The 56,233-nt window shown below is 63.6% G+C and carries 54 protein-coding genes (1 of these 54 cut by a window edge); 34 read left to right on the top strand and 20 right to left on the bottom strand.

What is annotated here, in order from left to right:
- Both purC and CHB97_RS00255 read right to left on the bottom strand, forming a co-directional pair.
- Window positions 1–690, bottom strand: partial view of a phosphoribosylaminoimidazolesuccinocarboxamide synthase gene (purC, locus tag CHB97_RS00260; RefSeq protein ID WP_089285938.1) — the 5' portion only. 75 nt of this gene lie to the left of the window's left edge; the window shows 690 of its 765 coding nt (coding positions 1–690); its start codon is at window positions 688–690; the stop codon falls past the left edge of the window.
- Window positions 691–839: 149 nt separating this feature from the next.
- Window positions 840–1,592 (bottom strand): NRDE family protein, encoded by a 753-nt coding sequence (locus tag CHB97_RS00255; RefSeq protein WP_089285937.1) that lies wholly within the window; start codon window positions 1,590–1,592, stop codon window positions 840–842.
- 170 nt (window positions 1,593–1,762) lie between these two features.
- Here CHB97_RS00255 and CHB97_RS00250 point away from each other — a divergent pair, with 170 nt between their 5' ends.
- Entirely contained in the window at window positions 1,763–2,083 is a 321-nt protein-coding gene (locus CHB97_RS00250) for a DUF1476 domain-containing protein (RefSeq protein WP_089285936.1), read from the top strand.
- Between the two features lie 44 nt (window positions 2,084–2,127).
- Here the strand turns inward: CHB97_RS00250 and CHB97_RS00245 are convergent, their stop codons facing one another.
- Complete coding sequence (locus CHB97_RS00245) at window positions 2,128–2,967, bottom strand: isopenicillin N synthase family oxygenase (RefSeq protein WP_089285935.1); 840 nt, start codon at window positions 2,965–2,967, stop codon at window positions 2,128–2,130.
- A 125-nt stretch (window positions 2,968–3,092) separates the two neighbouring features.
- Between CHB97_RS00245 and CHB97_RS00240 the strand changes: the two genes are divergently transcribed.
- Window positions 3,093–4,148, top strand: a complete 1,056-nt coding sequence (locus CHB97_RS00240) for a patatin-like phospholipase family protein (protein WP_089285934.1) — start codon at window positions 3,093–3,095, stop codon at window positions 4,146–4,148.
- Window positions 4,149–4,284: 136 nt separating this feature from the next.
- On the opposite strand, the gene CHB97_RS00235 is transcribed toward CHB97_RS00240, so the two are convergent.
- Complete coding sequence (locus CHB97_RS00235; protein WP_089285933.1) at window positions 4,285–4,713, bottom strand: YccF domain-containing protein; 429 nt, start codon at window positions 4,711–4,713, stop codon at window positions 4,285–4,287.
- Between the two features lie 260 nt (window positions 4,714–4,973).
- Between CHB97_RS00235 and CHB97_RS00230 the strand changes: the two genes are divergently transcribed.
- Window positions 4,974–5,156: a hypothetical protein gene (locus CHB97_RS00230; RefSeq protein ID WP_143270656.1), complete on the top strand. Its 183-nt coding sequence runs from the start codon at window positions 4,974–4,976 to the stop codon at window positions 5,154–5,156.
- 96 nt (window positions 5,157–5,252) lie between these two features.
- Here the strand turns inward: CHB97_RS00230 and CHB97_RS00225 are convergent, their stop codons facing one another.
- Entirely contained in the window at window positions 5,253–6,275 is a 1,023-nt protein-coding gene (locus CHB97_RS00225) for an NAD(P)/FAD-dependent oxidoreductase (protein WP_089285931.1), read from the bottom strand.
- A gap of 177 nt (window positions 6,276–6,452) precedes the next feature.
- On the opposite strand from CHB97_RS00225, the gene tsaE reads away from it, so the two are divergent.
- From tsaE to CHB97_RS00200, 6 genes are all read left to right on the top strand, one after another.
- Window positions 6,453–6,911 carry a tRNA (adenosine(37)-N6)-threonylcarbamoyltransferase complex ATPase subunit type 1 TsaE gene (gene tsaE / locus CHB97_RS00220; RefSeq protein ID WP_089285930.1) on the top strand — a complete coding sequence of 153 codons (459 nt, stop codon included), beginning with the start codon at window positions 6,453–6,455 and terminating at the stop codon, window positions 6,909–6,911.
- Window positions 6,911–7,933, top strand: a complete 1,023-nt coding sequence (locus CHB97_RS00215) for an aminoglycoside phosphotransferase family protein (protein ID WP_089285929.1) — start codon at window positions 6,911–6,913, stop codon at window positions 7,931–7,933. Before tsaE ends, CHB97_RS00215 begins: the two co-directional genes overlap by 1 nt.
- A gap of 14 nt (window positions 7,934–7,947) precedes the next feature.
- Window positions 7,948–8,688 (top strand): nucleotidyltransferase family protein, encoded by a 741-nt coding sequence (locus CHB97_RS00210; RefSeq protein WP_089285928.1) that lies wholly within the window; start codon window positions 7,948–7,950, stop codon window positions 8,686–8,688.
- Window positions 8,689–8,833: 145 nt separating this feature from the next.
- Window positions 8,834–11,845 (top strand): double-strand break repair protein AddB, encoded by a 3,012-nt coding sequence (addB, locus tag CHB97_RS00205; RefSeq protein WP_244559330.1) that lies wholly within the window; start codon window positions 8,834–8,836, stop codon window positions 11,843–11,845.
- 87 nt (window positions 11,846–11,932) lie between these two features.
- A complete protein-coding gene (locus CHB97_RS25710; protein ID WP_160105426.1) occupies window positions 11,933–13,381 on the top strand; it encodes a hypothetical protein in 1,449 nt (482 codons plus the stop codon).
- Between the two features lie 155 nt (window positions 13,382–13,536).
- Complete coding sequence (locus CHB97_RS00200; protein WP_089285927.1) at window positions 13,537–14,598, top strand: COX15/CtaA family protein; 1,062 nt, start codon at window positions 13,537–13,539, stop codon at window positions 14,596–14,598.
- A gap of 6 nt (window positions 14,599–14,604) precedes the next feature.
- Here the strand turns inward: CHB97_RS00200 and murI are convergent, their stop codons facing one another.
- Window positions 14,605–15,441 carry a glutamate racemase gene (murI, locus tag CHB97_RS00195; protein ID WP_089285926.1) on the bottom strand — a complete coding sequence of 279 codons (837 nt, stop codon included), beginning with the start codon at window positions 15,439–15,441 and terminating at the stop codon, window positions 14,605–14,607.
- A gap of 164 nt (window positions 15,442–15,605) precedes the next feature.
- Between murI and CHB97_RS00190 the strand changes: the two genes are divergently transcribed.
- The gene (locus CHB97_RS00190) at window positions 15,606–16,154 is read left to right on the top strand and encodes a hypothetical protein (RefSeq protein WP_089285925.1); all 549 of its coding nucleotides are present in this window, start codon (window positions 15,606–15,608) and stop codon (window positions 16,152–16,154) included.
- Window positions 16,155–16,162: 8 nt separating this feature from the next.
- Here the strand turns inward: CHB97_RS00190 and CHB97_RS00185 are convergent, their stop codons facing one another.
- The 3 genes from CHB97_RS00185 to groES form a co-directional block, all read right to left on the bottom strand.
- On the bottom strand, window positions 16,163–18,175 hold the full coding sequence (locus tag CHB97_RS00185) for a methyl-accepting chemotaxis protein (RefSeq protein ID WP_089285924.1): 2,013 nt from the start codon (window positions 18,173–18,175) through the stop codon (window positions 16,163–16,165).
- Between the two features lie 342 nt (window positions 18,176–18,517).
- Window positions 18,518–20,170, bottom strand: coding sequence for a chaperonin GroEL (gene groL, locus CHB97_RS00180; protein ID WP_089285923.1), 1,653 nt, complete (start codon window positions 20,168–20,170; stop codon window positions 18,518–18,520).
- 51 nt (window positions 20,171–20,221) lie between these two features.
- The gene (gene groES, locus CHB97_RS00175) at window positions 20,222–20,512 is read right to left on the bottom strand and encodes a co-chaperone GroES (protein WP_089285922.1); all 291 of its coding nucleotides are present in this window, start codon (window positions 20,510–20,512) and stop codon (window positions 20,222–20,224) included.
- 270 nt (window positions 20,513–20,782) lie between these two features.
- Here groES and CHB97_RS00170 point away from each other — a divergent pair, with 270 nt between their 5' ends.
- Window positions 20,783–21,088 (top strand): usg protein, encoded by a 306-nt coding sequence (locus tag CHB97_RS00170; protein ID WP_089285921.1) that lies wholly within the window; start codon window positions 20,783–20,785, stop codon window positions 21,086–21,088.
- A 102-nt stretch (window positions 21,089–21,190) separates the two neighbouring features.
- Window positions 21,191–22,285, top strand: coding sequence for a potassium channel family protein (locus CHB97_RS00165; protein ID WP_089285920.1), 1,095 nt, complete (start codon window positions 21,191–21,193; stop codon window positions 22,283–22,285).
- A 15-nt stretch (window positions 22,286–22,300) separates the two neighbouring features.
- On the opposite strand, the gene hemJ is transcribed toward CHB97_RS00165, so the two are convergent.
- Window positions 22,301–22,738: a protoporphyrinogen oxidase HemJ gene (gene hemJ / locus CHB97_RS00160; RefSeq protein WP_089285919.1), complete on the bottom strand. Its 438-nt coding sequence runs from the start codon at window positions 22,736–22,738 to the stop codon at window positions 22,301–22,303.
- Window positions 22,739–22,947: 209 nt separating this feature from the next.
- On the opposite strand from hemJ, the gene CHB97_RS00155 reads away from it, so the two are divergent.
- From CHB97_RS00155 to CHB97_RS25705, 4 genes are all read left to right on the top strand, one after another.
- Complete coding sequence (locus CHB97_RS00155; RefSeq protein ID WP_244559329.1) at window positions 22,948–24,021, top strand: hypothetical protein; 1,074 nt, start codon at window positions 22,948–22,950, stop codon at window positions 24,019–24,021.
- A gap of 133 nt (window positions 24,022–24,154) precedes the next feature.
- Window positions 24,155–26,296 (top strand): transglycosylase domain-containing protein, encoded by a 2,142-nt coding sequence (locus CHB97_RS00150; protein WP_089286825.1) that lies wholly within the window; start codon window positions 24,155–24,157, stop codon window positions 26,294–26,296.
- A 96-nt stretch (window positions 26,297–26,392) separates the two neighbouring features.
- Window positions 26,393–27,982: a peptide ABC transporter substrate-binding protein gene (locus tag CHB97_RS00145; RefSeq protein WP_244559328.1), complete on the top strand. Its 1,590-nt coding sequence runs from the start codon at window positions 26,393–26,395 to the stop codon at window positions 27,980–27,982.
- Window positions 27,983–28,211: 229 nt separating this feature from the next.
- Window positions 28,212–28,481 (top strand): hypothetical protein, encoded by a 270-nt coding sequence (locus tag CHB97_RS25705; RefSeq protein ID WP_143270654.1) that lies wholly within the window; start codon window positions 28,212–28,214, stop codon window positions 28,479–28,481.
- Window positions 28,482–28,492: 11 nt separating this feature from the next.
- Here the strand turns inward: CHB97_RS25705 and CHB97_RS00140 are convergent, their stop codons facing one another.
- Window positions 28,493–29,482, bottom strand: coding sequence for a D-glycerate dehydrogenase (locus tag CHB97_RS00140; RefSeq protein WP_089285916.1), 990 nt, complete (start codon window positions 29,480–29,482; stop codon window positions 28,493–28,495).
- Window positions 29,483–29,719: 237 nt separating this feature from the next.
- Between CHB97_RS00140 and CHB97_RS00135 the strand changes: the two genes are divergently transcribed.
- Window positions 29,720–30,265, top strand: coding sequence for an SH3 domain-containing protein (locus tag CHB97_RS00135; protein ID WP_089285915.1), 546 nt, complete (start codon window positions 29,720–29,722; stop codon window positions 30,263–30,265).
- A gap of 49 nt (window positions 30,266–30,314) precedes the next feature.
- Here CHB97_RS00135 and CHB97_RS00130 read toward each other — a convergent pair whose 3' ends face one another.
- The gene (locus tag CHB97_RS00130; RefSeq protein WP_089285914.1) at window positions 30,315–30,731 is read right to left on the bottom strand and encodes an HRDC domain-containing protein; all 417 of its coding nucleotides are present in this window, start codon (window positions 30,729–30,731) and stop codon (window positions 30,315–30,317) included.
- Window positions 30,732–31,181: 450 nt separating this feature from the next.
- On the opposite strand from CHB97_RS00130, the gene CHB97_RS00125 reads away from it, so the two are divergent.
- From CHB97_RS00125 to CHB97_RS00110, 4 genes are all read left to right on the top strand, one after another.
- Complete coding sequence (locus CHB97_RS00125; protein WP_244559327.1) at window positions 31,182–33,140, top strand: serine/threonine protein kinase; 1,959 nt, start codon at window positions 31,182–31,184, stop codon at window positions 33,138–33,140.
- Between the two features lie 5 nt (window positions 33,141–33,145).
- Window positions 33,146–33,670: a hypothetical protein gene (locus tag CHB97_RS00120; RefSeq protein ID WP_089285912.1), complete on the top strand. Its 525-nt coding sequence runs from the start codon at window positions 33,146–33,148 to the stop codon at window positions 33,668–33,670.
- Window positions 33,671–33,778: 108 nt separating this feature from the next.
- A complete protein-coding gene (locus CHB97_RS00115; protein ID WP_160105425.1) occupies window positions 33,779–34,549 on the top strand; it encodes a GGDEF domain-containing protein in 771 nt (256 codons plus the stop codon).
- 29 nt (window positions 34,550–34,578) lie between these two features.
- Window positions 34,579–34,959: a hypothetical protein gene (locus CHB97_RS00110; protein WP_089285910.1), complete on the top strand. Its 381-nt coding sequence runs from the start codon at window positions 34,579–34,581 to the stop codon at window positions 34,957–34,959.
- Window positions 34,960–35,448: 489 nt separating this feature from the next.
- On the opposite strand, the gene CHB97_RS00105 is transcribed toward CHB97_RS00110, so the two are convergent.
- On the bottom strand, window positions 35,449–36,204 hold the full coding sequence (locus CHB97_RS00105) for a SapC family protein (RefSeq protein WP_160105415.1): 756 nt from the start codon (window positions 36,202–36,204) through the stop codon (window positions 35,449–35,451).
- 328 nt (window positions 36,205–36,532) lie between these two features.
- On the opposite strand from CHB97_RS00105, the gene gcvA reads away from it, so the two are divergent.
- Both gcvA and trpB read left to right on the top strand, forming a co-directional pair.
- Window positions 36,533–37,426, top strand: coding sequence for a transcriptional regulator GcvA (gcvA, locus tag CHB97_RS00100; RefSeq protein ID WP_089285908.1), 894 nt, complete (start codon window positions 36,533–36,535; stop codon window positions 37,424–37,426).
- Between the two features lie 160 nt (window positions 37,427–37,586).
- Entirely contained in the window at window positions 37,587–38,804 is a 1,218-nt protein-coding gene (trpB, locus tag CHB97_RS00095; protein ID WP_089285907.1) for a tryptophan synthase subunit beta, read from the top strand.
- Window positions 38,805–39,111: 307 nt separating this feature from the next.
- Here the strand turns inward: trpB and CHB97_RS00090 are convergent, their stop codons facing one another.
- Together CHB97_RS00090 and CHB97_RS00085 are read right to left on the bottom strand one after the other, a co-directional pair.
- The gene (locus tag CHB97_RS00090; protein WP_200819755.1) at window positions 39,112–40,911 is read right to left on the bottom strand and encodes a stimulus-sensing domain-containing protein; all 1,800 of its coding nucleotides are present in this window, start codon (window positions 40,909–40,911) and stop codon (window positions 39,112–39,114) included.
- A 138-nt stretch (window positions 40,912–41,049) separates the two neighbouring features.
- Complete coding sequence (locus CHB97_RS00085) at window positions 41,050–41,748, bottom strand: response regulator transcription factor (protein ID WP_089285905.1); 699 nt, start codon at window positions 41,746–41,748, stop codon at window positions 41,050–41,052.
- Between the two features lie 176 nt (window positions 41,749–41,924).
- On the opposite strand from CHB97_RS00085, the gene CHB97_RS00080 reads away from it, so the two are divergent.
- The 4 genes from CHB97_RS00080 (at window position 41,925) to CHB97_RS00065 (ending at window position 44,844) form a co-directional block, all read left to right on the top strand.
- A complete protein-coding gene (locus CHB97_RS00080) occupies window positions 41,925–42,683 on the top strand; it encodes a HugZ family protein (protein WP_089285904.1) in 759 nt (252 codons plus the stop codon).
- A gap of 36 nt (window positions 42,684–42,719) precedes the next feature.
- Window positions 42,720–43,718 carry a hypothetical protein gene (locus tag CHB97_RS00075; RefSeq protein WP_089285903.1) on the top strand — a complete coding sequence of 333 codons (999 nt, stop codon included), beginning with the start codon at window positions 42,720–42,722 and terminating at the stop codon, window positions 43,716–43,718.
- Window positions 43,719–44,027: 309 nt separating this feature from the next.
- The gene (locus CHB97_RS00070; RefSeq protein WP_089367373.1) at window positions 44,028–44,447 is read left to right on the top strand and encodes a hypothetical protein; all 420 of its coding nucleotides are present in this window, start codon (window positions 44,028–44,030) and stop codon (window positions 44,445–44,447) included.
- Window positions 44,440–44,844, top strand: coding sequence for a DNA-binding transcriptional regulator (locus CHB97_RS00065; RefSeq protein ID WP_160105411.1), 405 nt, complete (start codon window positions 44,440–44,442; stop codon window positions 44,842–44,844). Before CHB97_RS00070 ends, CHB97_RS00065 begins: the two co-directional genes overlap by 8 nt.
- 71 nt (window positions 44,845–44,915) lie before the next feature.
- On the opposite strand, the gene CHB97_RS00060 is transcribed toward CHB97_RS00065, so the two are convergent.
- Window positions 44,916–46,370 carry a DUF2142 domain-containing protein gene (locus CHB97_RS00060; protein WP_089285901.1) on the bottom strand — a complete coding sequence of 485 codons (1,455 nt, stop codon included), beginning with the start codon at window positions 46,368–46,370 and terminating at the stop codon, window positions 44,916–44,918.
- A gap of 217 nt (window positions 46,371–46,587) precedes the next feature.
- Between CHB97_RS00060 and CHB97_RS00055 the strand changes: the two genes are divergently transcribed.
- Complete coding sequence (locus CHB97_RS00055) at window positions 46,588–48,192, top strand: phosphoenolpyruvate carboxykinase (protein WP_089285900.1); 1,605 nt, start codon at window positions 46,588–46,590, stop codon at window positions 48,190–48,192.
- A 103-nt stretch (window positions 48,193–48,295) separates the two neighbouring features.
- Here the strand turns inward: CHB97_RS00055 and CHB97_RS00050 are convergent, their stop codons facing one another.
- Complete coding sequence (locus CHB97_RS00050; protein WP_143270653.1) at window positions 48,296–49,045, bottom strand: hypothetical protein; 750 nt, start codon at window positions 49,043–49,045, stop codon at window positions 48,296–48,298.
- A gap of 334 nt (window positions 49,046–49,379) precedes the next feature.
- Complete coding sequence (locus CHB97_RS00045; RefSeq protein WP_089286824.1) at window positions 49,380–49,787, bottom strand: helix-turn-helix domain-containing protein; 408 nt, start codon at window positions 49,785–49,787, stop codon at window positions 49,380–49,382.
- Between the two features lie 78 nt (window positions 49,788–49,865).
- On the opposite strand from CHB97_RS00045, the gene CHB97_RS00040 reads away from it, so the two are divergent.
- The 5 genes from CHB97_RS00040 to CHB97_RS00020 all read left to right on the top strand — a co-directional run bounded on the left by CHB97_RS00040 (window position 49,866) and on the right by CHB97_RS00020 (window position 54,289).
- Window positions 49,866–50,528 carry a cation transporter gene (locus tag CHB97_RS00040; RefSeq protein ID WP_089285898.1) on the top strand — a complete coding sequence of 221 codons (663 nt, stop codon included), beginning with the start codon at window positions 49,866–49,868 and terminating at the stop codon, window positions 50,526–50,528.
- A 225-nt stretch (window positions 50,529–50,753) separates the two neighbouring features.
- The gene (gene mdh / locus CHB97_RS00035; RefSeq protein WP_089285897.1) at window positions 50,754–51,719 is read left to right on the top strand and encodes a malate dehydrogenase; all 966 of its coding nucleotides are present in this window, start codon (window positions 50,754–50,756) and stop codon (window positions 51,717–51,719) included.
- A gap of 389 nt (window positions 51,720–52,108) precedes the next feature.
- A complete protein-coding gene (locus CHB97_RS00030) occupies window positions 52,109–52,423 on the top strand; it encodes a hypothetical protein (RefSeq protein ID WP_089285896.1) in 315 nt (104 codons plus the stop codon).
- Between the two features lie 480 nt (window positions 52,424–52,903).
- Window positions 52,904–53,254: a hypothetical protein gene (locus CHB97_RS00025; RefSeq protein ID WP_089285895.1), complete on the top strand. Its 351-nt coding sequence runs from the start codon at window positions 52,904–52,906 to the stop codon at window positions 53,252–53,254.
- Window positions 53,255–53,335: 81 nt separating this feature from the next.
- A complete protein-coding gene (locus tag CHB97_RS00020; RefSeq protein ID WP_089285894.1) occupies window positions 53,336–54,289 on the top strand; it encodes an alpha/beta fold hydrolase in 954 nt (317 codons plus the stop codon).
- Between the two features lie 302 nt (window positions 54,290–54,591).
- On the opposite strand, the gene CHB97_RS00015 is transcribed toward CHB97_RS00020, so the two are convergent.
- On the bottom strand, window positions 54,592–54,924 hold the full coding sequence (locus tag CHB97_RS00015; RefSeq protein ID WP_089285893.1) for a hypothetical protein: 333 nt from the start codon (window positions 54,922–54,924) through the stop codon (window positions 54,592–54,594).
- Window positions 54,925–54,929: 5 nt separating this feature from the next.
- On the bottom strand, window positions 54,930–55,283 hold the full coding sequence (locus CHB97_RS00010) for a hypothetical protein (RefSeq protein WP_089285892.1): 354 nt from the start codon (window positions 55,281–55,283) through the stop codon (window positions 54,930–54,932).
- Between the two features lie 137 nt (window positions 55,284–55,420).
- On the opposite strand from CHB97_RS00010, the gene CHB97_RS00005 reads away from it, so the two are divergent.
- The gene (locus tag CHB97_RS00005; RefSeq protein ID WP_089285891.1) at window positions 55,421–55,906 is read left to right on the top strand and encodes an Lrp/AsnC family transcriptional regulator; all 486 of its coding nucleotides are present in this window, start codon (window positions 55,421–55,423) and stop codon (window positions 55,904–55,906) included.
- The last annotated feature ends 327 nt before the right edge of the window (window positions 55,907–56,233 follow it).

Here is a 56,233-nt window from a genome sequence, read left to right as displayed (position 1 = left end):
CTGATAGGCCTCGGCAACATTGCCCAGATCCTGGCGGAAACGGTCCTTGTCCAGCTTCTCGTTGGTCTTGGCGTCCCACAGACGGCAATTATCCGGGCTGATCTCATCCGCCAGGATGATGCGCATCTCTTCATTCTCAAACAGGCGGCCGAATTCCACCTTGAAATCGACCAGCTTCAGGCCGATGCCCAGGAACAGGCCGTTGAGATAATCATTGATGCGCAGGGCCAGCGACAGCATGTCGTCCAGATCCTGCGGCGCAGCCCAGCCGAAGGCCGTGATATGCTCTTCGGAGACCATCGGGTCGCCCAGCTCGTCGTTCTTGAAGTAATATTCGACGATGGACCGGGGCAGCGGCGTGCCTTCCGGGATGCCGAACCGCTTGGTCAGGCTGCCGGCGGCGATATTGCGGACCACCACCTCGATCGGGATGATCTCCACTTCGCGCACCAGCTGCTCACGCATGTTCAGGCGGCGCACGAAATGGTTGGGGATGCCGATTTCGCCCAACTTCTGCATCAGATACTCGCTGATGCGGTTGTTCAGCACGCCCTTCCCGGTGATCGTGCCCTTCTTCTGGGCATTGAACGCCGTGGCGTCGTCCTTGAAGTACTGGACCAGGGTACCCGGCTCGGGGCCCTCATACAGAATCTTCGCCTTGCCTTCGTAGATGCGCCGGCGTCGGGTCATGGGTTGGTGTCCAGCAATCGTTCCAGCAAAAAGGGGAACGGACCCGTCAGGCGGGTGCCACCGGGTCCGATGTCTTTCCCTATAGCAAGCCGGGGGCTTTTATACAATGCACCCAGCGATGCGGACGGGTCAGTGCAGGGTATCGCCGCCTATAGGGTCAGGGGGGCGAAGGGGGTGCGGTCGGGCCGGCCGGGGGCGAAACGGAAGACGGGTGGCACGCCCGAACGGCCCATGGCCGGCAGGGCGATGCTGGCCGAACTGCCGGTTTCAAACCCGATGGGGGTCACCACGCACATGGCCCCGCGCGGGCCGCTATCACCATCCCAGATGCGGCTGCCCAGCAATTCCTCCCAGGCTTTCCAGTCGCCCTTGTCCGGATCGGGCGCGGGTGCAGCCTGGAACAGCGGGCGATAGAATTTCTGCCGGGCGGAGCTGTCATCATTCAGGTCCGATGCTGTCAGCATGGACAGGCCAACCGGAATCGGTTTCATCCGTACCCGCCCACCATCAGCCGGCAGCCACAGCCAGAAGGCATCGCGGTTATCAGCGATGACCAGATTGAAGGGGCGGTAAGCCCTGCCATCCAGATCGGCCAGCGCCTCGGCGGCGTCCTTGGCGTCGGCATGGTCCAGCGCATCCAGCACCAGCTCCCCCCGCGACCTTTTGCCCGGGGCGGGGCCCAGCGTGTCCTTGCGGTTCAGAATCACGGCGACGACACCGTGATCATTCAGCCCCAGCCAGGAACCGCCCGCTGTTTCATCCAGCCCGGCCACCACATCGGGCCGGTCAGGCCAGTGGCGGGCGGGCGGCTTCCAGGGGCGGTTGACCATCTCATCCCGGTTGCCGGCCAGGATCAGCGGCCAGTCATGGCCGGGCCGGCGCAAAAGCACGATGCTGCACATGATCTCTCCCCAGAAAACGTTCCGGCTGCCAAACAAATTTCCCGGCCGCAGTGATGCAGGTCAATGCCTGACCAACCGGTCATGCCGCAACCATGGCGTATGGAACAGGTCCGGTATATAAGCGGATTATCCCAAGGGGGCGTTACGCCCGGCTTACAGAGGAAGTGGATATGACCACGTTCGATGATCGCGAGCAGGCATTCGAAAACAAGTTCAAGCATGACGAGGAACTGCAGTTCCGCGTCTATGCCCGCCGCGCCAAGCTGATCGGGCTGTGGGCCGCCGAGCAGATGGGCATCACCGGCGAGGATGCCGTAGCCTATGGCAAGCTGATGGTGAATGTGGATTTCGAAGAGCCGGGCCACAAGGATATCGTCCGCAAGCTGCTGGCCGATTTCAAGGCCAAGGGCGTGGATATCTCCGAACACCGGATCGAAAAGGAAATGGACGTGCTGCTGGAAAAGGCCCGGCAGCAGTTGCAGGCTGAATAAAGCGATTGGGGCCGCCCGTCTGATGTCGGGCGGCCCTTCCTCTTTTACTTCTTCAGGCCGATTTCGCGCAGGCGCTGGTCCAGGAATTCACCCGCCGTCAGTTCTGCCGACAGGCGGACATTGGCGCGCGGATGCAGGAACATCGGCATGGAATAGCGTGAGACATTATGTTCAGGCGGCGGGTTCACCACCCGGTGCGGCGTGGCCGGGATGTAATTGCCCGACGCCAGCTTCAGCATGTCGCCGCCATTGACGGCAATCATCCCGGCATCGCACGGCACATCATGCCAGTTGCCGGCCGTATCTTGGGCCTGCAGGCCGGGTTCGGAACCGGTCACCAGCAGGGTGATCAGGTTGATATCCTCATGCGCCGCTGCGCGCACGGCCCCCGGCTCATACCCCTCGCCGATCGGCGGGTAATGCAGGATGCGGAACAACGACCGGTCAGACCCTTCCATCATGCCCGGCAGCGGTTCGAAGAAGCTGTCGCGCACAGTGGCCGGCACCTGATCCTGAATCCAGCCCAGCAGCCGGTCACCCAGGCCCCGCAGATCGTCATACATGCGGTGCGTGGCATCCTCCACCCCCGGCGGCAGCCGGCGGGCGGGATAGACATGGTAGAATTCTTTCAAATCCTTGACCGCGCTGTCCTTGGCATTTTCCGACTTGAAGGGGAAATAGCCATCCTGGAACTGCGGGTCGAACGTATAGTCATGCTTGCCATCCCCGGCGAAGAAATCGGCCCAGACCTTGTACAGGTCGCCGATCAGGCCGGTATCGATGGGATGGTTGCGCAGCACGGCGAAGCCGGTTTCATGCATCGAACGCACGAACTGTTCGGCGGCATCGGGTGCCTGGAAATCCACGGTGGCGATGTTGAACATGGGGGTCCGCCCTCGGTGTCCATATTGTCGGGGAAGGTTGGGCGCACTATCACCATGGGGCGGCGGGTGACGTCAATAGATGCCGACCGCCACCCTTTCTTGAGGTTGAGACCGGACCCGCCGCCATGCCGCCTTCCCCGCTCCGCCTGATCGCCGGCCCCGAGGCTGCCGCCCGCATCCGCGCCGACGGGCTGCATGAGGATTTGTTCGACATCGTGGCTGGCGCCTCGGGCGGGGCGAAATGGCTGGCGCTGACCCGGCTGGACCAGACCCTGTTCGGACAGTGGTTCCGCACACGCACCCGCCCGCTGCATATGGTGGGCAGTTCCATCGGCACCTGGCGCTTTGCCTGTCTGGCCCAGCCGGACCCGGTGGCCGCCTGTCGCCGATTCGAACAGGTCTATCTGGATTATGCGGTGGAACCGCCGGTGAGCGCCAGCGACCTGACCGACCATTGCCGGGGCTTCCTGGCCAGCATTTTCGGCACCAACGGGGTGGCCGCCATGCTGGACCATCCGTTCATGCGGGCCAGCATCCTGGCCGTGCGCGGGCGCGGCATGATCCGGCCCGGCAGCCGCACGGGCCTAGGTCTGGGGCTGGGGGCCGCCGGGCTGGCCAATGCGGTCAGCCGGCGGTCACTGGGCCTGTTCTTTGAACGCACCGTGCTGCATGACCGGCGCAGCCCGCCGCCCTTCAGCCTGACCACGCCCTTTGCCACCCAGGCGGTGGCCTTGACGACGGAGAACCTGCTGCCGGGGCTGCTGGCCTCCTCCGCCGTGCCGTTTGTCTTTGATGGGGTGACCGATCTGGCGGGGGCGCGGCCGGGGCTTTACCTGGATGGCGGCATCATGGATTACCATCTGGATATTGCCTGGACGGCACCGGGGCTGGTTCTGTACCCGCATTTCGGCCCCCGGTTGGTGCCCGGCTGGTTCGACAAGGCTTTGCGCTGGCGCCGGCCGGGGGCGGCCAGCCTGTCCCGCACCCTGTTGATCTGCCCGTCGGATGATTTCATCCGCCACCTGCCCTATGGCAAAATCCCAGACCGGGGCGATTTCACCCGCCTGCCCACGGCCGAGCGTCAGCGTTACTGGCGGCACGTGGTGGCGGAAACCGACCGGCTGGCCGATGCCTGGGCGGACATGCTGGCCAAGGGCAATGCCGCTGACCTGCTGGAATAATACCAATACACCTAAAGGTTGATCTTTAGGTGTATTGGAGGCTGGCGACTGCCAGCCCGGCACCACGTGGTGCCGCAAGCCAAGGGCGCGGATGCGCCCGCCCGGCGCATGAGGGAGATTGGAATAATGAGGTTTTTTACCGCCGCCCATACATGGCGTCGGCCACTTCGCGGTCAACAATGGTCTTGCCGATGGGGGCCAGGGCCAGCCCAGCAAATTTGAAATGCTGAAAGCCGAAGGGAATGCCGATGATGGTCAGGCAGAAACCCAGCCCCAGCAGCAGATGACCCAGGGCCAGCCAGATGCCGGCAAAGATGAACCAGATGATATTGCCGATGGTGCCCAGCGGGCTGGTGCCCAGATCCCCCCGCCCGGTCAGGTCGGCCCGGTCCACCGCCACCCGGCCAAAGGGCCAGAGCATGAAGATGGCGATATTCACCGCCGCCCGCGCCCAAGGGATACCGACAATGGTGATGACCATGAACAGCGCCGCCGTCAGCCAGCCCAGTGCTGCGGCAAAGCCGAACAGGAATACCCACAGCACGTTAAGCAACAGGTTGATCATCACCGCGTTCCTTGCTTGATCAGGGACATGGCCATCATGCCTGATATCGGGGCTGAAGAAACGGCCAATGCGACGCCCCGGCAAGGGGCCACCGCCCCCGCATCCCCAGCAATGCGCCGGGCGCGGGGTGGCCTATCCTATCGGCGCGATTGACGGGAAGGCTGCCCGGCCTTATCTTATCCACAGGCCCAGTGAGGTGTGTGATGGCGATCAGCGGCATTTCTGCATATGCGTCCCAAGCGGTATCCCAAAGCCCGACCGTGCGTTCCACGGACGGTGGCAGCCGGGTGCAGGCTGTGGGTGCCGTCCAGCAGGACAATAGCAGCAACCCGGCAGAGGAAAGCCGGGAGAGCGTGCAGAACACCGCACCCACGGAGAATGAACGGCAGGAAGCTTTGCAGTCTGGCCGTACCCGTGGCAGCTTCGTGAACATCACAGCCTGATCACAGGCGATAAAACCGGACAGGTACGGCGTTTCAAGGCCCGATCCCAAAGACCAAAGACCCGCGCAGGGAATGCCCCGCGCGGGTCTTTTTTCATCAAGCCCCCGGCTTGCCCTTGCTGGTGGAATATTCAAAATGCAGGGCCACATCCGGGTGAACGCGCGGATGGATGGCATGGGCGGCCATGGCGGCTTCGGCGAAGCCGCACAGGATCAGCTTCAGCTTGCCGGGATAGTTGGCGATATCGCCAATGGCATGGATGCCGGGGGCCGAGGTGGCCAGCGTGCGCTGATCGACCGCGATATGGCCCTTTTCCATCTCCAGCCCCCAATCGGCGATGGGGCCCAGATTCATCGCCAGCCCGAAGAAGGGCAGCAGCACATCGGCGTCCAGCACCTTTTCGTTATCGTCCAGGTCGGCCACCCGCACGCCGGTCAGCTTGCCCCCCACCCCTTCCAGCCCGGAAAGCTGATAGGGCACCACCAGTTCGATCTTGCCCGACGCAATCAGCGCATCCATGCGTGACACGCTTTCGGGTGCTGCGCGGAATTTCGGGCGGCGATGCACCACCATCACCTTTTCCGCCACTTCCGACAGGGAATTGGCCCAGTCCACCGCGCTGTCACCGCCGCCGGCGATCACCACGCGCTTGCCGGCGAAATCAGCCCGGCGCTTCACCATGTAGAAGACGCCGGACCCTTCATACTGTTCCAGACCGTCCAGCGGCGGCTTGTTGGGGCCAAAGGCGCCGACGCCGGCGGCGATGATCACCGCCTTGGCCTCAATCACCGTACCTTTGTCGGTGCCGACCAGCCAGCCCTCGCCCTGCTGGGTCAGGGTGGTGACCTGCTGGCCCAGATGGTAGGTGGGGTTGAAGGGGGCGGCCTGTTCGGCCAGCCGGTCGATCAGGTCGGCCCCATCGATGGAGGGGTGGGCGGGAATGTCATAGATCGGCTTTTCCGGGTAAAGCGCCGTGCATTGCCCGCCCAGCATATCCAGCGCATCCACCACATGGGTGCGCATCTTCAACATGCCGCATTCAAACACGGCAAACAGGCCGACAGGCCCGGCGCCGATAATGACGACATCGGTGGAATGGCGATTCTGGGTATCGGACATAGGCGCACACTTTCCGGCAACCGGTGAATGATCGCCGGTCTAGGTGCCCCCTTTCCCCCGGCTTGGCAAGCCCCGCAATGTCTGGATGGCAAACGGAACCAGCCATTCCAAAGCGTCATGAAGTTGGGATAGACTCCCATTCAACACGCAATCCGTTAAGATTCATTCGCAGGCCCCATGACCAGCCTTGTTTTCGATCTTGCCGATGAAGATGCCACGGCCTCCCTGGCCGCCACCGTGGCCGGGTGGCTGCGGGGCGGCGATGTGCTGGCCCTGCGGGGCGATCTGGGGGCGGGCAAAACCGCCTTCTGCCGGGCGCTGATCCGCCATCTGGCCGATAACCCGGATGAAGAAGTGCCCAGCCCCACCTTCACCCTCGTGCAGCAATATGATCACCTGTCCCCGCCGCTCTGGCATTTTGACCTGTACCGGCTGACCGACCCGGCCGAGGTAGTGGAACTGGGCTGGGAGGAGGCTTTGCAGGATTGTGCCCTGGTGGAATGGCCGGACCGGCTGGGCCGGCTGTTGCCCGCTGACCGGCTGGATATTGACATCAATATCACCGGCCCCGCCAGCCGCCGCGCTGTGCTGACCGGTCGCGGGCGCTGGGAAAGCCGGCTGGCAGGGGTGGCGTAATGCGCGAAAGCCAGATCATCACCTTGCTGGCGGGGGCCGGCTGGGGCGGGGCCGTACGCCTTCCGATGGGGGCCGACTGGTCCACCCGCCGCTATGAGCGGCTGACCCGGCAGGGGGTGGCACCCGCCAGTGCCATCCTGATGGATGCGGACGGTGCCGGGGCAGCACAGGTGCCCCCCTTCATCCAGGTTTGCGCCCTGCTGCGGGAATGTGGGCTGTCCGCCCCCGAACCCTATGCCGCCGCATTGGATCAGGGGCTGCTGCTGCTGGAAGATTATGGCGATGACAGTTTCGCCCATCTGCTGGAAGGTGGGGCCGATCCATGGCCGCTCTATCGGCTGGCCACCGATGTGCTGATCCATCTGCATGATCGTTTCCGCCTGGACCAGCCGGGGGCGGCGGGCCTGCCCCACTATGATTTGGCCCTGTTCAGCGCCCAGGTTAGCCTGTTCGGCGATGCTTATTTCCAGGCTGCCGGTCAGCCTTTGGGGGATACAGCGCGGGCGGCACTGGATGCGGCGTGGCGGGCGGTGCTGGAAGGGGTGCTGGGCCGGCTGCCGGTCAGCCTGCTGCTGCGGGATTATCATCCCGGCAATCTGATGCTGCTACCGGGCCGTGATGGCGTGCGGGCCTGCGGGCTGCTGGATGTGCAGGATGCCGGCATCGGCCCGGTCAGCTATGACCTGTTGTCCCTGCTGGAAGATGCCAGGCGCGATGTGCCCCCGGACATTCAGGCCGCCATGCACACGCGTTACCTGGATGCCCGGTCGGGGGTTGAATCCGATGCCTTCAACGCCAGCTATGCCGTGATGGGGGCGATGCGCCATGCGCGCATTCTGGGCCGGGTGGCTCAGCTTTGCGCCCTGGGCGGCAGCCGCAAACAACTGGCCTTTCTGGCCCGTGTCTGGGGCCAATTTGCCCATGCCATCCGCCACCCGTTATTGTCGCCGGTGGCGGATTTTGTTGCCAGCCACCTGCCCCCAGACGGGGCGGTGGGGCATATTCTGGATCAGGCCGCGTAAAGGGAGTTTCTTTCATGAGTTTGATGCCGAAGCGGGCCATGGTGCTGGCCGCCGGATTGGGAATGCGGATGCGGCCGATCACCCTGACCACGCCGAAACCGCTGGTCGCGGTCGGTGGCAAGCCGATGCTGGACCATGCGCTGGACCGGCTGGCCGATGCCGGCGTGGATGATGTTGTGGTGAATGCCCATTGGCTGGCCGACAAGATCGCCGACCATCTGGCCGCCCGCCGCCAGCCCGCCCCCCGCATCACCCTGTCGCGGGAAGACGCGGTGCTGGAAACCGGCGGCGGCGTGCGCCATGCCCTGCCCTTGCTGGGGGAGGAGCCGTTTTTTACCATCAATGCCGATATTGTCTGGCTGGATGGGCCGGTGCCCACGCTGAGGCGGCTGGCCCAGGCCTGGGACGCCGACAAGATGGATTGCCTGTTGCTGGTCACGCCGACGGCCACGGCGGTGGGCTATCACGGGCGCGGCGATTTCCATATGGACCCGGACGGCGTGCTGACATCGCGGGTGGAGGGGGAGGTCAGCCCCTTCGTGATGGCCGGCATCGCCATCATGAAGCCGGACCTGTTCGCGGGTCGCCCCGATGGTGCCTTCAGCCAGAGCCTGATCTGGCGGGAGGCCGAAGCGGCAGGTCGGCTCTATGGTGTGCGCCATGATGGCAACTGGTACCATGTCGGCACGCCCGATGCCGTTCCCCTGGTGGACGCGCACTTACGCGAACCGGTGGGGCGGGAGGTGGTGCCTTAAGGGGTTGTTTCCTCTACAACTCTCCGTCATCCCGGCGAAAGCCGGGACCCAGGGCCACAAGATCAACCATCAGCGCTGCGTTGATCGACGCTGTTGCGCTGTCGGGCACTTGGCCCCTGGGTCCCGGCTTTCGCCGGGATGACGGATGAAAAATGTCAAAGCCTTCACACCCCCGGTCCCCATGCCCAACGTCTATACCCTTGCCCCCAACCTGCCCTTTGTTGACGCGCTGGCCGCCGGCCTGTGGGCGCGGGTGGATGGCGATGCGCTGGCGTTGAGCCGGATCACCGTGCTGTTACCCACCGCGCGCGCCGTGCGATCCCTGCGGGAGGCGTTTTTGCGCCTGTCGGGCGGGCGGCCCATTCTGTTGCCGCGCATGGCCCCGCTGGGCGATGTCGATAGCGACGAAATCACCTTGATGCTGGACGGGATGAAGGCGGGCGGGCTGGATCTGGCCCCTGCCATCGCGCCGTTGCGCCGGCAATTGCTGCTGTCCCGCGCCGTGCTGGCCGCCGGCGACAGTTTCGCCAAGACCAAGGCGCAGGCCGCCCGCCTGGGGCGGGAACTGGCCAAGCTGCTGGATCAGGTGCAGACGGAGCAATTGAGCTTTGACCAGCTCCGCACCCTGGTGCCCGATGATTATGCCGAACATTGGCAGGTCACCCTGTCCTTCCTGTCCATCATCATCGATCAATGGCCGGCGATCCTGGCCGATCTGGGGGTGGTGGACCCCGCGCAGGAACGCAATAACCGGCTGGCGGCCTTTGCCCGCGCGCTGGAACTGAACCCGCCGCCCCATCCGATCATCGCCGCCGGTTCCACCGGCACCATCCCGGCATCGGCCGACCTGCTGGCCACCATCGCCAAGCTGCCGCAGGGGGAGGTGGTGCTGCCCGGTCTGGACCAGGATATCGACGCCGACACCTGGACCGCCCTGGATGAGGCGCACCCGCAATTCGCCCTGAAACACCTGATCAACCGGCTGGGTGTGGCGCGGGAGGAGGTGCAGGATTGGCCGGTGGCGGCCAGCGTCCGCCCCGCCTGCCCGCCCGCCCGCATCCGCCTGATCGCGGAGGCCATGCGCCCCGCCGGCACGACGGAGGCCTGGCGCGACCTGCCCGATATCGACCCCAGCGCCCTGGAACGGCTGCACCGAATCGACGCCACCACCCCGCAGGAGGAGGCGGGCATCATCGCGCTGATCCTGCGGGAAGCGCTGGAAGTGCCGGAAAAGACGGCAGCCCTGGTGACGCCGGATCGCAATCTGGCCCGACGGGTGGCCACCGAACTGGCCCGCTGGGGCATTAAGGTGGATGACAGCGCCGGCCGCCCGCTGGCGCAGACGCCGGTGGGCAGCTTCCTGCGCGTCATTGCCGATCTGGCGGTGCAGGGGGCCCCCATCCCGCTGCTGTCGCTGCTGAAACACCCGCTGGCCGGTGGCGGGATGGAGGCGGGCGATCTGCGCCGGCTGGGTCGCCAGTTGGAAAAGGCGGTGCTGCGCGGCCCCCGCCCGCCGGGCGGGTTGGACGGGCTGCGCCAGGCGCTGAACGGGGCCGACCGCCGCCGGCTGGGCAACCCGGCGCTGAAGGAAGATCTGCTGGCCCTGGTGGACCGGCTGGAAGAACGGATGGGGGATTTCATCAATGCCGTGCGCGATGGGGAGGAACGGCCCCTGACCGACTGGCTGCACCTGCATGTGGGGGCAGCGGAAGCCATGGCGGCTTTGGAGGCCGAGCCCGGCAATGAGCGGCTGTGGCGCGACAAGGATGGGGAGGCGGCCGCCGCCTTCATTGACGAATTGCGCGACGCCGCCACCGGCTATCCCAGCATGGGCGGGCGCGATTATGCCGGCTTGATGGAAGTGCTGATTTCTGGGCGGCCGGTGCGCCCGGCCTTTGGCCTGCATCCGCGCCTGCATATCCTGGGCCTGATGGAAGCGCGCCTGCAGCAGTTCGACACGGTGATCCTGGCCGGCTTGAATGAGGGGACATGGCCGCCGGCCCCTGCGCCTGACCCCTGGATGTCGCGCCCCATGCGCACCCGATTCGGCCTGCCGTCGCCGGAACGGCAGGTGGGGCAGGCGGCGCATGATTTCGCCCATGCCTGTGGGGCGCACACGCTCTATCTCTCCCGTTCCGAACGGGTGGACGGCACGCCGACCGTGCCGTCGCGCTGGCTGTTACGGCTGGATACGGTGCTGGGCAAGGCGGGGCTGCGCGGGTCCATCGGCCATGCGGTGGAGCATTACCGCGCCCTGTATCAGGCCCTGGACCGGCCAGCCCAGGTGAAGCCCTGCCCGGCCCCGGCCCCCTGCCCGCCGCTGGATGCCCGCCCGCGCAAGCTGTCCGTCACCCAGATCGAAACCTGGATGCGCGACCCCTATGCCATCTATGCCCGCAAGATTCTGGAGCTGGAGGCGCTGGAGCCGATTGACGCCGACCCCGGTGCGGCGGAACGCGGGGAGATTCTGCACAAGGCACTGGAAAATTTCATCCGCCGCTATCCGGCGCAACTGCCGGGCAATGCAAGGTCGGAACTGCTGGCCTGCGGGCGGGAGGCATTTGGCGACCTGCTGGACCAGCCGGGGGTGCAGGCCTTCTGGTGGCCGCGCTTTGAACGGGTGGCCGACTGGTTTTTGGGTGTGGAGGCGGAGCGCCGCAAAACCATCCGCCCGCTGGCCATTGAGGTGACGGGCAGCATCCGCCTGACCCCGCCGGGCGGGGATTTCATCCTGACCGCCAAGGCCGACCGTATCGACCGCACGCCCACCGGCGGCGTGGTGCTGCTGGATTACAAGACCGGCCAGCCGCCGACCGGCAAGGAAGTGCGGCTGGGCAAGGCCCCGCAATTGCCCTTGGAAGCGCTGATTGCACGCGAAGGCGGCTTTACGGAGATCGGACCGGCGACGGTGGAGGGGCTGGAATTCTGGCGTCTGACCGGCGGCGACCCCGCCGGGACCATCCAGACCCTGAAAGATGATGCCCATGATCTGGCGGATGAGGCGCGCGAGGGGCTGTTGGCGCTGATCGAGGCATTTGACGATCCCGCCATGCCCTATCGCAGCCAGCCGCGCCCCAGCTGGGCCCCACGATTCACCGATTACGCCCACCTGTCCCGCATCGCCGAATGGTCGGCGGGGGGCGGGGAGGAGGGGTAAACTTCAATATACAGTGAAGAAATATGCCTTGTTTCCAATTGGCAGCGAACCATCCCACCCGTATATGAACAATAGTCTTTTGACGGGATGAGCAACTTGGAAAACAAACCAAAGTTTCAGCCGCCACCCGTTTCCTGGAATGGGAAACCATCCCTTCAGTCAACGGCACAGCCAAAACAGGCATCAAGAGCTATAGGTGCCGCCAAGCCGACCAGTGCACCCCCACCCGTTGTCTGGGCCGGTCAGCCACTGGCAACTGCACAAAAGAAAACCACGCAGACGCCCCCGCTTATCACGCAGCCGCAGCAGAAAGCACCGCATAGCTTCGTTCAGGCTGCATCCCGGCCGCTTATATCGCCACCGCCGGTGCTGCCTTCCGGGCCAGCACACAGTAAAACAGCCATCCAACCAAAACTATCCCAGGTTGGGCATCAGCCGCCCAGCATGGCCAGTGCTTTCTCTGTGCGTAAGGCTCCGTGCTGTCCCCAGCACAGCCCCCCATCAATAACGGGTTCGCATCCAAAACAGACAGTCATCCAGCGGATGACCATGCCTTCTATTTTTCCCATTAATGATAAAGCGCAGAAAATATTTCAAAAATCGATGGATGCAACTCAGGACGACCTGAAGGGCAATTCTCAATCGAAAGGCAAGCGCAAATTCGAAGAATTTGAAAGCGACGACATCGACAGCATAAGCAAAAACTATGTAACATCAACTACAGGTGTTTATGCATTTTTAAAAATTAATGGAAAATTCGTTTCGTTCGGCAGAAACAAAAAGGCTGGAAGTCAATTAATATTCGAAGAAATTGGACATGTGAATCAAAAGGGGGTTAAAGATAATTTTCACGCTGAGGATTGGTGTATTCAAAATTTCAAAGATAGTTATTTAAATTCAAATAAAAGTCTTAGTGACTTTTTATCGGAAAAATATCCAAACACAAACAATACAGGCACACCAGGAAAGCATGTATTTTCTATAAGAATCAGTTACTCGTCGTGCCTTGGCTGCACAACAACAATTCGTAACTTCAAAAATTGGCTGGATGCAAAACTTGGTTCGCAGAATTTTATTCTGCGGGTCAAATTTCTTCGTCCATATTCTGTAGCCGTAACATTGAAAAATAAAAAGACCCAATCGGCATCTAATTTTATCAGCTCAATTGGAGGCTTACAGGAATTTCAAATTCCGGTACGTTTCCAACCTGAGAGCTCCGCAATTAAAATGTATAAAAAATTAAAAAATACAGATAATATTGCCGAAAACCACCAGGGAATTGACAACATACTTAATACAAAACAGATGGATTATTTATCAAAAACTTGGACAGATATGGGAGTAAATAGAAAGGGAACCCCAAGCCTTCTATCATCAACAAGCATCAGTACTTCCTCTATTACTGGAACCGGTGTAAGCATGGCCACAAGTAGCGCAACGCCATTTACGCCACAGAGTACCGTTTCTTTTACAATAGGGGCCACACCCACAGTTCCCAAAACAAAAGCAAAAAGGCACTTTTTACGGCGGAAATGAGGAGGTCTCCCTGATTGGGAGAGAGTCCGACAGGGCGACTTCCTGTCGGGCACCGGCAGCCTGATAAAATGCCGCTGGCATAGGGTTTGACGATCGCGCGCGATGGGTCCATATCGGCTTGCTACAAAGCCGTTTTCCCAGCGACAGGCCCGACCTTGACGACCAGCCGCTTTACCGCCGCCGCCTCCCCCACCACCGGCGCCCGCCAGGTGGCGAACTGGTTGCTACTCTGTGCGGCCATGGTCTTCGCCATGGCCATTATCGGCGCCATCACACGGTTGACGGAAAGCGGGCTTTCCATCACCGAATGGAAGCCGATCAGCGGCGCCATCCCGCCCTTGTCAGAGGCGCAATGGCTGGCAGAATTCGAGAAATACAAGCAGATCCCCGAATATCAGGTGCTGAACCGGGGGATGAGCCTGGAAGAATTCAAGCATATCTTCTTCTGGGAATGGTTCCACCGGCTGTGGGGCCGGCTGATCGGCATTGTCTTTGCCGTGCCGCTGGTCTGGTTCGCCGTGAAAGGCATGATCTCCCGCCCCATGCTGCCCCGGCTGGTGGGGTTGTTCCTGCTGGGCGGGCTGCAGGGTTTCATCGGCTGGTTCATGGTGCAATCCGGCCTGTCGGAACGCACCGACGTGTCGCATTACCGGCTGGCCATGCATCTTTCCATGGCGCTGATCCTCTATGCCCTGTTGATCCGTACCGCGCTCAGCCTGCGCCATCCGGGGGCGGGGGCGCGGGCGGAACTGGCCCCGCTGGTCTGGCACGGGCGGGCGGCCCTGGCGTTGGTGGGGATCACCGTGGTTTGGGGGGCCTTTGTCGCCGGGCTGGATGCCGGCTTCGCCTATAATACCTGGCCGACGATGAATGGCGATTTCATGCCGCCAGAGGTCTGGAACCTCTCCCCCGCCTGGCTGAATTTCCTGGAAAATACCGCCGCCGTGCAGTTCACCCATCGCTGGCTGGCCATTGCGACGGCGCTAACCGTGCTCACCTATGTCTGGCGCATCGGCCAACGCCATGATGTGGCCGCCCGCGCCAAACAGGTGGCACTGGGGCTGGCGGCATGTGTGCTGGCCCAGGTGGGGCTGGGCATCACCACCCTGTTGCTGGCCGTGCCGGTGGCGTTGGGGGCCGCCCACCAGGGCGGGGCCATGGTGGTGATCGGCTTGCTGGTCTGGTCACTGCACACGCTGCGCCGGCCGGGGGTGTGAAAAACCCTACACCCGCTCAAACCGCGCCGGCTTGCCAAAGAAGCGGGTTGCCAGCGGGGTGATGCGGCCGGCCTCCCCCGTGGTCAGGAACTGCACCTGCCCGCTGCCCGGCTGGTCGAATTCCGGGTGACGTTGCAGATAGGCGGCCAGACTGCGCGCCGTCAGGTCCGGTTGCGACAGCACCTCCACCCCGCGCGGCAGGGCGTCGATAAAGGCATCCGCCACCAGCGGGTAATGGGTGCAGCCCAGCATCACCGCCTGGGGCGCCGCCCCCTCCAACTGGCCCAGCAAGCCATCCGTATAGCGATGGATGGCATCGCGTACCTGGGCCGGCGGGGCATCGCCTTCGATCAACCGCACCAGTTCCGGGCAGGCCTGCTGCACCACCCGCACTTCCGGGGCGCGGTGGCTGATTTCGCGCGGATAGGCGCCACTGTCCACCGTGCGGCTGGTGGCGAAAATGCCGATGGTGCGCGGCGGCCCGGCGGGGCGATCGGCGGCCAGATCGGCCATCCAGGGCACGCCGGTAATGGCCTCCACCATCGGCACCAGCACGCCCAGCACCCGCCGGCCGGGATAGGCCCCGTCCAGCCAGGTCTGTTGCAGGCGGCGCAGGGCCACGGCCGAGGCGGTGTTACAGGCCAGCACCACCAGCCGTGCCCCCTGGTCGAACAGGCGGGACACGCTGTCCAGCGTCAGTTGATAAATTTCTTCCGGGGTGCGGTCGCCATAGGGGGCGAAATGATGATCGCCGAGATACAGGAAATCATGCGTCGGCATGGCATCATGCAGCGCCCGCAGCACTGTCAGCCCCCCATGGCCGGAATCAAACACGCCGATCATGAAACAGGTCCGCTCCCCACTGCCGATTTCCTGGGTTTATCATGGGAAGATGGCGATGGAAGGGCCATTGCGACAGGGCTGACCCTTGCCAAGCGCCCCCCGTCTGTGCGTAATTCCCTGCGCGCTTATCAAGGCATACCCTGCGCTGGAGATATTTCCGCACCATGTCCGTGCTGTCGTCCCGTACCCTTGTCGCCGCCGCCCTGCTGTTCAGCGCCGGCACCGCCTATGCCGCCCCCGACAAGAGTGAGCCGGTCGGCCCGACCATGGGGGACATTGTGCGGCAGGCGTCCCAGCCAGCCCCCACGGCCGCCGCCCCACTGCCCGCCGCCACGAACCTGCCCACCATGGGCGATATCGTGAAGCAGACGGAAGCCCAGGCCAAGGCCGCCCAGCGCGCCGCCCCGGAAGGCTGCACCCGGCCCAAGCTGCCGGGCGACGTGCCCGATGGCACCAAGGCCACGGAAGAAGAAATCCGTCAGGCGCAGCTGCGCGTGAAGGCCTATGTCAGCGAGTCGGAAGAGTTCAACCGCTGCCTGGATAAATTGGTGCAGGCCAATTACAGCCGGCTGTCCGTGCATGAATATCTGTCGCTGACAGCCCAGCATGACCTGACCATCTCCGCCATGCAGCTGTTCGCCGAACGGTTCAATGTGCAACTGCGCGCCTTCAAGGCCCGCAATAACGGCGCGGCACCGGCGGCCAAGCCGTAAATAATCCCCTATTCCGCTGCCAGGGCCGTCAGAACCGGTTCCGGCAGCGGCTGGTCGAAGACGATATGGGCCAGGGTGGCGGATTTGCCGCGCACCCGGAAGCCCAGCGGCTGGCCGATGCGGGGCAGGATCACCTGCCCACGTGCTTCCGGCTCCAGCGCCAACCCTGACAGGCTGGCCCCACCGGCCGACAGATCCACCAGCCGGGCCGGCTGGGCCGCCGCCCCTTCCAGCCTTGTTTCACAGGGAATATCAACGTTATAGCGTCTGGCCCCGCGCCGGTCGGCATCGGGGGTGGCCGTGCGGACTACCCGCACCAGCAGCTTGTGCAACTCCTCAATGGCGCCGGCCACGGCCGTGGCATTGCCGCTGACCATCTGGGCCTGGCTGCCACTTTCCGCCGCCTCCCGCGCCACGTCCCCGATCAGTTCCGCCACCTCCCGCGCGGCGGCGGTGGTTTCCTGCACATTGCGGCTGATTTCCCGCGTCGCGGCCGCCTGTTGCTGCATGGCCCCGGCAATATCACCGGCAATGGCGTCAATTTCCGCGATACGGCTGCCGATCCCCTCCACCGCCTGCACGGCATCACCGGTGGCCCGGCGGATATCCTGGATGCGGGTGGTGATGGCGTCGGTGGATTGCGCCGTCAGCGTCGCCAGATGCTTCACCTCCCCCGCCACCACGGCAAAGCCCTTGCCGGCCTCCCCGGCCCGCGCCGCCTCGATACTGGCATTGAGCGCCAACAGGTTGGTCTGGCTGGCGATCTGGGCGATCAGGGCCGCCATCTCCCCGATACCATCCACCTGCTGGCGCAAGGTTTCGATCACGCAGGCGACATCGTGGCCTTGGGCCACGGCCGCACCGGTACTGTCGCTGGCATGGGTGATCTGGGCGGCAATGTCGTGGATCGTGGCCGACAGTTCCTCTGTCGCCGCGGCAACCGCCTGGGCATTGGCCAGCGCCTGTTCCGCCGCCGCCGCCACCCCGCCAGAGGCTTCGCCCACCCGGCCGGCCCGGCTGGCCAATATGTCGGCATCATCCGTCATGGCATGGGTGCGGGCCGCCACATCGGTCACCGCCCGTGCACTTTCGCGTTCCACCGTTGCCGCCATCATCTGCACGGCGCGCTGGCGTTCGGCGGAAACGCGGCGTTCGCATTCCGCCGCCTCCTCCGCCGAACAGGCCAGCCGGGCGCGCAGCACCCGCAACCGATCCGTGACGGGGGCGAATTCCAGAATGGCGGCTGGCTCAATCGTGTGGCTGCGCGGATCGCGGGTGATAGCTTCCAGATGCTGGCATAGCCGCGCCAGGGGTGCCCGGATGGACAGGCGCAGCAGCCAGCCGGCCAGCACGGAAAACAACAGCGCCACCACCCCCAGGGCGATGAAGTCCCCATTCAGCCCCTCGATCCGCGCCAGCGCGGCCGCCACATCGGGCTGTGCCCCGGTCAGATCACCCCGCAGGCGGGACAATCCGACCAGACCGATACCGCCCAGCCCCGCCATGGCCAGGAACATGCCCAGAAAGGCGCCATGCAACCGGCTGCCGATGCTGCGCCAGAACAGCCCCAAACGCCCGGCCAGCCTTGTCGGCCGCAACTCGCCATGGTGCAGCCGTACCGACAGCGCATCACCCCGGCGCATGGCGGCGTAAAGCTGTTCGGCCGCCGCCACATCGGCCCGTTCCGGCCGGGTGCGCACGGACAGAAAGCCGGTGACGGTTCCCCCCTCCACCACCGGCGTCACATTGGCCCGTACCCAATAGAAACGCCCATCCTTGCGCCGGTTCTTCACCAGCCCCTCCCAGGGGCGACCGGCCTTGATGGTGGTCCACAGGTCGGCAAAGGCCGGTTTGGGCATATCGGGATGACGGACAATATTATGTGGCCGGCCAATCAGTTCCGCCTGCGTGAAGCCGGATGCCTTAACGAACGCCTCATTGGCGAACTGGATGCGTCCCTGCGGGTCCGTCCGCGATACCAACACATCCTCGGCCGATACCAGCCATTCCTGTTCCGCCATGACCCCGCCCCCAGTCTGAATTGCGGCGGGAATTTAAGTAAAGTCATGTCCCCTGAATTTGACGTAGATCAGACTGACGATGTATTTCGCCCTTACCGGGCAATGTTCATCATGAGAAAAAGGATAGGTGTAGCAATATTGCACAATCATTAATCTCTAATGGCATTTCCATGGCAGCGATTTTTCTTCAAATGCGGCAGAACATTTCGTTCACCGAAGAAAATTTCCTCATAGATTCAATATGCTGTGAGCAGACCAGGGGATTGCCAAAGAAAAACCCCCGGCGGATGTCTCCGCCGGGGGTCTTCGCATTCAGGCCAGTTCGGCTGAACGGCGTGGGACTTAGAAGTCCATGCCGCCCATACCGCCCATGCCACCCATACCACCCGGAGCGCCACCACCAGCGGCCGGCGGCTGCGGCTTCTCGCCGATCATCGCCTCGGTGGTGATCAGCAGGCCGGCGATGGAAGCGGCGTCCTGCAGGGCAGCGCGCACAACCTTGGTCGGGTCGATGACGCCGAACTTGAACATGTCGCCATATTCGCCGGTCTGGGCGTTGAAGCCGTGGTTGGTGTCAGCCTGCTCCAGCAGCTTGCCGACGATCACGGAACCGTCGAAACCGGCGTTCTGGGCGATCTGACGGACCGGGGCCTGCAGGGCCTTGCGGACGATGTCGATGCCGAACTTCTGGTCTGCATCGGCAGCCGTCAGCTTCTCCAGGGCGCGGGTGGCGTACAGCAGGGCTGCGCCGCCGCCGGCGACGATGCCTTCCTCAACCGCAGCGCGGGTGGCGTGCATCGCGTCGTCAACGCGATCCTTGCGCTCCTTCACCTCAACCTCGGTCGCGCCACCGACGCGCAGAACCGCAACGCCGCCGGCCAGCTTGGCCAGACGTTCCTGCAGCTTCTCACGGTCATAGTCGCTGGTGGTTTCTTCGATCTGGGCCTTGATCTGGGAGATGCGGGCCTCGATGTCAGCCTTGGCGCCTTCACCATCAACGATGGTGGTGTTGTCCTTGGAGATCGTGACCTTCTTAGCGCGACCCAGCATGTCCAGGGTCACGTTTTCCAGCTTGATGCCCAGATCTTCGCTGATGACCTGGCCGCCGGTCAGGATGGCCATGTCTTCCAGCATCGCCTTGCGACGATCACCGAAGCCCGGAGCCTTCACGGCGGCGATCTTCAGGCCGCCACGCAGCTTGTTGACCACCAGCGTGGCCAGGGCCTCGCCTTCCACATCCTCGGCCACGATGACCAGCGGACGGGAGGACTGCACGACGGCTTCCAGCACCGGCAGCATGGCCTGCAGGCCCGACAGCTTCTTTTCGAACAGCAGGATGTAGGGGTTTTCCAGGTCCGCGACCATCTTGTCGGCGTTGGTCACGAAGTAGGGCGACAGGTAGCCGCGGTCGAACTGCATGCCTTCGACGACATCCAGCTCGGTCTCCAGGCTCTTGGACTCTTCGACCGTGATCACGCCTTCGTTGCCGACGCGGGCCATGGCTTCGGCGATCTTCGCACCGATGAAGGCTTCACCGTTGGCGGAGATGGTGCCGACCTGGGCGATTTCGTCGTTGGTCGTTACCTTGCGGGAACGGGCCTGGATGTCGGCCACGACGGTGGCAACAGCCAGATCAACGCCGCGCTTCACATCCATCGGGTTCATGCCGGCGGCAATGGCCTTGGCACCTTCACGGACGATGGCCTGGGCCAGCACGGTGGCGGTGGTGGTGCCGTCGCCGGCCAGATCGGCCGTCTTCTGCGCCACTTCCTTCACCATCTGGGCGCCCATGTTCTCGAACTTGTCAGACAGTTCGATTTCCTTGGCGACCGAGACACCGTCCTTGGTGATGCGGGGAGCGCCGAAGCTCTTCTCGATCACGACGTTGCGGCCCTTCGGGCCCAGGGTCACCTTCACGGCGTCGGCCAGAATGTCCACGCCGCGCAGCATCTTGGCGCGGGCGTCGGAGCCGAACTTAACTTCCTTGGCAGCCATTGTTTTCGTCCTTCGAATGAATAGGGATCAGATAGGGTTCAGTGAACCGACTCAGGCGTTCAGCACGCCCATGATGTCGCTTTCCTTCATGATCAGGTATTCGACACCGTCGATCTTCACTTCCGTACCGGACCACTTGCCGAACAGAACGCGGTCGCCGGCCTTCACGTCCAGGGCGATCAGCTTGCCGGATTCGTCACGGGCACCGGTACCAACCGCAACCACCTCGCCCTCCTGGGGCTTTTCCTTGGCGGTGTCGGGGATGATGATGCCGCCGGCAGTCTTCTGCTCGGATTCGACGCGCTTGACCACGACGCGGTCGTGCAGCGGACGGAACTTCATGGATCTCTCCCTGAGATAGGCAAAAGTATAAGGCGCAAGCCTTGTGTTAGCACTCACGCCCAGTGAGTGCCAAAGACCTATTCATCGCCCCCCCTCCTGTCAAGGGCGCACTTGTCATAATTCGGGGGCATCTGGATGACAGTTTGGCAGCACTCTGGCGATGATGCTGCTAATCATTTGATATAAAAGGATATATTCACAAACTCACAAAATGGTGCCACGCTTCCCATGGTGCATTGCGGCACCGGTTTGCAAGGGGAAGGAGGTTCCATGGGCATTTCGGCTTCAACCCTGTCCATCCCAGGGCAGGATGTCTCATCCCTGTCCCGGCAGTTGCGGGATTATCGCCTGACCACGGCGGAAATCCTGTATCACATGCCCGACCATCCGGGCCTGCTGCAAACCTATATCTGGCAGGAGCTTGATCTGGCCCCCCGTTACCCGGTGCTGCGCCGATTCCTGGATTTCTGGGGCCGGGAACTGGATGGCAAGCTGCATTCCGTGCGCGTGGCCCAGCTGGATATCGTCTCCCCCGGCCGGATGCGCCATATTGATGCGCTGCTGACGCTGCAATAGGGGGCCAGGGCGGGCGGGACAGCGGTTGCACAGGCGGCTGGACAAACACGCCTGTTCATTGCATCCCATTGCGGCCATTTCCGCATCCGGGGTGTCCCGCCCATGCTTGCCCTTCTGTTCCGCTGGTTGCGCAGCCCCCGGCCCCGCGTGGGGCAGGCGTCCATGGCGCGGCGGCTGCTCTGGCTGATGGGCTGGGTGTTCGCCGTTTGCACCGGCCATGTCATTGCCATGGTCTGGCTGGAAGGCATGGGGCTGGGCGATGCGCTGTGGCTGACGGCGACCACCATCGTCACCGTCGGCTATGGCGACCTGTCGGCCAAAACCGATGCCGGTCGGTTGGCCACGGTGGGCTTTCTCTATGTCGGCGGCATCTTCGTGGTGGCCAGCCTGGTGTCGGCCCTGGTGGAATGGCGGGCGGATCAACTGGAACGCAAGGCCGGCGGGGCCTGGGGGTGGAACTTGTCCAACCATCTGCTGCTGATCGGGGAACCGTCCGGCGATATCACCCAGCATATCGGCCGGCTGGTCGATCAGGTGCGTGCGCATGAGGATTGGGCGGGTGTACCCGTGCTGCTGCTGACCCGGGCGTTTGCTGACAGCCGGCTGCCATCCAGCCTGGGGGACCGGGCCATTGTGCATGTCACCGGCAGTGCCGCCGACCCGCAGGCCCTGGCCCGCGCCACGCCGGAAAAGGCCCGCGCCATGCTGGTCTTTTCTGCCTCCGAAACCGATAGGGAGGCCACCGCGCGGGTGCTGGATACGGTGCTGCGCCTGCGGGAGGTGAATGCCACCGCCCCCATCATCGCCGAATGCGTGGATGCCGGCGACCGCGACCGGCTGGTCCGGCTGGGTGCCGCGCAGCCGATGCGGGTGATGCATGGTTATCCCGAAGCCGCCGCCCGCGCCATTGTCAGCCCCGGATCGGAAGCGCTGATCGAACAGCTGTTCACGGCGGAAGGCGATGAATGCCGCCGCATCGACCTGCCCCGCCCCTGGTCCGGCCCCTGGCTGGACCTGTTGACTCGCATCGCCGGGGCCGGCATCGGCACGCCCATCGGCTATCGCTGTGCCGATACGGGCGCGGTGCTTTCCAACCCGCTGGGCCGGCAGATCAAGGCCGACGCCCTGTTCCTGATTGTCGGGGACGACCGGCAGGCCAGGGCGGCGGCCGATGTGATGCGGCTGCTGTTCGGGTAAATCAGCCGCCCTGGATCAGAAGGGGCGCACGATCACCAGGATGACGATGCCGATCATCAACAGGGTCGGCACTTCATTCAGGATGCGGAAGAATTTCTGCGGCTTGGTATTGGCGTCCTGCGCGAACAGGCGGACATATTTTGACAGCACGCCATGCACGCCCGACAGCACCAGCACCAGGGTCAGCTTGGCATGAAGCCAGCCCTGTCCCTTCAGCAGGTCGGGGTTCAGGGCGATCATGCCGATGCCGAAAACCCAGGTGGCGATCATGGCCGGGTTCATGATCGCCTTCAGCAGGCGGCGTTCCATCACCTTGAAGGTTTCCGATTGCGGCGACCCGGCGGGTGCTTCGCAATGATAGACGAACAGGCGTGGCAGATAGAGCTGTGCCGCCATCCAGGCAATGACGCTGATGACGTGAAGGGCCTTGATCCACAAATAATAATCAGCCATGGCGTTTTCCGCTCCCGTTCCGGCCGGTCCTGTATCCCGATGGACCTTTGCCCTTTTCGATCCGCCAGGGCTAGATAACATCGCGCCGCATGGGGGCATAGCCCCCTCACGGCCAAACTGTTTCAACAGGGTACGTGTGAAAAGGTTGTTATGCTGGCGTGTGCCTTTATAGTTAACACCTTCGGCGCCAGCGCGGCGCAAGGGAACGCATGATGGCCGACACCAGCGAACAAGCCGCCAGTGAGGAAGTCGCCGCCGTCGCAGCGGAAGAGGCGCTGTTCGATGACAGTGCGCGCGACGCGTTGCATATCTTGCCCATGGGCATGTTGCCGCTGGAAACGCCGGGCCTGCGCCGGGCCAAGCTGATCAAGAATGCCCGGCTGGAAACGGTGGTGGAGGTGTTCCACGACCGCCAGACCGGCAGCGGCCAGATCAACCCCGACCATCTGGGCAGCCTGTTCCCCAGCCATGCCAAGGCCCTGCGCGCCGACATGGCGCAGATCAACAAGCTGGTGCGGATCAACAGTTTCGATGTCTATACCCTGCGCAAGGAACTGCGCCGGGTGGGCATCGCCGTCAATGACGCCAAGGCCTTACAGCTTTCCGACAGCAAGCGCGCGGAACTGACCGGCTATATGAAGGATTTCACCCGGCCGCTGCTGCAGCAGGTTTATGGCACAGAAGAACGCCAGATCGGCGATGTGGCCGACATTCTGGCCATGCTGGCCAACCCGGACCGGGACGAGGCGCTGACCAACCTGCGCCTGTTGTCAGAAAAGCTGAAGGTCAAGCTGAACGAAATCCCGGATTTTCTGGAGGATTACGGCGACGTCTTCCTGTCGCTGGCCTATTTCCGCTCCTGCCTGGATGGCATTGTGCCGGAAGTGCAGAAATTCATGAAATGGGCCAATGAGCCGAAAAGCAGCGAGCTGATTTCCCGCGACCGGCTGGTGATGAAGATGCTGGCCGATGTGCAGACGAAACTGACCTCCATCACCACTTCCATCACCGGGCGTTTTGAAGCGTTCGATCGCCGCAGCAAGGATTTCTGGAACGATATCAGTGCTGAAAGCTTCCGCGCCGTGCGCCACCAGATTGAAAGCCACCATGTCACCATCGGCGGCGTGCTGTGCGGGCTGGCGGTGAAGATGGCGCTGTGGAAGGCCCGCTTCCCCCAGGGCGGGGGCGGGCCGCAGAAGCGGGTGGAATTTGTCCGTTCGGAAATCCTGCCCGGCCTGGACCATATCCAGGCCATCGAATCGGCGGCTTCCGGTGTGAAGTAACCGCCTTTTCGCCCTAATCGGGCGGCACAACCTCAATACAGCATAACCCGGAAGACAGGGTTGCCGTGGCATCGCTTTCCAGGCGATGGCAGGGGCCTTTATGGTGATGCCCGTCTTACCCTTTTCCCGCCGGATGCCCCCGTTGAGTGAGCTGACCGCCCCGCCCCGTTTCCGCCCCAGTGGGGAGCCGCCGCGCCCGGTGCGCCCGCCGCCGCCGGAACGCCGTCCGCCCTCGCCACCACCACCGCGCCCACCCCGGCAGCGGGCGGAAGGTGGCAAGGGCGGCAAAGGGGGAAAAGGTGGCTGGGGCCGGCGTATCCTGACGGTACTGGCCGTGCTGGCCATCTGGGTGGGCATGGCCGGTGCCGGCCTGATCGCCTATTTCGCCTATGATCTGCCTGATATTTCCCAGGTCGCCCAGGCCGACCGGCGCCCGGCGGTAACGCTGCTGGCGGCCGATGGCACGCCGTTCCACCGGTTTGGCGACCTGCGCGGCGAAACGCTGGATGTCTCCCAATTGCCGCGTCATCTGATCGATGCGCTGGTGGCGACGGAGGACCGGCGGTACTGGAGCCATTTCGGCGTCGATCCGCTTGGCATTGCCCGCGCCTTCTATGCCAACCACCGGGCTGGGCGCACGGTGCAGGGCGGGTCCACCCTGACCCAGCAGCTGGCCAAGAACCTGTTCCTGACCCCCGACCAGACCCTGCGCCGCAAGGCGCAGGAGGCGTTGCTGGCCATCCGGCTGGAACATGAATATAGCAAGGAACAGATCCTCACCGCCTATCTGAACCGGGTCTATCTGGGGGCCGGTACCTTCGGTATCGATGCGGCGGCCCGCACCTATTTCAACAAATCGGCGCGCGACCTGAACCTGCGGGAATCGGCCATCATTGTCGGGCTGCTGAAGGCCCCCTCGCGCTATGCCCCCACCGCCAACCCCGACCGGGCCACACGGCGCATGGGCGTGGTGCTGCGGGCCATGGAGGAAGAGGGCTATATCACCGAGGCGCAGCTGCAGGCCGCCATGGCCCCCCCGCCGGATGAAAAGCGGGACGAGGTGCCGGATGGCGACGGGCGCTATCTGGCTGGCTGGGTGGCCGATCAGGTGGCGGGCTTCGTCGGTGCCGATCACGGCGATCTGGTAGTGCGCACCACCTTTGACGGCAATCTGCAGCGCATCGCCGATGCCCAGGTGGCGGCGATGCTGGCCGGACCGGGGGCGGAGGCCAATGTCGGCCAGGCAGCCGCCGTGATCATGGCGCCCGACGGGGCCGTTCATGCCATGGTCGGCGGGCGCGGCTATGACAAGAGCGAGTTCAACCGCGCCACCCAGGCGCTGCGCCAGCCCGGCTCCTCCTTCAAGCCCATCGTCTATCTGGCGGCCCTGGAGGCGGGGTGGAGCGAGAACAGCACCATCCTGGATGCGCCCTACACCAAGGGCAAATGGCATCCCGGCAATTATGACGGCAAGTTCCGGGGTGAGGTGACGCTGAGCACGGCGCTGGCCAATTCGCTGAACACCGCCACCATCCGGCTGATGGAGGCGGTGGGCGTGGATAATGTGCGCAATGCCGCCAAACGGCTGGGCCTGACCACCACCATGCGCCGCGACCTGTCGCTGGCGCTGGGCACGTCGGAAACCACGCTGCTGGAACTGACCGGTGCCTATGCCACGCTGGCCAATGAAGGCCAGGGTGTGATCCCCTATGCCATCACCGAAATCCGCGACACATCCGGCAATGTGCTGTACCGGCGCCAGGGCTCCAGCGCTGGCTATGCCGTGGCCGCCCCCTATGTGGAGGCGATGAACCGCCTGCTCTCCGGCCCCGTTGAACGCGGCACCGGCAAGGCCGCCAAGCTGGACCGCCCCACCGTGGGCAAGACCGGTACGACCCAGGATTACAAGGATGCCTGGTTCGTCGGCTATACGGCCGATCTGGTGGGGGGTGTCTGGCTTGGCAATGATGATGGCAAGCCGATGAAGAAGGTCACTGGCGGCGGCCTGCCGGCCAAACTGTGGCATTCCATCATGGTGGAGGCCCATCAGGGCCTGCCGGCGCGCGGCCTGCCCGGCCTGAACCGGGTGCCGACGGATGATCCCATCGGTGCCCTGCTGGCCCAGCATCCCGGCGATGGCATGGAGACCACGGCCGATGCCGGCATCGCGGAGGTGCATTCCGAACCGCTGGGCGAACCGCCCCCGCCGGAGCCGGAACCCACCAGCGGCGACCCGATCGGCAACCTGCTGCGCCGCCTGACGGGCAAACAATAGGAATTGCGGTGAGTCCTGATGCTTCCCGATTGCACCGCCAGCCGGAATTGCCGACTGTGAAGGGGGAATTCTGTCGTCAGTCGGGTGGAAATGCGGATGATCGGCCGGTGGCTCTGTCTGGTGGTGGCACTGTTCTGGCTCGGCAGCCCGGCCTGGGCGGGCGGGGTGCTGCATCGGGGAAACGGGTCGGAGCCGCAATCACTGGACCCGCATAAATCCACCGGCGAGTCGGAAGGCTGGATTCAGCGTGACCTGTTCGAACCGCTGCTGACGGTGGATGCCAAGGGCGCGCTGATCCCCGGTGCGGCGGAACGCTGGACCATCAGCGATGATCTGCTGACCTATCGCTTCCATCTGCGGCCAGAGGGGCGTTGGTCCGATGGCAGCCGGGTGACGGCGGATGATTTCGTCTTTGCCTGGCGCCGCCTGCTGGACCCCGCCACCGCGTCGCCTTATGCCTTCTATCTCTGGCCCGTAAAGAATGGCCGGGCGGTGGCGGAAGGGCGCCTGCCGCCCGAGGCACTGGCCGTGCGGGCGGTGGACAGCCTGACCTTCGAGGTGGAGCTGGCAGCGCCCACCGGCTATTTCCTGGCCGCCCTGCAATATCCCGCCACCGCCCCGCTCAGCCGCGCCAATCTCGCGCGGTACGGCGATGGCTTCACCCAGCCGGGCCGGCTGCTCTCCAACGGGGCCTTCACGCTGGCGGCGGCGGTGCCGCAGGACCATGTGAAGCTGGTGCGCAACCCGCGTTTCCACGATGCGGCCAATGTCAGCCTGGATGCTGTCTATTTCTACCCGACGGAGGATCAGGAAACCGAGCTGAAGCGGTTCCGCGCCGGGGATCTGGATGTCACCTATGATGTGCCGGCGGCACAGCTGGGCTGGATACGGGAGAATCTGCCCGGCGCGCTGCGCACCGCCCCCTTCCTGTCCACCTATTTCTATTATTTCAACCTGCGGCGGGAGCCATGGAAATCCAGCCCGGAACTGCGTCTGGCCCTGTCCCTGGCCATTGACCGGCAGGTGATTGTGGAGAAGATCACCCGCGCCGGGGAGGCACCGGCCTATACGCTGACCCCGCCCGGCACGGATAATTACCAGCCGCCGGCCCCGGCCTGGGCCGGCTGGTCGCAGGCAAAAAGGGAAGAACTGGCCCGCAGCCTGATCCGCAAGGCCGGCTATGGTCCCGGCGGCAGGCCGCTGGAAGTGGAAATCCTGTTCAACAACAATGAGCTGCACCGCCGCATCGCCATCGCCATGGAAGCGATGTGGCGACAGGTGCTGGGCGTGCGGGGACGGCTGGTCAACCAGGAATGGCGGGTGCTGCTGGCCAACCGGGCGCAGGGGCAATTCAGCGACGTGGTGCGCGGCGGCTGGATCGGCGATTACAATGACGCGTTCAGCTTCCTGTCCATCCTGCAATCCGGGGCCGCCGGCCAGAACCACGCCGCCTATGCCAATGCCGATTATGACCGGCTGCTGATTGAGGCGGCAGCCCAGGGCGACCCGATGCGCCGCCGCGCCCTGATGGAACAGGCTGAAACCCAGCTGCTGGCCGATGCCCCCATCATCCCGCTTTACACCTATGTCACCAGCCATCTGGTGGGCGCCCAGGTGCGGGGCTGGGAAGACAATATCCGCGACCTGCACCTGTCCCGCTATCTGTTGGTGGTGCCGAAGGGCTGATCTGCAACGGATAAAGGGATCGCTGGCATTTATTCTAAATGAAACGTTTTTTGTCACCGAAACGAAACTAAAATAAACGATATCGGCTGACGCGAATTTCCCAAGCCCGACACCCGCCCTTGCCGCTACCCAGCCATGTGACAGGGGCGTTTACCATTAAGGGCTTGTTTACCGTGTGGACGTGAATGTTCCCGCCAATTCACTGGTCTTTTTACAACCAGGATGGGTCATGAGTCCGCGTCGTTCGCAACAGCCCCCCAGCACCAGCCCAGAGGTGCGTCCATCGCCCCGCCGGCTGGCCCTGGTGCCCCCGGAAAATCCCCCCCCTGCGACCGCAGCGGCCGGTATGCCGTCGCTGAGCGCGGAAGAGGAAATGTATGCGCGCGCCGCCCTGGCCTGCTACGCCAAGGCGCTGGCGACCGACGATCCCGATCTGGTGACCAACCTGCTGGAGGCTGGCGCCTGGTTCGCCCGCCTGGGCAATAACGGTAGTAATTGAGGGTCAGACCCTCAAAACATCATTTCCAGCACGCGGTCGCGTGGGGTGTGCCCGTCAACGAAGGTCTTGATGTTGACGATCACCTTTTCCCCCATATCCAGCCGCCCCTCGATGGTGGCGGAGCCCATATGCGGCAGCAGCACCACATTATCCAGCTTCAGCAGCTTGGGATTGATGTTCGGTTCATCCTCATAGACATCCAGCCCGGCGCCGGCGATTTCCTTCATCTGCAGCATCCGGGCCAGGGTCTCTTCCTCCACCACCTGCCCGCGGCTGATATTCACCAGGATGGCACTGGATTTCAGCAGGCCCAGCCGGCGGGCATTCAGCAGGTGATATGTCGCCGGCGTGCGCGGGCAGGTGACGGCGATGATATCCATGCGCGCCAGCATCTGGTCCAGGCTTTCCCAATAGGTGGCGTCCAGTTCCGCCTCCACCTGGGGATGCACGGATTTACGATTATGATAATGGATGGACAGGCCGAAGGCCTTGGCCCGGCGGGCCACGGCCTGACCGATGCGGCCCATGCCGATAATGCCCAGCCGTTTGCCGGCCAGCCGCGCGCCCAGCATGACGGTCGGTGCCCACCCTGTCCACTGGCCCGCCCGCACCAGCCGCTCCCCCTCTGACAGGCGGCGCGCCGTGGCCAGGATCAGGGCCATGGTCATGTCGGCCGTATCTTCGGTCAGCACACCCGGCGTGTTGGTGACGGTGATGCCGCGCGCCCGCGCGGCACGCAGGTCGATATGGTCCACGCCATTGCCGAAATTGGCGATCAGCTTCAATTGCGGCCCGGCCTGGCTGATCAGCGCCTCGTCAATCGTGTCGGTGACGGTGGGCACCAGCACATCCGCCGTCTCCACCGCCTGGCGCAGTTCATCACGGCTCAGCGGATGATCATCCAGGTTCAGCCGCGCGTTGAACAGCTCCATCATCCGGGTTTCAATCGCATCAGGCAATTTGCGGGTGACGATGATGAGGGGCTTCTTACGCTCGGCCATGCTGTCATCTCCCTGATTGCCGCAGGTCCGCAGGGGGCGGCTTTCGCTTAGCAGTAGCAAGCGGGGGCGGAACTGTCCAGGCGGGCGCGGGGTGCGCAGCCGGTACCGTCAAAAGATAATCCGCGTCGAAGGCTTGACCGGGGAACTGTCGGGCGGCACAAAGGACGAATGCTTGGGTGATATATCCCTTCCGCAAGAATGCTGGGGCCGGGTTTGGGTGTTTTCAAGGGCATAGGAATGCGTGACCGGACACGACAGGGTTGGGGGCGGCCTTTGCTGCTGGCGGCCATCCTGCTGCTGTCCTGGCTGTCCCCCACCCTCACCAACGCCCAGGAGACAGACCCGCGCAAGGATATGATCGTGCGCAGCGGCCTGCCGGTGCCGCGCTTTGTCTCCCTGCGCTCGAACGAGGTGAATGTGCGCGCCGGTCCCGGCCGGGCCTATCCCATTGAATGGGTGTTCGTGCGCGCCGGGATGCCTGTGGAGATCACGGCGGAGTTCGACACCTGGCGGCGCATCCGCGATGTGGATGGCACCCAGGGCTGGGTGCATCAATCCATGCTATCAGGCCGCCGCACCCTGGTGGTGACCAAGGAAATCCGCACCATCCGGGAACGGCCCAACAGCAGTGCCGCCGCCGTGGCCCAGGCGGAACCGGGCGTGATGGGGCGGTTGGTTTCCTGCAAGGGGGATTGGTGCGAGGTGGAAATCCAGGGCTATAACGGCTGGATGGAACGCGGCGATTTCTGGGGCGTGCGCCCGGATGAAAAGCTGGAAGATTGATGACCGTTCCACCCGGCGGCCGCAGCCGGCCGCCGGGTTTGCCGACAGATCAATCGGTCAAATCTTCCATGGTCTGGCGGACAACGCGGACGATCTCCGCACCGCGTTCGCGCATATTCACACCTGACGCATTGGCGATCACCGACAGTTCCACCTCTGTCGTCGGGGCGTAACGGGCGATCTCCGCCACCAGGGAGCCGGGCAGCACCGTTTCCTTGTCGATTCCCAGATTGCGCGCCATTTCGGCCCGCCAGCTGTTCAGCGCCGCCTGGATGGCGGTTTCGATCTGGGCCTGCTCCTCCTTGCGGCGCAGGTCGCGGTAATGGATCAGAATGCGCCAGCCGCCGGGGACATAGGCGGTGTCAATCCGCTCCGTTTCCACCGAACGCAGGAAATGGGCAATCCGCTGCTCATCCTCCTCTGTCTGCGTGTCCCGGATCGTGAAAGTACGGAATTCCAGATTCATGCTGCGCATCCATGTTGGAAGGGCTGCCCGGTCCGGGGGCATGACCCGCGTTCCTGGAGTATAGTCCGTCACTATATCCTTAGACTATGACAGTGGCATCACCTTCCGTATGGGAATTGTCGCTTCAGTGCTTTCCCAAAAGCGAACGGCCCCGGCGGAGGAAACCGCCGCACCAACCGTCATGAATTATGATCGTTGGTATTGGCCGATCCCTGTAGGCGCGCCGATAATCGTAACAGGTCATCGGGCCCTTCGCGTCGCCATTGTGCAAAGGCGAACGGTTTGCCATGATCCGATGCGGGGCGGGGATGTCCGCCACCCCCTTGCCGGATACCGCAGACAAGCATGGCCGCCAGCGCCGAGATCGAAGACCAGGCATCCCGGGCAAGCCCCGTGGGACGCGCGGAAAATGCCCACCCGCCGGTCGATCTGGGCGGGCGATGCGAGATCATGCCCGCATCCCCCCTGCCGGGGCTGGATTCGCCGGGTGGCGCCGCCTATGCCGCCCGCATCAACCGTGATCGCAAGACGGAATGTTTCGCCATCGTCACGGACCGGCCGGTGCCGGCACGCATTGATATGATGAGCAGCTTCCGCTCCATCGATAATCCGGTGGTGCTGCGCCTGCTGGATTGGGGCACGGTGGAATGGACACCGGAGGGACGGCGACGCTTTGTGCTGATCTATGAACGGCCGGGCGGGCGGCGGGTGATGAATGCCCTGGCGGATATGCGGGAGCCGTTCAGCGACGATCAGATCGTGCGCGGGCTGATGCCCACGTTGCTCTATGCTCTGCGGGAAATGAATGCCCGGGGCATGACCTGCGGCGCCATCCGCCCGACCAACCTGTTCTTCAAGGAACCGAGCTCGGGTGTGGTGATGCTGGGCGATTGCCTTTCCACCCCCGCCGGTTACGGTCAGCCGGTCCTGCTGGAAACCATCGAGCGCTCCCTGGCCCAGCCGGCGGGGCGCGGGCCGGGGACGGTCGGCGATGATCTCTATGCCCTGGGCGTCACCCTGCTGGTGCTGCATCTGGGCCGCACGCCGTTGCCCGAGATGGATGATGACGCCGTCCTGCGCCTGAAGATGGACAAGGGCACCTATCCGGCGCTGACCGGGCATCTGCGCCTGCCGCAGGGGCTGCTGGAGCCGTTGCGCGGCCTGATGACGGATGATCCCAAGCAGCGCTGGACCTTGTCAGACCTGGACCTGTGGCTGCAAGGCCGGCGCCTGTCGCCCAAACAGCCCCAGGTGCCGCGCCGGGGCGCGCGGCCCTTTGAATTCCAGGGGGAGCAGCTGATGCATTGCCGCTCCCTGGCCCATGCGCTGGCCCGCAACAGTGCAGCCGCCGCCCCGCTGATCGAACGGGGCGATGTGGAAAAATGGGTGCGTCGCGCCGTAGGCGATGAGACGCGGGCGGAGCTGGTGCAGACGGCCATCACCTCCGCCTCTGTCGGTGGCCGCAACGCCACCCAGGAAGACAAGCTGGTCGCCCGTGTCACCACGGCATTGGACCCCGTCTCCCCCATCCGCTATCGCGGCATATCGGTGATGCCGGACGGGCTGGGCCCCGCCCTGGCGGAGGCAGTGTGGCAGAATGCCAGCGTTCAGCCCTATGCCGAACTGGTGCTGTCGCAGTTGCCCATGTTCTGGGTGAATTGCCAGAGCGATTTCCGCCCCGAATATGTGCCGCTGATCCAGTCGTTCGACGGGTTCCGTGCGCTGCTGGAACATGTCGGCATGGGGTTCGGGATCGAACGCATCCTGTATGAGCTGTGCCCGGCCTGCCCCTGCCTGTCGCCGGCGATCCGCGATTATTATGCGCTGACCCCGGCGGAGCTGTTGAGCGCGCTGGACCATCTGGCCACCAAGCCGTCGCGGGGCCGCGATCCGGTGGATCGCCATGTCATCGGCTTCATCACCACCCATCACAAAAAGCTGAATGACCGGCTGTTGAACCCGCTGGCCGGCCAGCAGGATCCGGCCCGGCGGATGATCGCCATTATCAGTATCCTGGCCGATGTGCAGGACAGGTTCGGGCCGGCGCGTCTGCCCAATCTCTGCGGCTGGCTGGTCAGCCTGATGGACCCGGTATTCAAACGTTTCAAGAATCGGGAAACGCGGGAGCGGATGAAGGCGGAGGTGGCGCAGGCCGCCCGCGAGGGTGTGCTGGAAGCGCTGGTCCGCATCGTCGATAACATCGAGGCGATTCGCGCCGACGATAAGGGTTTCCTGACCGCGATGCGGCAATATGAAAACCTGACCCGGCAGATCGAACAGCTGAAATCCGGTGCCTATGTCCGTTCCGATGCCGCCGATCATGCGGGCAAGCAGGTGGCGGCCATCGTCACCTCCGTCATTGCCGGGCTGACCCTGATCGGCACCATCATCTTCATGCTGAAAGGGTAAGCGGCATGACCTACAGCTACCAGCGGCGCAAACGCCGGGGCGGGCGCGGTCTGATGACGCTGCTGATCCTGCTGCTGCCAGCCGCCCTGGTCGTTCTGCCGACCAGCATGTTGCTGATCGCCGGGCTGATTCCCACCATTGTCGCCATCATCGTGGATCGTGACACGGAAAAATCGGCCGCCCTGACGGTGGGGGCGATGAATCTCTGCGGGGTGGCGCCCTTCATCGTCCAGCTCTGGCAACAGGGGCACACGGTGACCCTGGCCATGCGGATGCTGACCACGCCCCATACCTGGCTGGTGATGTTCGGGGCGGCGGCCCTGGGCTGGCTGATGTATTTCTTCATTCCCCAGATCGTGGTGGCGGTGGCCAGCCTGCGCGCCCAATCCAAGATCAAGGAGCTGGAGGAACGCCGCGCCCTGCTGATCGCCGACTGGGGCACAGAGATCATGGCCCGCCCCGATGCAGACAAGGCCGAACCGGCGGGATTGATGGATAATCTGGGCGAAAGCGACGAAAAGCGCAGCTAACAGATTTCCGCACTTTAAACCGCAATCATATCTGGCAATACTTACCGCATTCTCACGACGCGGTATGCAATGATCCACACCCCAATCCATAACCGACAGCAGCACCGCATGGAAGTACGATCCATGGTCGCCTGCCTGCTGTCGGGCCTGCTGGTGGCGACGCTGCCATCAGGCAGCGCAAACGCGGAGGCGGTGGCCGGGTCGGTTGCAAGCGATGCGCAAGCCTGGCTGCCGGCCAATATGCTGGTCATTATCCTGTTGGGCATGACCAGCGCCATTGCCCTGATGCGGCTGGCTGCCATGCAGCTGCGCTTACAGCGGGAGGTGCAGGCGCATCAGGCGCTGGAGCGGCATTTCCGTGCCTTGATGGCGCTGGACGGGCTGACCGGACTGCCCAACCGACACAGCTTTCTGGATCAGGCCGCCGCTGCGCTGGCCGCCAGCGTAGCCCAGCGGCAGCCGCTTTGCCTGTTGCGGATTGATATTGACCAGTTCCATCAGATCAATGATCGGTATGGCCAGTTGGCGGGGGATGATCAGCTGACCAGCTTGGCCCGATCGCTCTATGAACAGCTGGAAGGTGCGGGCCTGGCGGCCCGCATGGGGGGCGATGAGTTTGCCATGCTGCTGCCCGGCACCAGCCTGCCGGCAGCGGAGGCTCTGGCGGAGCGTGTGCGGGCGGAAGCGGCCGGTACCCCTGCGGTTGCTGAAACGGGGATAACCATCAGCATCGGTATCGCGTCAGCCCAGGCAAACGGGAAGCTTGACCTGTTGCTGGCCCAGGCCGGCCGGGCTCTGGCCGATGCAAAACGCGCCGGAGGCAATCAGGTCGCTGTGGCCCGGTTACCCGATGAAGCGGCATACCCTTTGCACAGGTAATGGTAGGCTTTCAACGGGAGATGCCCGCCATGTATGACCGCCTTACCCGCCCCGCCCCCCCCAAACCAAGCGCGTTGGCGCCGCGGACCGCACAAAACCAGCCGACCCGTCCCAAGGATGGTCTGCCGGCCGGGCTGCGTCTGCTGGATGATGCCCGGCACGATGTGGCGCTGGGGGAAATTCTTGCCGCCCTCTCGGCACAATCTGCCGAGCCGCCGGCCTCCACCCGTCTGCGGGAGGTAGAAGATGCCATCCGGCGCCATTGGGCGGTTCTGCGCAATCTGGTACGCGAACATGCCGAGTTGAGCCAGCAGGGGCTGCGTAATCCGGTGGAGGATTCCTTGCCGCCAGTGCGGCCAAAGAAAGCTACGCTTTACACCCCACCCCGGCGGGTTGTGGCGGCGGAGTAATACCAGTCCGCCAAGGTTTCAACCCTTGGCGGACTGGGGGCTGGCGACCGCCAGCCCGGCGTTCGTCCACCCGTCAAGCCAATCATCCTGAGGGCAGTGCGTAGAATGGGCCGGCAGTCGCCGGCCTGACCCCCGCCTGAAGTCAAGCTTTAGGCGGGGAGGTATAATATCAACGGTCAAAATTCTTGACCGTTGATACGGCGGCGACTGCCGCCGCGCGGCCCATGCCGCGTAGCCAAGCCAGCGGATGCTGGCGCCGGCAATTGAGGGGAACGAAAGCGTGACCATGGGTCATGATTTCGTGCCGCTGGTATAATAATACCAATCTCCCTCTATCGTGACCGATCCAGGGAGATTTTTCGTTCACTCATGCGGCGGGCGGGCGCGTCCGCGCCCTTCGCTTGCGCCGCACGTGCGGCGGGCCGGCGGTCGCCGGCCTCCAACCCGCCGAAAGGTCAACCTTTCGGCGGGTTGGTGTAAAGCGGATGCTTACGCCTCAGCGTCCGGGTGTTCCTTCAGGATGTCGATCAGCGACTGCCAGCGGCCCAGCGACACGAAATGGGCATAGACCAGACCGATCCAGTTACGCTTGCGCCATTCCAGGAACACTTCGTCCGGCAGCGCATTGAACTTCTGCTCGTCGATGATGCGGAAGCCCGACAGCGACAGACGCTTGCCACCCGGCGTCACCACATCGGCGCGCTGATCGACCAGCAGATCGCGCGCGGCCAATTCCTTGCAGAATTCCTGCGTCAGGCGGGCAGAGTTGTTGAAGGTGACGCAGTAATTGAGGATTTCTTCCCCTTCCGGCGTGCCCTGGCCATCCTTGAACAGCGGCACCTCATAGTCGGGGCCGACCAGATTGGCGTCCTCTTCCATGATCAGGATCAGGCGCTTGTCTTCCGGCACCTCGACCAGCAAGAACGGATAGCGCTGGATATAGGCCGGCACCAGCGTATTGGGGCGCCACTTGCCATCCTTGTCCACAAACAGGTTCTGCCCGGCGCGCAGGCCCAGCAGCGCCATCACGGCCGGGCTGTCGCCGCCGGTGAAGACGATCGGGTAGAAAGCCTGCAGCTGCGGGATTTCCTCGGCCAGAATCGGCACCGCGTGCACATCGGCGGCATAGCGGAATTCGCGGTTATTCTTCACCTTCCAATTGCCATGGCGCTCGGCGCTCACGGGAACCGGGTTGGTGTAGAACAGCGGCATCGAGGGGGCGTCGGCGTTGTCGACGTCGGTCATCTTGGCAAATCCCGGCAAATGGCAGGTGGCCAGTTCGGCAGGCCACCCGGTTTCAGATGAGGTTCTCAACTGCCGGAAAGATACCCCGCCTGTCAATGCCGGTGCGAGTGATCTTTGGCCGAAAACTGGCAGAAAAGGAGCGAAAACAGCATCGAGAAGCGCTGATTTAACGCATTTACCATTGAAATGGCCGTGACCATGGCTTCCTCCTGCCTGTGCATGGGCTGTTCTTGCCCGTTTCTTCCCCATCATGGGCGCGATCATGGCTTGACGTCGATGACCGGTTCACTACAGTCGTTGTAACGGAAAGTTACAGCGGATCGAGCAGATGATGCGGCGTTTGCCGAACCTGACGGCGCTGCGCGCCTTCGAAGCGGCGGCGCGGCATGAAAGTCTGACACGGGCCGCTGAGGAGCTGAACGTGGCCCACCCGGCCCTGTCCCGCCAGATCAGGGAGCTGGAGGGCTGGCTGGGCTGCCCCCTGTTTCACCGGCATAATCGGGGGCTGAGCCTGACCGATGCCGGCCGCGCCTATCGGGATGCGGCCAGCCAGGCCTTTGATCTGATTGATGCCGCCACCGGTCTGCTGCGGCCGGATGCCCCGGCGGTGGGTGAACAAAGGCTGACCCTGTCGGTGGAGCCTTCCTTCGCCCAGCGCTGGCTGGTGCCCCGGCTGGGCGCGTTCCGGGCGCTGCATCCGGGGGTGACGGTGATTGTCGATGCGACGCGGGAGGCAGCGAATTTCCGGCGCGGCGGGGCCGATCTGGGCATCCGCTATGGCAGTGGCCCCTGGCCGGGGTTGGAGGCGCGCAAGCTGGCGGATGTGGAGAATTTCCCTGTCTGCGCCCCCGGCCTGACCCCGCTGCCCAGCGATCCCGCCGACTTGCTGGACATGGACCTGCTGCTGGAAGAAACGGACCTGCCCTGGCAGGCCTGGTTCGCCGCCGTCGGCATCACCCTGAACCGCCCCCTGCATGGCACCCGCTTCTTTGATGCCAGCCACGCCATGGATGTGGCGGTGGCGGGCCAGGGCGTGGCACTGGGTGACACGATCCTGTCGCGCGATGATCTGGCGGCGGGCCGGCTGATCCGGCCCTTTCCCCAGGCGGCAATCTACCAATCCTATAGTCTGGTGGCCCCACCCGCCCATTTCCGCCGCCCGGCCGTGAAAGCCTTCGCCGAATGGGCGCTGGCCGCCATGGCGGCATTCCAAGCGGGGTGAGTCGCCGTAATGGCTGCCGGGACCGCCCCGTTGACGGGTAATATTATGACCCCCGCAAACGCCACCACGCCATTCCATTATTCATGTCGTCTCAGGCTTGGAAATAGCGGGCGGGCGGTCTAGTTTGCAGGCCTCTGGATGTCCACACTGGTTCTCAGCCATGAACGCGCCCCTGAACAGCTATCGTAACGGTCCCGACGAACATGGCCATTTCGGCATTTTTGGCGGACGCTTCGTCGCCGAAACGCTGATGCCGCTGATCCTGGAGCTGGAGAAGGCCTATACGGAGGCCAAGGCGGACCCCGCCTTCCATGCCGAACTGCGCCAGTACCTGACCCATTATGTCGGCCGGCCCAGCCCGCTTTATTACGCCCAGCGGCTGACGGAAGAACTGGGCGGGGCCAAGATCTATTTCAAGCGCGACGAGCTGAACCACACCGGCGCGCACAAGATCAACAATTGCATGGGCCAGATTCTGCTGGCCAAGCGCATGGGCAAGACCCGCATCATCGCGGAAACCGGCGCCGGCCAGCATGGCGTGGCCACGGCCACCGTCTGCGCCCTGATGGGCCTGCCCTGCACCATCTATATGGGCGCCACCGATATTGCCCGTCAGGCCCCCAATGTGTTCCGCATGAAGCTGCTGGGGGCGGAGGTGAAGCCCGTCACCAGCGGTGCCGGCACCCTGAAGGACGCGATGAATGACGCGTTGCGCGACTGGGTGACGAACGTGTCGGACACGTTCTACATCATCGGCACGGCCGCCGGCCCGCATCCCTATCCGGCCATGGTGCGCGACTTCCAGGCCATTATCGGCCAGGAAACCCGCACCCAGATGCTGGAAGCCGAAGGGCGGCTGCCCGACCTGCTGGTGGCCTGCATCGGCGGCGGCTCCAATGCCATCGGCCTGTTCCATGATTTCCTGGACGAGCCGACGGTGAAGATGGTGGCGGTGGAAGCCGGTGGCCATGGTCTGGAAACCAAGACCGGCCATGCCGCCAGCCTCGCCGGCGGTCGCCCCGGCGTGCTGCATGGCAACCGCACCTATCTGTTGCAGGATGATGATGGCCAGATCATCGAGGGCCATTCCATCTCTGCCGGGCTGGATTATCCGGGCATCGGCCCGGAACATGCCTGGCTGCACGAGGTGGGCCGGGTGCAATATGTCAGCGCCACCGACCGGGAGGCGCTGGACGCCTTCCAGCTCTGCGCCCGCACGGAAGGCATCCTGCCGGCGCTGGAGCCCAGCCACGCCCTGGCCGCCGTCGCCCGCATCGCCCCCACCCTGTCGAAAGACACGCTGCTGGTAATGAATCTCTGCGGCCGTGGCGACAAGGATATCTTCACCGTCGCCAAGGAACTGGGCGTGGAGATGTGAGGTTTGGCGGGGGGCCTTCGGGATGAAGGCCCTCTGCTGCACCTGCTGACTCTTTTCCGATTCGTTCCAGCGTCACCCCGGCGTTCAATCATAGACGCTAATTTAGGGGTTCGCACCTACCCTGCCTCCCCCGCGAAAGCGGGGGTCCAGGGGCCAAGGGCACTCGAGCGTGGGTCCTTGTGGCCCCTGGATCCCCGCTTTCGCGGGGAAAGCACATCGGTGCAAGAGGGTAAGTTAGCGCCTATGGGCCGCAGCTTGCGGTTACGGTGGAGAAAACGGTTTGGGGAGAGCCCCCCCTCCCCAAACCTCAGCGCGGCAGCACCACGCTGAAGCGGGCGCCCTTCACGGTCCCATCCGGCCCCTTGATATTGTCGGCGAAGATGCGGCCCTGATGGGCTTCGACGATCTGTTTGGAGATGGACAGGCCCAGACCGGAATGTTTGCCGAACGCCTCTGATTTCGGGCGTTCGCTGTAGAACCGGTCGAAAATCGCCGCCAGCTTGCCTTCGGGAATGCCGGGCCCCTGATCCTCGCACACTACCTCCACCCGGTCGGGCAGGGCCTTGGCGGTAAAGCGCACCACCCCGCCCGGCGGGGAGAAGGACAGGGCGTTGGACAGCAGGTTCTGGAACACCTGGGTCAGCCGTCCTTCCAGGCCGGGCACCACCAGCCCCTTGCCCTGTTTGGGCAAATCCACCTCCACCCGCACCGGGGCGGGGGCATCGGCCACCGCCCCGCCGGATTCGGCGGCCGCTTCGCGCAGGGCTTCGGCATTGCCCAGGGTGGCATCATGGATATTGGCCAACATGGTCAGCATCTGGCCGACATCCGCCGGTTCGGCGCGGGCGCGCGACAGTTCGGCATCCAGCCGGCTGGCATTGGAAATGTCGGAAATCAGCCGGTCCAGCCGCTGCACATCATGATGGATGATGGACAGCAGGCGCTGGCGCTGTTCATCCGTCTTCACCCGCTGCACCGTTTCCACCGCACTGCGCATGGAGGTGAGCGGGTTCTTGATCTCATGCGCCACATCGGCGGCAAAGCGTTCAATGGCGTCCATCCGGTCCCAGATGGCCGAGGTCATTTCCCGCAGGCTGACCGACAGGTCACCCACCTCATCCCGGCGGCGGGAGAAATCGGGGATCACCACCTGCCGCCCATGGCCGTGGCGCACCTCGTCGGCGGCACTGGCCAGCCGGCGGATCGGGCGGGCGATGGTGCCGGCCAGATAGAAGGACAGCAGCACGGTGACGCCCAGGGTGATGCCGAACAGGCGCAGAATATCCATGCGGAATTCCCGCACTGCCGTATCCACCTGCGCCCCGCCGCGGGAAATATAGACGGCCCCCAGCACCTTCTTATAGCGCTGCACCGGCACGGCCACGGTCAACAGCATGTCGGTGCGGCCATCGGCGCGGGCCACCCGCCAGACCGAACGGCCAATTTCCCCCACCAGCGCCTTCTGCACATCGGGATAGGCATCGGCATTCTGCTCCGCCTCCCCCGGATAGGCTGGCAGATGCTCGCGCTCCGGCACGGCATTGACGATGTAATCATAGATGGCGATGCCCAGCTCCGTCAGCCGGTTGCCATCGCGCAGCGGCGGCAGCTCCTCGATCTGCACCATGCTTTTCGGGCCGCCCAGCACCCGGCTGTCGGCCATCAGCTCGCCAGAGGGGGCGAACAGCCGGGTACGGGTATCCGTGGTCTCCACCAGACGGCGTACCATCTGGCGGGCCAGTTCGTTGGAAAGCTGGTTGGTCGGCTCGTTGAACTCATCCACCGCCGGCTGCATGGCGCCTTCGCCCAGCGCGCCGGCGAAAATCCGCGCCTCCGTCGTCAGGGCGGTCAGTTCCTTGTCGATCAGCCATTGCTGATAGGTCGACAAATACAGCAGGCCGCCCAGCAGGATGGCCAGCGCCAGCATATTGACGGCCAGGATGCGCAGCGTCAGCGGCGAGAAATGCCGCCGCCGGTGCCGGGGCTTGGCCGGGGCCTCTGCGGCTTCCGCCCCGACGCTGGCCTTGGGTGCCTTCGCCGCCGGCTTTTTCGGCGGCTCAGGGCTGGTCGTCCCGGCCGCCAGGGGGCCGGGGCTACGCAAATCCATGCTCATCTCTGTGCTGTCCCCTGGGGGAGGGGCTGAGACAAGGGGGCAGGGATACCCCCTTGTGGATGGTGGCGGCCGCCACCGCGCGGCACCGGCGGGAAAATACAGACAGCAAGCGCCATCTGATGGCCCTTGCGCTTATTCCTTATACTTGTAGCCGACGCCATAGAGCGTTTCGATCTGCTGGAAATCGTCGTCCACCGTCTTGAACTTCTTGCGCAGGCGCTTGATGTGGCTGTCGATGGTGCGGTCATCGACATAGATATGCTCGCCATAGGCGGCATCCATCAGCTGGTCACGGTTCTTCACATGGCCGGGGCGCACGGCCAGCGCCTTCACCAGCAGGAATTCCGTCACCGTCAGGTCAATTTCCTTGCCCTTCCAGGTGCAGAGATGGCGGGCCCCGTCCAGCACCAGTTCGCCGCGCACCAGGGTCTGGCCCGGATCGGGGGTGGCCCCCTTGCCCTGGGCCAGCTCGGCGCGGCGCAGCAGGGTCTTGATGCGTTCGATCAGCAGGCGCTGGCTGAACGGCTTCTTGATGTAATCATCGGCCCCCATGCGCAGACCCTGCAGCTCATCCGTCTCATCATCCTTGGAGGTGAGGAAGATGATCGGCATGGCCGTGGTCTGGCGCAGGCGCTGGAGCAGTTCCAGCCCATCCATGCGCGGCATCTTGATATCCAGCACGGCCATGTCGACGGGGCGGGAGGTGATGCCGCGCAGCGCCTCATCCCCGTCGCTATAGGTACGCACCTCATAGCCTTCCGCTTCCAGCGCGATGGATACAGAGGTCAGGATATTGCGGTCATCATCGACCAGCGCGATCGTCTGGGACATGTTCTCTCCGGCAAGGGCGACAAACCCGTGGAACATTTCAAGCAGGCAGCATGACGGATGTTGATCCCGACGTGCTACCCCTTGCCACGGCTTTGCCAAGTCTCAGCTTCTATTTCAATATGGCACGAATAGGGCGCAAAAGAGAGCTGTAACGAACTTGGCGGGGGAACCGGAAAATGGTGATAGACCAACTGGATGGTGATGGCGCTGCCAATGATCCCGGTGCGGCCGCCCGCACGCTGATGCGCGGTTGCGGGCAGGCCACGCTGGCCACCCATCATACCGGCCAGGATGCCAGTCTGGTGGGCTGGCCGGTGCCGACCCTGGTGCTGGTGGGGTTCGATCTGGATGCCACGCCGCTGCTGCTGATTTCCCGGCTGGCTGAACATACCCGCAATCTGGAAGGTGACCCGCGCTGCGGCCTGCTGTTCGATGGCACGGGCGGCCATGCCGATACGCTGACCGGCCCGCGCCTGTCGCTGCTGGGCCGGGCGGTGCGCGATGGCGATGACAGGCGGCTGGCCCGCTTCATCGCCCGCCACCCTTCGGCCAGCGCCTATGCCGGCTTTGCCGATTTCGCCCTCTGGCGGGTGGAAGCCCGGCGCGGCCATATGGTGGCCGGATTCGGCCGGATCAGCGCCATCCCGCCCGAACAATTGCGCCTGCCCCCGGCGGATTGGTCCGACCTGGCCGAGGCGGAGGCCGGTATCATCGCCCATATGAATGAAGACCATGCCGATGCCGTGCAGCTTTACGCCACCGTGCTGCTGGAACGGCCGGCGGGGGATTGGCGCCTCACCGGCATCGACCCGGAAGGTTGCGACCTGCGCGATGGCACCCACAGCGCCCGCCTGCCCTTTCGCCGCAGGGTGCGCGATGGCGAAACGGCGCGGGCCGAACTGGTGCGGCTGGTGAAGCAGGCGCGGGCAGCGTAAATTGGCCGGCATCTTCCCCAGCCCCACCGGACCATCATGGCGCCGATCTTCCGCCCCGCCTTCCTGTTGCTTGCCGCCTATCTGATCACCCTGCCCGCCGCCGCCCGCGCCCCCGCCGACTGCCAGTCGCCGGAAGAGACGGAGGCGGCCGCCGTGTTGGCCAAGCAGGGCATCACCATGCCCGGTCTGGCCCTGGCCGGCATCACCCGCGCGCCTGCCGCCCAGGGTGGGGAATGGCTGCTGACCAGCTGGAAACCCTGCCTGGAGCCGGAGAAGGAACCGGAGGGCGGGGTGCCGACGCAGGTGCGGCTCTATCACCACCCCGATGGCAAACCCGCCAGCCTGAAGGGGGAGACGGAACTGCCCGGCGTGCTGACCTATGTGACCCCGGCGGAAAACCCGGTGCTGGAACTGGCCGACGGGCCGCTGGCCCTGCTGGAGGTGGCGACCGGCGGCAATTGCATGACCTGTGAACAGCTGATGCCCCTGCGGGTGGAGGGAACCAAACTGGTGGCGGTGGAACCGCCCGACCCGCTGGTGGCCCTGCGGGAGGTAACGGCGGTGGAGCCGCTACCGATCATCACCGGCTATAGTGCCGCCTTTGAATCCTATGGCCCGCTCTGCCATGCCTGTTCGCCCTCCACCACCGTGCATCTGCGGCTGGAGAAGGGCAAGCTGCTGGAAAACTGCACCGCCCAGCGCGACGATTACACGGCCGATGTCGCCGCCGCGACGGCTGAAACCAGGGAAATGGCGGCAGCGAAGGAAACCGACGATACCGCCGCTGACGAGTTGTTAAGTGCCGCCATCGCCATGCTGCTGGACCGGCTGAATGGCGGGGTGAAGCCGGAAGAGGCACTGAGCGCCTTTGACAGCCTGACGGCCCGCGCCACCGCCCGCGCCACCCGCCGCCATGGGGAAGATATCAGTGCTGCCGCCAAGGCGCTGGCCGCCGCCACCCGCGATGCAGCGGCCAAAGGAGCCTTGAACCGGGGGTGCCCGGCGCTGGGGGTGAAGCGGCCGGAGGGGTACTGAGTAAGGAAAAAAAGGTTAACAATTTCGAATTTCGAAATTCGAAATTGGCACGCATTATTTTGTTGACAAAATTGCGCTACATATATACGATGTGCGTCCTTTTGGCAAATGAAAGGCGCATATATGAATAATGGCATTAGTAACTACCTCAGAGAGGGTGTCAATCTTTTTTTGACACGACCTACAATCTGGAACCCCGCATACAGAATCCGCGAGAAATCCAGAAATATCATTATAAATCAAATCTTTAATAGATAACCCCCACCAACATTGCATGACCCGGAAGGGCTATATAACAAAAGGAGATATATGATGTGTGATATTTGCATGTATTTTAGTCCGCTAGAAGCGTACCATTATCGCCAATGGTGCATCCGCATTGTCATTGAGGAGGGCGAGTGGTTCGAAAATGAGGGCACTTTTGTCCTCTATTTCGACGTCGCCTTTGAAGGGCGGCTGCTTGGGCGCGTTGATATCGTTACCAAGCTCGCCGTTTCCCAGGATGGCCTCACCCTACACGCATATCAGACCGATATGCACGGGTTGACGCGGAACCAACTGGGCCTGAGCGGAATTAAGGCTATTGCTCAGGCCGTTATGGAGGACAGCAATGTCGACCAACTTGTCGTTGAAGCAAATTATCGAACAACAGGTGCCAATCCAAGGCATACCCCGCGACCATACACATTCCGCCGTGAGCATGGTGCTGTCCGAAAAGGAGATGATTGATCGCGGTGTTGATCTGGTCCGCCTGCTGGTACGGCACGGCATGGGCCTTTCCAAGGCCCATGCCGTGTTGAACAGGATCAAGGCCGGTGAGGAAGTACCTGTGGAGCTTCCTCATGTTGGTGACAGGGCAGAACTTCTGGCTAACCTGCGCGACCTGAAGGTTGACGCCTCCATACGCGGCTTGCCGCCGGTGCCGGATGCAAAAGCTGTCCGGGAGCGGCAGGGCCTGACACAACAGGAATTCGCCTTGAAATATGCGCTGGAACTGGCAACCGTTCGCAACTGGGAACAGGATCGGACAAGGCTGTCCAGCTCTGCCCGGATATTGCTCTGTGCCATCGACACTTATCCAGAGATGATGCAGAAGCTGGTTGAGATCGGTGCGACTGATCGCTGATCACACGCCACGATGAACCGGGACTGCCACGCCCCTGGGTGAAGCGGCCGGACGGATACTGATCCAGGGCATCAGTGCAGATAGTAGGAACGGATCAGCAGCTCCGTGCTCTGAAACACCCCAACCAGCGTCAGGATCAACGCCGCCAGCTGCGCCAGGGTACCGAGGGTGGGTGAAGCCGGCTGTCGCGGAAATAGCAGGGCCAGGAAAGGCAGCAGGGGAATGAAATAGCGCCCCTGCACGCCATCCACCAGCACCGCCCCCACCTCTGTCCAGGACAGATACTGGGCGATGATGATCAGCCAGGCACAGCCGATCAGCAACAGCAGATAGGTTGCCCGTTCCGCCACCACCAACCGGGGTGCACGGGGGACAAAGCCGGCCGGCAGCAGGGCCACCAGCAGAATGGCGGCCATGCTGATCCCCCAATTGTCATAGAAGGACTGGCTGAAAAGATAGGCGTTGGGGCCCAGTACCCCGATCAGCTGCATCCACCAGAGCCGGCCATATTCCACGATGGTGTCATAGGGAATGGAGATCAGCCGCCACGGTTCGGACAGCAGAATGCGGGCCTGCCAGCCGGGTGCTGTCAGATAAAGCGTTTCGCTGACCCCGGACAGCGGGCCGGACTGATAGAATTCCTTGGTGAAGGGCGCGGATACCCAGACCATGTTATAGATGATCCAGGCCAGGGCCGGCACGACCACCAGACCGAAGCCCCACAGGGAAAGGCGAAGCTGCCCCCGGACTGCCGCCGGATTCTCCCGCCTCTGCTGCCAGCCCTGCCAGGCCGGGATCAGCAGCAAAGCCGCCAGCGGCAGATAGGGCGGCTTGGCCATGAAGATGATCAGCATCAGGAAGCAGAACAGCCCATAGGCCCATTTCTCACCCTTGCCGGCATCGATCCGGGTGAACAGGGCCGCCATCAGAACGCAGGTGGCGATGATCAAGCCATCCTGATTGACCGTGGGCGCCAGCGACAGCGACATGGGCAAGCCCAGGATGATCAGCAGCAAGGCCCTGCCCCGGCATGCCAGCGCCAGCCCCAGCGCCCCGATGGCGACATAGAGAAGGGCATTGACCGTGCGGGCGGCGATCAGGGCATCATGCGGTGTGCCCCCCATCGCCTTTGCCACGGCGATGGTGAGCCCGGCCGGCACATAGAAGGCCGGCCCGTATACGGCGGTATTGGGGGCATGAATATAGACGGGGGCGCTCCAGGTGGCCGCCTTCGACTTTGCCAGGGTTTCGCGGCTCAGTTCCCGCTTGCCGAAATCGGTCTCATACCCGGCCTGCCCAAGGGCAGGGTCGGCCAGCACACCGGCGCTGCGCACCTCCATCCCCTTATGGACACTGGTGCCGCGCCGGCCGACGATCTCCCCATGGCGCAGGCCATCGGCGCGCATGATATGGCTCATTTCGTCGGGTATTTCCCCCAAGGGGACAAGGGAAAGCATCACCGTCAGCGCCGTTGCCACCAACCCAATGAAAAGGACGGTGATGGCGGAAATTCTCCAACCCTGCATCAGACTCCCCTTACACACATGCACGCGCCTTTATAGAGGAGTCACGCTCACCACAACAACCCGGCACCCTGCCCCCCGTTTGAAAGGGTTGCGACCACGGAAAGAGAACGGTAAGTGTACAAAAGCCGTTACATAAAAATGCGCCGGCCGTGATGCGGACCGGCGTCGCCCGACAAAAGGGGCGGCGGCGTCGCGGATCACGAGGGAGAATGCGACCGTGGAAAAGACTGGTCCCGTCATCAGCCAATTCGGCCTTGATTATCTGGGTTTGGCCCATGTGAAGGCCGCCCATTGGAATCTCAGCGTCGGCGCCCTGTATGAACAGGCGCTGAAGCGCGGCGAGGTTGCCCTGTCCAAGGATGGCGCGCTGGTCGCCATTACCGGCCAGCATACCGGCCGTTCCCCCAACGATAAATTCACCGTGCGGGAGGAAACGACAGAGGCCGATATCTGGTGGGGGCCGAACAAGCCCTTCACGGAAGAGGCGTTCGACCGGCTGCACGCCCGCGTCACCGCCTATCTGCAGGGGCGCGAGGTGTTCGTGCAGGATCTGTGGGCGGGGGCCGATGCGGCCTATCGGCTGCCGGTGCGCATCGTCACCCAGCACGCCTGGCACAATCTGTTCGCCCAGAACATGTTCATTCGCCCGGCCTTGGCCGACCGGCTGGCCTTCGAACCGGGCTTCACCGTGCTGCAGGTGCCGGATTTCCATGCGGTGCCGGAACGGGACGGCACGCGGTCGGACGTGTTCGTCGTCATCAACTTCAAGAAGAAGCTGGTGCTGATTGGCGGCACCTCCTATGCCGGGGAGATCAAGAAGTCGATCTTCTCCGTGCTGAATTTCATGCTGCCGGCCCAGGGCGTGCTGCCCATGCATTGTTCGGCCAATATCGGGCCGGCGGGCGATACCGCCATCTTCTTCGGCCTGTCCGGCACCGGCAAGACCACCCTGTCGGCCGACAGCAGCCGCACCCTGATCGGCGATGATGAACATGGCTGGTCGGATAATGGCGTCTTCAATTTCGAAGGCGGCTGCTATGCCAAGGTGATCCGCCTGTCGGCCGAGGCCGAGCCGGAGATTTATGCCACCACCCGGCGCTTCGGCACGGTGCTGGAAAATGTCATCATGGACCCGGCCACGCGCGACCTGGACCTGGATGATGCCAGGCTGACGGAAAATACCCGCGCCTCCTACCCCATCGATTTCATCCCCAACGCGTCCGACACGGGCCTGGGTGGCCAGCCGCTGAACATCATCATGCTGACGGCGGATGCGTTCGGCGTGCTGCCACCCATTTCCAAACTGTCGGCTGAACAGGCCATGTACCATTTCCTGTCCGGTTACACCGCGCGCGTGGCCGGCACGGAAAAGGGCGTGACAGAGCCGCAGGCCACCTTCAGCACCTGCTTTGGTGCGCCCTTCATGCCCCGCCACCCCACCGCCTATGCCAAGCTGCTGGGACAGAAGATTCAGGCCCATGGCGCCAATTGCTGGCTGGTGAATACCGGCTGGACCGGCGGCGCCTATGGCATCGGCAGCCGCATGAAGATCGGCCATACCCGCGCCCTGGTGAATGCCGCCCTGTCGGGCAAGCTGGCCGGCGTGGCGCACAAGCCGGAACCGAATTTCGGTCTGGCCGTGCCGGAAGGCTGCGAGGGCGTGCCGGTGGATGTGCTGCTGCCCCGCAATGCCTGGGCGGACAAGAGCGCCTTTGACGCCACCGCGCATGAGGTGGCGCGGCGGTTCGAAGCCAACTTCACCCAATTCCAGGACCAGGTGGACGAGAAGGTTGTGCGCGCCGGTATCCGTACCGCCGCGTAACGATCCAGGCACCACCTGTCCTGGCGCCTCCACGACCGGGGAGGCAACCGGCGGGCCGGGGGGATATCCCCCCGGCCCGTTTGGTTTTCAGGGGAGCCGGCCCTTAATAGGGGAAATCGGTGACGCTGGCCGCGAACCGGCGGCGCGCTTCTTTCAAGTCAAGCTGGCCCAGCCCGGCAGCGGCCAGCCGGTCCGCCGCCGCCTTGTTGTCAGCATTGGCGGGCGCGCCGCCATCCGGGTGGCCGGATGCCGCCTTGGCGTCCGCCACGGCCTGGAAACGCTGCTGAAACCCATCCTGAATGGCGAGGCCCGTATCCCCCATGGCCGCGTTGCTTTGGCGGGCTTTGGCCGAGGCCTGCCGATAGCGGGCCGAGACCTCGTCCAACCGTTCGCGGGCCGCCGCCACATCGCCGCTCCCGCTCTCAACGGCCTTGATATATTCTTCACTGCGCGCCTCATTCTCCCGACTGATAGCGGCGAATTCCTGGAAATCCGCCGCAAAAGCCGCCCGCGAATCGTCGCGCTGCCGGGCCTGATCCGTCTCCTGCGCTGTGGGCGCCACCAGGGTCATGGCCTTGGTGAAGGTCACCTCATCGGCCCAGAATTGCAGGCCCTTCACGGCATCATCGACGGAAACCTTGCCGGACTTGACCAGGGTTTCCAGCGAGCCCCGCTCCTTCTCATCCATCTGGTTGAAGAAGGCGGCGGCCTGCCCCGTCAGTGCCTGCGCCAAGCCGCTGAGTTCCACCCGGTCGGTCGTCGTACCGGGGCCATTGGTGGATGGTGGGGACGTCGCACCCACCTTTTCCTTGGCGGGCGCAAACAGGCCATCCGGCGCTGCAGCACCAGCCATCTTCCCGACATGCGCAAAGGGGTTCCCCCCGGAGGAGGGGTTGTTACCATGCGCCAGAATAAGGAGATTATTGACGGCCATGTCGTCCCCCTTTGCAGCCCGAACAGACACTAAAATTTTGATAGAAAACGGGAAATTTCAAATTGATACAGAAATCATTATGAATCTATAAACTGTATCACTGGTTATTCATTATGTCGATAATGGTTGTATTTTATAATTCATACACCCCTTAATCGCATCCGAACGTATGCGAATACTGCGTGCATAGCGGAGACACCGACCAGCAGCCAAGCCCTCCCCTGTGCCCCATCAGGTTTTCAATCAGTCAGGTTCACCCCTCCCCACCGCTCAACGCCTCGACAATTCGGCATTCCCGCACGGTGCCGCCATGGCACTGGTTGGCGACATGGGCCAGTTCGGCGCGCAGGCGGGTCAGGTCGGCGATCTTGGCATCGACTTCCGCCATCTGGGCGCGGGCCAGTTGGTCGATGCTGGCGCAGGGCTGGTCGGGCCGGTCTACCATGCCCAGCAGGTCGCGGATCACATCCAGGTGAAAGCCCAGCGCCCGCGCCCGGCGGATGAAACGCAGCCGGTTCAGGTGGGCCTCCCCGTACAGCCGGTAATTGCCCTCTGTGCGGGGCGGTTCCGGCAACAGGCCGATGCGCTCGTAATAGCGGACCGTCTCCACCGCCGTGTCGGTGGCGCGGGCCAGATCGCCGATACGGTAATCCCTGTGCATCCCCATCCCCCTTGACCCTGTAGCGGCTACAGGGTCCATCTTTCCGGGCAGCTTCTCCTTCTGACAAGGGAAAATCCCATGTCTGCTTCCTGCTGCCCCACCCCCACCCATGGCCCCACCAGCCCGGCCTATCGCCGGGTGCTCTGGCTGGCGCTGCTGATCAATGGCGGCATGTTCGTCTTCGAAATGCTGGCCGGCCTGCAATCCGGCTCTGTCGCCCTGAAGGCCGATGCCGCTGATTTCCTCTCCGATGCCGCCAATTACGGCATCAGCCTGTTCGTGCTGGGGGCCGCCCTGCATGTGCGGTCCTGGGCGGCCCTGGTGAAGGGGCTTTCCATGGGCGGTATCGGCCTGTTCGTCGCGGTGCAATCGCTGCTGAATGTGCTGGGCGGGCGGGTGCCGACGGCGGAAACCATGGGTTGGGTCGGCGCGCTGGCCCTGGCCGCCAATGTCGGCACCGCCATCATGCTCTATGCCTGGCGGCAGGGGGACGCCAATATGCGCAGCGTCTGGCTCTGCTCCCGCAACGATGCCTTGGGCAATATCGCCGTGATGGCGGCGGCACTGGGTGTGTTCGGCACCGGCACCGGCTGGCCGGATATTGCCGTGGCCCTGGTGATGGCCTGGCTGGCGCTGAGTGCGTCCTGGCAGATCAGCCGCCAGTCCATCCGCGAACTGCGCACCGGTCAGGTGGAAGATCACGGCCATGATCATGGTCACGGGCATGGCCATTCGCACTGAAACACCCCCTGCCCGCCTGTCGGACGGGACGCATGAGGGGGTTGCTGCAGGCGCTTGCCAGCCTCCCCCCACCCTCGACCCTTGTCGGCTTGCCCACTGCATCATTTCGGGCTAAGCACCCGGCCCAGGGTCACCCGCGTCGCGGCCAGTTGAAAGCAAGCCCCCTCGCGGTTGCTCCAGACGAAATTTACTTTCCTGATCCGACCTAATCGAAGGGAATGACCCATGGCACGCAAGAAGATCGCCCTGATCGGCGCCGGCCAAATCGGCGGTACGCTGGCTCTGCTGGCCGGCCAGAAGGAACTGGGCGATATCGTCCTGCTCGACATTCCGGATTTCTCCGGCGTCGCCAAGGGCAAGGCGCTGGATATCGCCGAGCTGTCGCCGGTTGCCGGTTTTGACGCCGGCTATTCGGGCACGTCCGACTATGCTGACATCGCTGGTGCCGACGTGGTGATCATCACCGCCGGCGTGCCGCGCAAGCCGGGCATGAGCCGTGACGATCTGGTCGGCATCAATGCCAAGGTCATCAAGGCCGTGGCCGCCGGCGTCAAGGAACACGCCCCCAACGCCTTCGTCATCGTCATCACCAACCCGCTGGACGCCATGGTCGGCCTGTTCCAGGAAGTCTCCGGCCTGCCGGCGGAGAAGGTGGTCGGCATGGCCGGCGTGCTGGACAGCGCCCGCTTCCGCTGGTTCCTGGCTGAAGAGTTCGGCGTGTCGGTCGAAGACATCACCGCCTTCGTGCTGGGCGGCCATGGCGACACCATGGTCCCGTCGGTCCGTTACTCCACCGTCGCCGGCATCCCGCTGCCGGATCTGGTGAAGATGGGCTGGACCACGCAGGAGAAGCTGGACAAGATCGTGCAGCGCACCCGCGACGGCGGTGCGGAAATCGTCGGCCTGCTGAAGACCGGTTCTGCCTTCTACGCCCCGGCTGCTTCCGCCATCGCCATGGCCGAAAGCTACCTGAAGGACAAGAAGCGCGTTCTGCCGGTGGCCGCCAAGCTGACCGGCCAGTATGGCGTTGACGGTCTCTATATCGGCGTGCCGACCGTCATCGGCGCCAAGGGCGTGGAAAAGATCATCGAGATCGAGCTGTCCGCCGAGGAGAAGGCCAATTTCGACAAGTCCGTCGATGCGGTGAAGGTTCTGGTCGACGTGACCAAGAAGGTTTCCGCTGAAGGGTGATAGTGCTCTGGCCCGTCGGGGCCGGTGTCCGATGGAACCCCCGCACCATATCCTTTGGTGCGGGGGTTTTATTTATCGTGTTAACCATTTCGCAACCGCTACCGCTTAAGTTTTTCGCGTCACTGTTGACGCAATTTGATTGCATTTTAGACAATGCGCATGTTGCATAGCAGCAATGGAAGTGCTGGTAATTGACGGTGACGGTCAACCAAAGTATCTCATCGATCGCGCGTCAGAGTAATCAGGCTATTCAATCTTGGTTATTGATGTGGATGCGCAGGTTGTAGCGTATCCATCCGTTGGTGGCGTTTTTATTACACCCGCCCTGGACAAGACGCGACCGAATTGACGATCGAAATCTTGTATCACCTTATCAAGGACTAACCTCAATGAAGACCGCCGCTCTGCTGATCTCTGCCGCCCTTCTGTCGCTGACCGCTGGCACCGCCTTTGGCGCCGGCTGCGAACAGGGCAACCCGCCGGCTCTGCCCGATGGCGCCACCGCTTCGGCCGACGAAATGGGCGTCGCGATGAAGGCCGTGAAGGCCTATATCACCGCCACCCAGGAATATCAGGCCTGCCTGGAAGCCGCCGGCAAGGGCAAGGTGGATATGAACGCCTATAACAAGTCCACCGAGATGATGGAAAAGCTGGCCGCTGACTTCAATAAGCAGCTGAAGACCTTCAAGTCCCGCGCTGGCTGATTTCCGGCCTTCCAGGTGGCCCTGCCGCCTGCGGTCTGTATGCAAAAGCCCGCATCCGGTTGCCGGATGCGGGCTTTTCCGTTTTGTCCTATGGCGGCGCAATACCAGCCCGCCTGAAGGCTGACCTTCAGGCGGGCTGGAGGCCGGCGACTGCTGGCCCGCGCCACGTGGCGCGTAAGCCAAGGGCGCGGATGCGCCCGCCCGGCGCCCGAGGGAACGCGAAATCTCCCTGGATCGTTCACGATCAAGGGAGATTGGTTTAATACTGTGCCAAAGACATATTTCCCTGCGATAGGCTATTGACGCTGCTGCATCGCACAAATACCCTTTTGCCATAGTGGAAGAGAAGGTGGCCGGCTGCCCGATTAACCAGTCATTCCCGGTGGACTGACGCCTGACAGGCGTTCAGTGACAGGATGGGACCGCCCCAACGCGGTCGCCGGTCCTGTACCGCCGTGGCAAACGGATGGGAGAGGGCAGATGCGTATCCAGCACCAGCATTCCGGTATCCAGCGACGTGGCCGTTTTGCCACCCTTGCCATCGCCAGCCTGATTCTGTGCAGCAGCCCGGCCTGGGCCGGCTGTGAGATCGGCGATCCGCCAAACTTGCCGGACGGCAGCAGCGCCACCGCCTCCGACATGGCGGAGGCGGCCAAAATGGTGAAATCTTACATCGCGGCGACGGATGAATATCAGGCCTGCCTGACCGCAGAAGGAAAGGTACGGGGCCGGATTGATGCCGATTCCTACAATAAATCCACCGAACGGATGGAAAAGCTGGCCGCCGACTTCAATAAGCGGCTGAAGGCGTTCAAATCCCGCGCTGGATGACGATAGCGAGAGATGCAGCGGCATAGCGGTGCCCGGCCAGCACCGCTATGATCCCCCCAAAATCAACGGGGAGCGACCATCATGCCGCAGGTACGGGCCAATGGAATCAGCATCGCCTATCAGGACCATGGCAGCGGCCCCGCCCTGTTGCTCTGCCATGGTTGGCCCGAACTGGGCCATAGCTGGCGCCATCAGGTGCCGGCCCTGGTGGCGGCGGGATATCGGGTGATTGTCCCGGACATGCGCGGCTATGGCGGTACCGACGCCCCGGATGATGGGGGTGATTACACCATCCTGCATCTGGTCGGCGATCAGGTGGCGCTGCTGGATGCACTGGGCATCGATCAATGCGCCATTATCGGTCATGATTGGGGCGCGCCAGTGGCCTGGCACGCCGCCTTGCTGCGGCCCGACCGGTTCCGCGCTGTGGCGGGGCTGGCCGTGCCCTGGTCGCCGCGCGGCCCGCATGGCAGCCTGATCAGCATGGCCCGCGCCCAGGGGATGGACCGATTCTACATGGTCTATTTCCAGGAACCGGGCGTGGCGGAGGCCGATCTGGGGGCAGACCCTTATGAAACCCACCGCCGCCTGCTGGTGGGTGCCTCTGCGGCCGGGGCGGCGGCAGGGCGGGGCTGGCCGGCGCTGGTGCCGGATGTCGGTCTGGTGCAGGGCTGTGCGCCGGTGGAGGTGCTGCCCGACTGGCTGCATGAGGCGGATCTGCGTCTCTATGCCGATACGTTCGCCCGCACCGGCTATCGCGGCGGGCTGAACTGGTATCGCAATCTGGATCGCAATTGGGCGCTGACGGCCCCCTGGCATGGCGTGCCGATCAAGGTACCGGCCTGCTTCATCGCTGGCCAGCTGGATGGGGTGCTGCGGATGCCAGGCATGGACAAGGCGCTGAAGACCATGGATGGCCTTACCTGCACCGATTATCGCGGTACCATTCTGGTGCCCGATGCCGGCCACTGGGTGCAGCAGGAAGCGCCCGATGCGGTGAACCAGGCGCTGCTGGGCTTCCTGCGGGGCCTTTAGAGTGGATCGCGGAAAAGCGGAATCGCTTTGGAGCGTGAATCCGCTCGTTGAACAAGGACTTATACCAATCCGCCGAGGGTTTGACCCTTGGCGGATTGGAGGCCGGCGACTGCCGGCCCGCGGGCACGTGCCCGCGTAAGCCAAGGGCGCGGATGCGCCCGCCCGGCGTCTGAGGGAACGCAAAATCTCCCTGGATCGGTCACGATCAAGGGAGATTGGTATGAGAGCCGCGTGCGTTTCCGTTTAAACGCACACGGCTCTCATACCCAATCCCGGTCAGAAAACCGCCCAGGGACCGAGCATCAAGCGATCAACGCCTGCGGCTCGGCCAGGGCGCGGTGACGTTCAGAGGTGAGCACCTGCCGCACCAGCGGAATGGCCCGCAGGCAGCGGGCAATATAATCCGATTCGTCGCGCGTCAGCGTGGGCACCTGCACATCGACATGCAGTGTCTCGTCCGGTTCGAACAGGCGGGATTGCACCGAGGAAGGCACCAGCCCGCGCTTGGCGAACAGTTCCAGAACGCGTGGCAACGACGCTGGGTCGGGCTCCGCCAGCACGGCAAAGCAGGCGGTACGGCCCGGATCGGTCGGCCGCGATTCGGGCGGCGGCGGGGTCAGGCTAGGGGCAGGCATGGGTCTCACTCCGCGGCGACGAAGGGGGCGGCAACGGCTTTGCTGGCGCCACGCATTTCCGGGCCCACGGACAGCCGGTCATGGTCGGCGCGGGCCAGACAGCGGGACAGCACGCTGACGGGGTCTTCATTCAGCCCCAGCACCTCATCCGTCACCAGCATGGCAAAGGCGCGGGTGGAACGCGAAGCCCGTAACGCGGCATCCACCGCTTCCCCCAGATCAACCCCCTGGAGGCGTTGCCAGGGTACCGGGGTAATCGCACCGCAGGCCGCCCGATGCACCGCCAAGGCAATGCGCGCGCCTGTCGGCTGGTCACGATAAACGGTCAGGCTGGCATGATTTTCGTAGGCGGAAGACATCGCGGCGGCCCCGGTAGAGCAGGAAGAACGATGGCTGCACCCTAACGGAGATGCCGGGGTATTTCTTTGCAAGTTTCCTTCACAGCGCGTAATTTGAACATGAATTTTGCGCACTAAACACAAATTGAGGAATTTTCATGCAGAAAGAGCTGGATGGCTTGGATTGGCGAATCCTGGGCCTGCTGCAGAAGGACGGATCGGCAACGGCGGCGGAAATTGCCGAAAAGGTCGGCCTGAGCCAAAGCCCCTGCTGGCGCCGGATTCAGCGGCTGGAAGAGGATCAGGTGATCAAGCGCCGGGTGGCGCTGCTGGATCGCAAAGCGGTGGGGCTGAATGTGCTGATCTTCAGCCATGTGAAGCTGGAGGCGCATAGCGGCGACACGCTTGATGATTTCCGCGCCTCCATCCGCCGTATCCCGGAGGTGCAGGAATGTTTCGTCTTGATGGGCCAGGTTGATTTTTTGCTGCGGATCGTGACCAAGGATATCGAAGCTTATGAACAGCTGTTCTTCGAGAAACTGTCAAAGCTGCCCGGTGTGCGGGAATTAAACAGCATGATCGTCGTCTCCACCGTAAAGGAGACCACAGAACTGCCGCTGCCGGGGCAGTTGATCACCGGATAGGCCGGTGCAGATGCCCGAGCTCGGCCCGGACACAAGGGGGCATCACAGGCTGTGCCCCCTGAAAGGCACACCAAATCATACCAATCCGCCGAAAGGTTGACATTTCGGCGGATTGGTGGCCGGCGACCGCCGGCCCGCCGCACGTGCGGCGTAAGCCAAGCTGCCGGAGGCAGCGCCCGGCGCATGAGGGAACACGAAATCTCCCTGGATCGGTCACGATCAAGGGAGATTGGTATCAGTTTTCACCGACTTCGCGGACCCACCGTTGATGAAACTGGTGTTACTCTTATGGGAGCGCCGTCGGCACAGAGGTCGGTCGTCGTCTTG

The organism is Azospirillum sp. RU38E (assembly GCF_900188385.1).
In the GTDB taxonomy this organism is placed as follows: Bacteria; Pseudomonadota; Alphaproteobacteria; order Azospirillales; family Azospirillaceae; genus Niveispirillum.
The sequence above is the reverse complement of the archived record's forward strand: the minus strand, read 5'-3'. Positions and strand labels throughout refer to the sequence as shown.

Bases quoted from the DNA above. Each gene is read 5' to 3' on its own strand.
- CHB97_RS00070 (WP_089367373.1), top strand. From the start codon at position 44,028: ATGATGTGTGATATTTGCATGTATTTTAGTCCGCTAGAAGCGTACCAT.
- addB (WP_244559330.1), top strand. From the start codon at position 8,834: ATGAAAAATGTCAAAGCCTTCACACCCCCGGTCCCCATGCCCAACGTC.
- murI (WP_089285926.1), bottom strand. From the start codon at position 15,441: ATGATCGGCGTGTTTGATTCCGGCCATGGGGGGCTGACAGTGCTGCGG.
- tsaE (WP_089285930.1), top strand. From the start codon at position 6,453: ATGACCAGCCTTGTTTTCGATCTTGCCGATGAAGATGCCACGGCCTCC.
- CHB97_RS00050 (WP_143270653.1), bottom strand. From the start codon at position 49,045: ATGGCTGGTGCTGCAGCGCCGGATGGCCTGTTTGCGCCCGCCAAGGAA.
- CHB97_RS00080 (WP_089285904.1), top strand. From the start codon at position 41,925: ATGGTGATAGACCAACTGGATGGTGATGGCGCTGCCAATGATCCCGGT.
- CHB97_RS00040 (WP_089285898.1), top strand. From the start codon at position 49,866: ATGTCTGCTTCCTGCTGCCCCACCCCCACCCATGGCCCCACCAGCCCG.
- gcvA (WP_089285908.1), top strand. From the start codon at position 36,533: ATGATGCGGCGTTTGCCGAACCTGACGGCGCTGCGCGCCTTCGAAGCG.
- CHB97_RS00140 (WP_089285916.1), bottom strand. From the start codon at position 29,482: ATGGCCGAGCGTAAGAAGCCCCTCATCATCGTCACCCGCAAATTGCCT.
- CHB97_RS00190 (WP_089285925.1), top strand. From the start codon at position 15,606: ATGTCCGTGCTGTCGTCCCGTACCCTTGTCGCCGCCGCCCTGCTGTTC.
- CHB97_RS00075 (WP_089285903.1), top strand. From the start codon at position 42,720: ATGGCGCCGATCTTCCGCCCCGCCTTCCTGTTGCTTGCCGCCTATCTG.
- mdh (WP_089285897.1), top strand. From the start codon at position 50,754: ATGGCACGCAAGAAGATCGCCCTGATCGGCGCCGGCCAAATCGGCGGT.
- CHB97_RS00170 (WP_089285921.1), top strand. From the start codon at position 20,783: ATGGGCATTTCGGCTTCAACCCTGTCCATCCCAGGGCAGGATGTCTCA.
- CHB97_RS25710 (WP_160105426.1), top strand. From the start codon at position 11,933: ATGAGCAACTTGGAAAACAAACCAAAGTTTCAGCCGCCACCCGTTTCC.
- CHB97_RS00235 (WP_089285933.1), bottom strand. From the start codon at position 4,713: ATGATCAACCTGTTGCTTAACGTGCTGTGGGTATTCCTGTTCGGCTTT.
- CHB97_RS00030 (WP_089285896.1), top strand. From the start codon at position 52,109: ATGAAGACCGCCGCTCTGCTGATCTCTGCCGCCCTTCTGTCGCTGACC.
- CHB97_RS00165 (WP_089285920.1), top strand. From the start codon at position 21,191: ATGCTTGCCCTTCTGTTCCGCTGGTTGCGCAGCCCCCGGCCCCGCGTG.
- trpB (WP_089285907.1), top strand. From the start codon at position 37,587: ATGAACGCGCCCCTGAACAGCTATCGTAACGGTCCCGACGAACATGGC.
- CHB97_RS00115 (WP_160105425.1), top strand. From the start codon at position 33,779: ATGGAAGTACGATCCATGGTCGCCTGCCTGCTGTCGGGCCTGCTGGTG.
- CHB97_RS00110 (WP_089285910.1), top strand. From the start codon at position 34,579: ATGTATGACCGCCTTACCCGCCCCGCCCCCCCCAAACCAAGCGCGTTG.
- CHB97_RS00065 (WP_160105411.1), top strand. From the start codon at position 44,440: ATGATTGATCGCGGTGTTGATCTGGTCCGCCTGCTGGTACGGCACGGC.
- CHB97_RS00255 (WP_089285937.1), bottom strand. From the start codon at position 1,592: ATGTGCAGCATCGTGCTTTTGCGCCGGCCCGGCCATGACTGGCCGCTG.
- CHB97_RS00215 (WP_089285929.1), top strand. From the start codon at position 6,911: ATGCGCGAAAGCCAGATCATCACCTTGCTGGCGGGGGCCGGCTGGGGC.
- CHB97_RS00150 (WP_089286825.1), top strand. From the start codon at position 24,155: ATGCCCCCGTTGAGTGAGCTGACCGCCCCGCCCCGTTTCCGCCCCAGT.
- groL (WP_089285923.1), bottom strand. From the start codon at position 20,170: ATGGCTGCCAAGGAAGTTAAGTTCGGCTCCGACGCCCGCGCCAAGATG.
- CHB97_RS00155 (WP_244559329.1), top strand. From the start codon at position 22,948: ATGATGGCCGACACCAGCGAACAAGCCGCCAGTGAGGAAGTCGCCGCC.
- CHB97_RS00130 (WP_089285914.1), bottom strand. From the start codon at position 30,731: ATGAATCTGGAATTCCGTACTTTCACGATCCGGGACACGCAGACAGAG.
- CHB97_RS00060 (WP_089285901.1), bottom strand. From the start codon at position 46,370: ATGCAGGGTTGGAGAATTTCCGCCATCACCGTCCTTTTCATTGGGTTG.
- hemJ (WP_089285919.1), bottom strand. From the start codon at position 22,738: ATGGCTGATTATTATTTGTGGATCAAGGCCCTTCACGTCATCAGCGTC.
- CHB97_RS00185 (WP_089285924.1), bottom strand. From the start codon at position 18,175: ATGGCGGAACAGGAATGGCTGGTATCGGCCGAGGATGTGTTGGTATCG.
- CHB97_RS00225 (WP_089285931.1), bottom strand. From the start codon at position 6,275: ATGTCCGATACCCAGAATCGCCATTCCACCGATGTCGTCATTATCGGC.
- CHB97_RS25705 (WP_143270654.1), top strand. From the start codon at position 28,212: ATGAGTCCGCGTCGTTCGCAACAGCCCCCCAGCACCAGCCCAGAGGTG.
- CHB97_RS00090 (WP_200819755.1), bottom strand. From the start codon at position 40,911: ATGGATTTGCGTAGCCCCGGCCCCCTGGCGGCCGGGACGACCAGCCCT.
- CHB97_RS00135 (WP_089285915.1), top strand. From the start codon at position 29,720: ATGCGTGACCGGACACGACAGGGTTGGGGGCGGCCTTTGCTGCTGGCG.
- CHB97_RS00125 (WP_244559327.1), top strand. From the start codon at position 31,182: ATGCCCGCATCCCCCCTGCCGGGGCTGGATTCGCCGGGTGGCGCCGCC.
- CHB97_RS00145 (WP_244559328.1), top strand. From the start codon at position 26,393: ATGATCGGCCGGTGGCTCTGTCTGGTGGTGGCACTGTTCTGGCTCGGC.
- CHB97_RS00240 (WP_089285934.1), top strand. From the start codon at position 3,093: ATGCCGCCTTCCCCGCTCCGCCTGATCGCCGGCCCCGAGGCTGCCGCC.
- CHB97_RS00025 (WP_089285895.1), top strand. From the start codon at position 52,904: ATGCGTATCCAGCACCAGCATTCCGGTATCCAGCGACGTGGCCGTTTT.
- CHB97_RS00105 (WP_160105415.1), bottom strand. From the start codon at position 36,204: ATGACCGACGTCGACAACGCCGACGCCCCCTCGATGCCGCTGTTCTAC.
- CHB97_RS00085 (WP_089285905.1), bottom strand. From the start codon at position 41,748: ATGTCCCAGACGATCGCGCTGGTCGATGATGACCGCAATATCCTGACC.
- CHB97_RS00250 (WP_089285936.1), top strand. From the start codon at position 1,763: ATGACCACGTTCGATGATCGCGAGCAGGCATTCGAAAACAAGTTCAAG.
- CHB97_RS00015 (WP_089285893.1), bottom strand. From the start codon at position 54,924: ATGCCTGCCCCTAGCCTGACCCCGCCGCCGCCCGAATCGCGGCCGACC.
- CHB97_RS00020 (WP_089285894.1), top strand. From the start codon at position 53,336: ATGCCGCAGGTACGGGCCAATGGAATCAGCATCGCCTATCAGGACCAT.
- CHB97_RS00010 (WP_089285892.1), bottom strand. From the start codon at position 55,283: ATGTCTTCCGCCTACGAAAATCATGCCAGCCTGACCGTTTATCGTGAC.
- CHB97_RS00005 (WP_089285891.1), top strand. From the start codon at position 55,421: ATGCAGAAAGAGCTGGATGGCTTGGATTGGCGAATCCTGGGCCTGCTG.
- groES (WP_089285922.1), bottom strand. From the start codon at position 20,512: ATGAAGTTCCGTCCGCTGCACGACCGCGTCGTGGTCAAGCGCGTCGAA.
- CHB97_RS00210 (WP_089285928.1), top strand. From the start codon at position 7,948: ATGAGTTTGATGCCGAAGCGGGCCATGGTGCTGGCCGCCGGATTGGGA.
- CHB97_RS00245 (WP_089285935.1), bottom strand. From the start codon at position 2,967: ATGTTCAACATCGCCACCGTGGATTTCCAGGCACCCGATGCCGCCGAA.
- CHB97_RS00120 (WP_089285912.1), top strand. From the start codon at position 33,146: ATGACCTACAGCTACCAGCGGCGCAAACGCCGGGGCGGGCGCGGTCTG.
- CHB97_RS00045 (WP_089286824.1), bottom strand. From the start codon at position 49,787: ATGCACAGGGATTACCGTATCGGCGATCTGGCCCGCGCCACCGACACG.